This window comes from Pirellulales bacterium (assembly GCA_035533075.1).
Lineage (GTDB): Bacteria > Planctomycetota > Planctomycetia > Pirellulales > JAICIG01 > DASSFG01.
Window position 1 is genome coordinate 1 of sequence record DATLUO010000055.1, and the last position, 56,452, is coordinate 56,452.

At 62.2% G+C, this 56,452-nt stretch carries 56 protein-coding genes, 2 tRNA genes and 1 pseudogene; 32 read left to right on the forward strand and 27 right to left on the reverse strand.

The window, feature by feature from the left end; translation table 11 throughout:
• Positions 1 to 253 precede the first annotated feature (253 nt).
• The 4 genes from VNH11_07025 to VNH11_07040 all read left to right on the forward strand — a co-directional run bounded on the left by VNH11_07025 (position 254) and on the right by VNH11_07040 (position 2,768).
• Positions 254 to 739, forward strand: coding sequence for a PilZ domain-containing protein (locus VNH11_07025; protein ID HVA46110.1), 486 nt, complete (start codon positions 254 to 256; stop codon positions 737 to 739).
• A gap of 145 nt (positions 740 to 884) precedes the next feature.
• Positions 885 to 2,042, forward strand: a complete 1,158-nt coding sequence (locus VNH11_07030) for a DNRLRE domain-containing protein (GenBank protein ID HVA46111.1) — start codon at positions 885 to 887, stop codon at positions 2,040 to 2,042.
• Between the two features lie 70 nt (positions 2,043 to 2,112).
• Positions 2,113 to 2,370: a hypothetical protein gene (locus VNH11_07035; protein ID HVA46112.1), complete on the forward strand. Its 258-nt coding sequence runs from the start codon at positions 2,113 to 2,115 to the stop codon at positions 2,368 to 2,370.
• On the forward strand, positions 2,367 to 2,768 hold the full coding sequence (locus VNH11_07040) for a type II toxin-antitoxin system VapC family toxin (GenBank protein HVA46113.1): 402 nt from the start codon (positions 2,367 to 2,369) through the stop codon (positions 2,766 to 2,768). The genes VNH11_07035 and VNH11_07040 overlap by 4 nt, the downstream gene beginning before the upstream one ends.
• 22 nt (positions 2,769 to 2,790) lie before the next feature.
• On the opposite strand, the gene VNH11_07045 is transcribed toward VNH11_07040, so the two are convergent.
• Entirely contained in the window at positions 2,791 to 3,705 is a 915-nt protein-coding gene (locus tag VNH11_07045; protein ID HVA46114.1) for a lysophospholipid acyltransferase family protein, read from the reverse strand.
• 143 nt (positions 3,706 to 3,848) lie between these two features.
• Here VNH11_07045 and VNH11_07050 point away from each other — a divergent pair, with 143 nt between their 5' ends.
• Positions 3,849 to 5,132, forward strand: a complete 1,284-nt coding sequence (locus VNH11_07050) for a Gfo/Idh/MocA family oxidoreductase (GenBank protein HVA46115.1) — start codon at positions 3,849 to 3,851, stop codon at positions 5,130 to 5,132.
• Between the two features lie 39 nt (positions 5,133 to 5,171).
• Entirely contained in the window at positions 5,172 to 6,254 is a 1,083-nt protein-coding gene (locus VNH11_07055) for a PA0069 family radical SAM protein (protein ID HVA46116.1), read from the forward strand.
• A 129-nt stretch (positions 6,255 to 6,383) separates the two neighbouring features.
• On the opposite strand, the gene VNH11_07060 is transcribed toward VNH11_07055, so the two are convergent.
• The 6 genes from VNH11_07060 to VNH11_07085 all read right to left on the reverse strand — a co-directional run bounded on the left by VNH11_07060 (position 6,384) and on the right by VNH11_07085 (position 12,633).
• Positions 6,384 to 8,183: a cyclic nucleotide-binding and patatin-like phospholipase domain-containing protein gene (locus VNH11_07060; protein HVA46117.1), complete on the reverse strand. Its 1,800-nt coding sequence runs from the start codon at positions 8,181 to 8,183 to the stop codon at positions 6,384 to 6,386.
• A 35-nt stretch (positions 8,184 to 8,218) separates the two neighbouring features.
• Positions 8,219 to 8,818 (reverse strand): hypothetical protein, encoded by a 600-nt coding sequence (locus VNH11_07065; GenBank protein HVA46118.1) that lies wholly within the window; start codon positions 8,816 to 8,818, stop codon positions 8,219 to 8,221.
• Positions 8,819 to 8,899: 81 nt separating this feature from the next.
• Positions 8,900 to 9,499 carry a hypothetical protein gene (locus VNH11_07070; protein ID HVA46119.1) on the reverse strand — a complete coding sequence of 200 codons (600 nt, stop codon included), beginning with the start codon at positions 9,497 to 9,499 and terminating at the stop codon, positions 8,900 to 8,902.
• A gap of 1 nt (position 9,500) precedes the next feature.
• Positions 9,501 to 10,838 carry a hypothetical protein gene (locus VNH11_07075; protein ID HVA46120.1) on the reverse strand — a complete coding sequence of 446 codons (1,338 nt, stop codon included), beginning with the start codon at positions 10,836 to 10,838 and terminating at the stop codon, positions 9,501 to 9,503.
• A 38-nt stretch (positions 10,839 to 10,876) separates the two neighbouring features.
• Complete coding sequence (locus VNH11_07080; protein ID HVA46121.1) at positions 10,877 to 11,143, reverse strand: addiction module protein; 267 nt, start codon at positions 11,141 to 11,143, stop codon at positions 10,877 to 10,879.
• A 74-nt stretch (positions 11,144 to 11,217) separates the two neighbouring features.
• Positions 11,218 to 12,633, reverse strand: a complete 1,416-nt coding sequence (locus VNH11_07085; protein ID HVA46122.1) for a magnesium chelatase — start codon at positions 12,631 to 12,633, stop codon at positions 11,218 to 11,220.
• Positions 12,634 to 12,983: 350 nt separating this feature from the next.
• Here VNH11_07085 and VNH11_07090 point away from each other — a divergent pair, with 350 nt between their 5' ends.
• Both VNH11_07090 and VNH11_07095 read left to right on the forward strand, forming a co-directional pair.
• Positions 12,984 to 14,078, forward strand: a complete 1,095-nt coding sequence (locus VNH11_07090) for a DUF1559 domain-containing protein (protein HVA46123.1) — start codon at positions 12,984 to 12,986, stop codon at positions 14,076 to 14,078.
• 120 nt (positions 14,079 to 14,198) lie between these two features.
• Positions 14,199 to 14,549, forward strand: coding sequence for a hypothetical protein (locus VNH11_07095; GenBank protein ID HVA46124.1), 351 nt, complete (start codon positions 14,199 to 14,201; stop codon positions 14,547 to 14,549).
• Between the two features lie 17 nt (positions 14,550 to 14,566).
• Here the strand turns inward: VNH11_07095 and VNH11_07100 are convergent, their stop codons facing one another.
• The 11 genes and pseudogenes from VNH11_07100 to VNH11_07150 form a co-directional block, all read right to left on the reverse strand.
• On the reverse strand, positions 14,567 to 16,615 hold the full coding sequence (locus tag VNH11_07100; protein ID HVA46125.1) for an ATP-dependent helicase: 2,049 nt from the start codon (positions 16,613 to 16,615) through the stop codon (positions 14,567 to 14,569).
• 430 nt (positions 16,616 to 17,045) lie between these two features.
• Positions 17,046 to 17,786: a hypothetical protein gene (locus VNH11_07105; GenBank protein HVA46126.1), complete on the reverse strand. Its 741-nt coding sequence runs from the start codon at positions 17,784 to 17,786 to the stop codon at positions 17,046 to 17,048.
• A gap of 135 nt (positions 17,787 to 17,921) precedes the next feature.
• Entirely contained in the window at positions 17,922 to 19,505 is a 1,584-nt protein-coding gene (locus VNH11_07110; protein HVA46127.1) for an AAA family ATPase, read from the reverse strand.
• An 838-nt stretch (positions 19,506 to 20,343) separates the two neighbouring features.
• Entirely contained in the window at positions 20,344 to 21,936 is a 1,593-nt protein-coding gene (locus tag VNH11_07115; GenBank protein HVA46128.1) for a DUF1080 domain-containing protein, read from the reverse strand.
• Complete coding sequence (locus tag VNH11_07120; GenBank protein ID HVA46129.1) at positions 21,937 to 23,454, reverse strand: DUF1080 domain-containing protein; 1,518 nt, start codon at positions 23,452 to 23,454, stop codon at positions 21,937 to 21,939.
• On the reverse strand, positions 23,451 to 24,611 hold the full coding sequence (locus VNH11_07125) for an alpha/beta hydrolase (GenBank protein HVA46130.1): 1,161 nt from the start codon (positions 24,609 to 24,611) through the stop codon (positions 23,451 to 23,453). Before VNH11_07125 ends, VNH11_07120 begins: the two co-directional genes overlap by 4 nt.
• Positions 24,612 to 24,627: 16 nt before the next feature.
• A complete protein-coding gene (locus VNH11_07130) occupies positions 24,628 to 25,605 on the reverse strand; it encodes a DUF1080 domain-containing protein (protein HVA46131.1) in 978 nt (325 codons plus the stop codon).
• A 190-nt stretch (positions 25,606 to 25,795) separates the two neighbouring features.
• On the reverse strand, positions 25,796 to 26,674 hold the full coding sequence (locus VNH11_07135; GenBank protein ID HVA46132.1) for a hypothetical protein: 879 nt from the start codon (positions 26,672 to 26,674) through the stop codon (positions 25,796 to 25,798).
• 155 nt (positions 26,675 to 26,829) lie between these two features.
• Positions 26,830 to 27,015 (reverse strand): annotated as a pseudogene (locus VNH11_07140) (UvrD-helicase domain-containing protein).
• A gap of 158 nt (positions 27,016 to 27,173) precedes the next feature.
• Entirely contained in the window at positions 27,174 to 27,686 is a 513-nt protein-coding gene (locus VNH11_07145) for a hypothetical protein (GenBank protein HVA46133.1), read from the reverse strand.
• A 5-nt stretch (positions 27,687 to 27,691) separates the two neighbouring features.
• On the reverse strand, positions 27,692 to 28,039 hold the full coding sequence (locus VNH11_07150) for a hypothetical protein (GenBank protein HVA46134.1): 348 nt from the start codon (positions 28,037 to 28,039) through the stop codon (positions 27,692 to 27,694).
• Positions 28,040 to 28,220: 181 nt separating this feature from the next.
• Between VNH11_07150 and VNH11_07155 the strand changes: the two genes are divergently transcribed.
• On the forward strand, positions 28,221 to 29,582 hold the full coding sequence (locus VNH11_07155; GenBank protein HVA46135.1) for a hypothetical protein: 1,362 nt from the start codon (positions 28,221 to 28,223) through the stop codon (positions 29,580 to 29,582).
• Positions 29,583 to 29,791: 209 nt separating this feature from the next.
• A complete protein-coding gene (locus VNH11_07160) occupies positions 29,792 to 30,256 on the forward strand; it encodes a hypothetical protein (protein ID HVA46136.1) in 465 nt (154 codons plus the stop codon).
• 225 nt (positions 30,257 to 30,481) lie between these two features.
• Here the strand turns inward: VNH11_07160 and VNH11_07165 are convergent, their stop codons facing one another.
• Entirely contained in the window at positions 30,482 to 31,906 is a 1,425-nt protein-coding gene (locus tag VNH11_07165; GenBank protein HVA46137.1) for a class II fumarate hydratase, read from the reverse strand.
• A gap of 135 nt (positions 31,907 to 32,041) precedes the next feature.
• Here VNH11_07165 and VNH11_07170 point away from each other — a divergent pair, with 135 nt between their 5' ends.
• The gene (locus tag VNH11_07170) at positions 32,042 to 32,263 is read left to right on the forward strand and encodes a hypothetical protein (protein ID HVA46138.1); all 222 of its coding nucleotides are present in this window, start codon (positions 32,042 to 32,044) and stop codon (positions 32,261 to 32,263) included.
• 141 nt (positions 32,264 to 32,404) lie between these two features.
• Here the strand turns inward: VNH11_07170 and VNH11_07175 are convergent, their stop codons facing one another.
• On the reverse strand, positions 32,405 to 33,625 hold the full coding sequence (locus VNH11_07175) for an acyl-CoA thioester hydrolase/BAAT C-terminal domain-containing protein (protein HVA46139.1): 1,221 nt from the start codon (positions 33,623 to 33,625) through the stop codon (positions 32,405 to 32,407).
• 199 nt (positions 33,626 to 33,824) lie between these two features.
• Between VNH11_07175 and VNH11_07180 the strand changes: the two genes are divergently transcribed.
• Positions 33,825 to 34,331: a GNAT family N-acetyltransferase gene (locus tag VNH11_07180; protein ID HVA46140.1), complete on the forward strand. Its 507-nt coding sequence runs from the start codon at positions 33,825 to 33,827 to the stop codon at positions 34,329 to 34,331.
• Here VNH11_07180 and VNH11_07185 read toward each other — a convergent pair.
• From VNH11_07185 to VNH11_07195, 3 genes are read right to left on the reverse strand one after another with little or no spacing between them, the layout of a single operon-like run.
• Positions 34,295 to 34,951: a Uma2 family endonuclease gene (locus tag VNH11_07185; GenBank protein HVA46141.1), complete on the reverse strand. Its 657-nt coding sequence runs from the start codon at positions 34,949 to 34,951 to the stop codon at positions 34,295 to 34,297. The genes VNH11_07180 and VNH11_07185 overlap by 37 nt on opposite strands.
• 6 nt (positions 34,952 to 34,957) lie before the next feature.
• Positions 34,958 to 35,593, reverse strand: coding sequence for a Uma2 family endonuclease (locus VNH11_07190; GenBank protein ID HVA46142.1), 636 nt, complete (start codon positions 35,591 to 35,593; stop codon positions 34,958 to 34,960).
• Positions 35,594 to 35,635: 42 nt separating this feature from the next.
• On the reverse strand, positions 35,636 to 36,208 hold the full coding sequence (locus tag VNH11_07195) for a DNA-3-methyladenine glycosylase (protein ID HVA46143.1): 573 nt from the start codon (positions 36,206 to 36,208) through the stop codon (positions 35,636 to 35,638).
• A gap of 1 nt (position 36,209) precedes the next feature.
• Here VNH11_07195 and VNH11_07200 point away from each other — a divergent pair, with 1 nt between their 5' ends.
• The 18 genes from VNH11_07200 to VNH11_07285 all read left to right on the forward strand — a co-directional run bounded on the left by VNH11_07200 (position 36,210) and on the right by VNH11_07285 (position 51,247).
• The gene (locus tag VNH11_07200) at positions 36,210 to 36,533 is read left to right on the forward strand and encodes a hypothetical protein (GenBank protein ID HVA46144.1); all 324 of its coding nucleotides are present in this window, start codon (positions 36,210 to 36,212) and stop codon (positions 36,531 to 36,533) included.
• Positions 36,534 to 36,835: 302 nt separating this feature from the next.
• A complete protein-coding gene (locus tag VNH11_07205) occupies positions 36,836 to 38,635 on the forward strand; it encodes a TIGR03960 family B12-binding radical SAM protein (protein HVA46145.1) in 1,800 nt (599 codons plus the stop codon).
• A gap of 512 nt (positions 38,636 to 39,147) precedes the next feature.
• On the forward strand, positions 39,148 to 39,579 hold the full coding sequence (locus VNH11_07210; protein ID HVA46146.1) for a hypothetical protein: 432 nt from the start codon (positions 39,148 to 39,150) through the stop codon (positions 39,577 to 39,579).
• A 1-nt stretch (position 39,580) separates the two neighbouring features.
• Complete coding sequence (locus tag VNH11_07215; protein ID HVA46147.1) at positions 39,581 to 39,997, forward strand: hypothetical protein; 417 nt, start codon at positions 39,581 to 39,583, stop codon at positions 39,995 to 39,997.
• Between the two features lie 32 nt (positions 39,998 to 40,029).
• Positions 40,030 to 40,908 (forward strand): Cof-type HAD-IIB family hydrolase, encoded by an 879-nt coding sequence (locus VNH11_07220; protein ID HVA46148.1) that lies wholly within the window; start codon positions 40,030 to 40,032, stop codon positions 40,906 to 40,908.
• Positions 40,909 to 41,117: 209 nt separating this feature from the next.
• Complete coding sequence (locus tag VNH11_07225; GenBank protein ID HVA46149.1) at positions 41,118 to 43,106, forward strand: trypsin-like peptidase domain-containing protein; 1,989 nt, start codon at positions 41,118 to 41,120, stop codon at positions 43,104 to 43,106.
• A 204-nt stretch (positions 43,107 to 43,310) separates the two neighbouring features.
• On the forward strand, positions 43,311 to 43,637 hold the full coding sequence (locus VNH11_07230; protein HVA46150.1) for a hypothetical protein: 327 nt from the start codon (positions 43,311 to 43,313) through the stop codon (positions 43,635 to 43,637).
• 8 nt (positions 43,638 to 43,645) lie between these two features.
• Entirely contained in the window at positions 43,646 to 44,161 is a 516-nt protein-coding gene (locus VNH11_07235; GenBank protein HVA46151.1) for a hypothetical protein, read from the forward strand.
• Positions 44,115 to 44,531: a hypothetical protein gene (locus VNH11_07240; GenBank protein ID HVA46152.1), complete on the forward strand. Its 417-nt coding sequence runs from the start codon at positions 44,115 to 44,117 to the stop codon at positions 44,529 to 44,531. Before VNH11_07235 ends, VNH11_07240 begins: the two co-directional genes overlap by 47 nt.
• Before the next feature lie 217 nt (positions 44,532 to 44,748).
• Complete coding sequence (locus VNH11_07245; protein HVA46153.1) at positions 44,749 to 45,012, forward strand: hypothetical protein; 264 nt, start codon at positions 44,749 to 44,751, stop codon at positions 45,010 to 45,012.
• A 120-nt stretch (positions 45,013 to 45,132) separates the two neighbouring features.
• The gene (locus VNH11_07250) at positions 45,133 to 46,503 is read left to right on the forward strand and encodes a hypothetical protein (protein HVA46154.1); all 1,371 of its coding nucleotides are present in this window, start codon (positions 45,133 to 45,135) and stop codon (positions 46,501 to 46,503) included.
• A 346-nt stretch (positions 46,504 to 46,849) separates the two neighbouring features.
• Positions 46,850 to 47,251 (forward strand): hypothetical protein, encoded by a 402-nt coding sequence (locus tag VNH11_07255; GenBank protein ID HVA46155.1) that lies wholly within the window; start codon positions 46,850 to 46,852, stop codon positions 47,249 to 47,251.
• A gap of 81 nt (positions 47,252 to 47,332) precedes the next feature.
• Positions 47,333 to 47,854, forward strand: coding sequence for a DUF669 domain-containing protein (locus VNH11_07260; GenBank protein HVA46156.1), 522 nt, complete (start codon positions 47,333 to 47,335; stop codon positions 47,852 to 47,854).
• Positions 47,851 to 48,822 carry a DNA primase gene (locus VNH11_07265; protein ID HVA46157.1) on the forward strand — a complete coding sequence of 324 codons (972 nt, stop codon included), beginning with the start codon at positions 47,851 to 47,853 and terminating at the stop codon, positions 48,820 to 48,822. Before VNH11_07260 ends, VNH11_07265 begins: the two co-directional genes overlap by 4 nt.
• Positions 48,819 to 49,757 (forward strand): DnaB-like helicase C-terminal domain-containing protein, encoded by a 939-nt coding sequence (locus VNH11_07270; GenBank protein ID HVA46158.1) that lies wholly within the window; start codon positions 48,819 to 48,821, stop codon positions 49,755 to 49,757. The genes VNH11_07265 and VNH11_07270 overlap by 4 nt, the downstream gene beginning before the upstream one ends.
• Before the next feature lie 37 nt (positions 49,758 to 49,794).
• Positions 49,795 to 50,166 (forward strand): transcriptional regulator, encoded by a 372-nt coding sequence (locus tag VNH11_07275; GenBank protein HVA46159.1) that lies wholly within the window; start codon positions 49,795 to 49,797, stop codon positions 50,164 to 50,166.
• A gap of 95 nt (positions 50,167 to 50,261) precedes the next feature.
• Positions 50,262 to 50,738, forward strand: a complete 477-nt coding sequence (locus tag VNH11_07280) for a hypothetical protein (GenBank protein HVA46160.1) — start codon at positions 50,262 to 50,264, stop codon at positions 50,736 to 50,738.
• A gap of 5 nt (positions 50,739 to 50,743) precedes the next feature.
• The gene (locus tag VNH11_07285) at positions 50,744 to 51,247 is read left to right on the forward strand and encodes a DUF3820 family protein (GenBank protein ID HVA46161.1); all 504 of its coding nucleotides are present in this window, start codon (positions 50,744 to 50,746) and stop codon (positions 51,245 to 51,247) included.
• A gap of 6 nt (positions 51,248 to 51,253) precedes the next feature.
• Here the strand turns inward: VNH11_07285 and VNH11_07290 are convergent, their stop codons facing one another.
• From VNH11_07290 to VNH11_07305, 4 genes are all read right to left on the reverse strand, one after another.
• Complete coding sequence (locus VNH11_07290) at positions 51,254 to 52,051, reverse strand: hypothetical protein (GenBank protein HVA46162.1); 798 nt, start codon at positions 52,049 to 52,051, stop codon at positions 51,254 to 51,256.
• A gap of 342 nt (positions 52,052 to 52,393) precedes the next feature.
• Positions 52,394 to 52,771 carry a hypothetical protein gene (locus VNH11_07295; protein ID HVA46163.1) on the reverse strand — a complete coding sequence of 126 codons (378 nt, stop codon included), beginning with the start codon at positions 52,769 to 52,771 and terminating at the stop codon, positions 52,394 to 52,396.
• Between the two features lie 403 nt (positions 52,772 to 53,174).
• Positions 53,175 to 53,247 (reverse strand) — tRNA-Ala (locus VNH11_07300).
• 7 nt (positions 53,248 to 53,254) lie between these two features.
• Positions 53,255 to 53,328 (reverse strand) — tRNA-Ile (locus tag VNH11_07305).
• A gap of 220 nt (positions 53,329 to 53,548) precedes the next feature.
• On the opposite strand from VNH11_07305, the gene VNH11_07310 reads away from it, so the two are divergent.
• A complete protein-coding gene (locus tag VNH11_07310) occupies positions 53,549 to 55,471 on the forward strand; it encodes a TlpA disulfide reductase family protein (GenBank protein HVA46164.1) in 1,923 nt (640 codons plus the stop codon).
• Positions 55,472 to 56,096: 625 nt separating this feature from the next.
• A complete protein-coding gene (locus VNH11_07315; protein ID HVA46165.1) occupies positions 56,097 to 56,363 on the forward strand; it encodes a hypothetical protein in 267 nt (88 codons plus the stop codon).
• The last annotated feature ends 89 nt before the right edge of the window (positions 56,364 to 56,452 follow it).

Genomic DNA, 56,452 nt, shown 5'->3' on the forward strand with positions numbered 1-56,452 from the left:
CCGGTGCGTCCAACCGGGGCATCGCTTGGCCGCCGCGCTCTTGAAGGGCGCCAGCCGCTATCGGGCCAAGCTCTGCCCCAGCCACCGCCTAACGGACTTTCCTTGCGGCAAAACGTCTCGATCTCGGCCGAGTGCAGTATAACCGCGACAAACGGAAGAAGCGGATCCAGGCGGCGTCTCTTGCCATACCTACTCGATTCCGTGCTATCTTTCGATAAAGGCCATCAAACCCCAAAACGAAGGTGAGCCACCCATGCGTTGGTTTCAGCACCGTGACAAACATTTCGACTTGAATCGCATCATCCGCCGGCTGATCAATGCCTCGACGCCGAACCGAATTCCGTTGCAAGGCGAATCGCGTTGGGAGTTGCGTGCCAACCGGACGATGCCGGTGCTGCTGGTGCCGTACGACGCAAACGAGCTTTCGATCGGCGAGCAGGCCTACGCGCTGACCAAAAACCTGTCAGGCCAGGGGCTGGCCTTGGTGCTGCACCAGCCGTTGCGCGCCGAACAACTGGTCGTCGCCTTCTGGTCGAACGACGAGCCGCACTTTTTCGCGGGCACCGTTCGGCAAAGCGTGCCGCTGGGGGGCGGTTTCTGGCAAATCGGGGTCGAAACCAGCAAACTCCTCTCGATGTCCGACTGCCCCGATTTGCAGCGACTCGTGCCTTGGGCGGCGCGCCTCGATCCGAGCGTACACTGGGACGCGCCGGTCTGTGCGGGGGGTGCCCCGCAATAGCCATCCCTACCGCGGCTCCTGGGATAAGGCCGGGTGGCCCTGGGCGGTTGCTGTGCAGAGGAGGTTCGGCGCGGTAAACTCTTTCCACATGCGACGGTGCGGCTTTCGTCGGCCGTCGCCGACCACTCCAGGAAGGAGACCATCCATGCAACCTTTTGCCGCCGTGGGGCAAATGGCGCTGTTGAGCGCCCTGACTCTCTTCGCCACGCAAACCGCCGTGGCCGCCGGACCGTTAAATCTGCTGTCGAACGCTGGGGCGGAAGAACCTGCCGATCGTCAGAGCATGCCGCCCGGCTGGTTTCCCGCCTCGGTTCCCGCGCCGGAGCTGCGAATGTTCATCGACGACCGCCATTCGCGGGCAGGCAACGCCTCGCTGGCCATAACCAACCAGCACCAGTACGACCAAACAGTGTGCAACAACTGGGCGCAGGATGTCCGTTCCATTCCCACCGGAAAGACGGTGCGTCTCACCGGCTATCTGCGCACCGACGACGCCGAGTCGGCCAATCTCTGCGTGCAATGCTGGGCCGACAACGGAGAACGGATGGTGGCCTTCGCCAGCACGCCGATTTTTCGCGGCACACAAGGCTGGACGCTGGTCCAGGCCGCAGACCTGGCCGTGCCCCGCGAGACCACGCGCATGATCGTGCGCGCCGTGCTGACCGGCAAAGGAAGCGTCTTTTTCGACGACGTGTCGTTGGAGGTCGTCGACCGTCCCGAGGCGGGAATCTCCGATCCCAACGATCCGCAGATCGCCCACCGCATCGTCCGTCGATTGCCAGTGACCAAAGACTGCATGGTGCTTGCCTACATGCTCAACTGGGACCGCGGCGACGTCGACAACCTCGCCGTCAGCAACAACGACGGCGGAGTGCGCACCCTGCTGGCCTGGGAACCGCCGTCGCAGGAGGAGACCGAACAAGCGCAGTTGCGATTTTTCCTGGCGATGTACGCTAGAAAGACGATCGTGCGCGACGAGCCAGGCCCGCTTGAGATTCACAAACTGCTTGGCGACTGGGGGGAGCGAGTTTCATGGAGCAATCAGCCTGACCTTGCACCCGAGGCTGCCGCCGCCGCCGAGGTAGAGTCGGGCGAGGGCTGGCGCATGTTCGACGTAACCGATCTAGTGCGCGAACAAGCTCGCTCGCCGCAGAACAATCATGGCGTTGCCCTTTGTCTACCGGCGAAGAAGACAGGACAAGATACGGTGATTGAGTTCGTCAGCCGGCATGCGCCTGACGAGTCGCGGAACCTGCGGCCGATGTTGCTCGTCGTCAAGCCCGATTCGCCGCCGGGAACGTAAGGAGAATCGTGTCCGCCGGCAAATGAGACGATAGAATTAGGGAGCGCTACCGAACCGGAGGCCAATGACAATGACGAGAATCCTGCACGGCGTTGTTCGAGGAAGGACCATCGAGCTCGATGAGGACGCCGGACTGCAAGAAGGCCGTAAAGTTGAGGTAATCTTGCGCGCCAAAGGCTTGCCAGGGCCTCCGCCGGGATGGAGACCAGGAAGTCGCGAAACTGCGGCGGGCATGATGGCTCCCTTTTGGACGGAAGAGGACGACCTGATATTCGAGGAGATCTATCGGGACCGCAAAAAGGAAAGCCGCAACCGAGCCGTCGAATGAGCTTTCTTCTTGATACCGATCACCTGTCCGCTCATGTACGTCGCCCTGCGGGCCTGATGCATCGATTCGTTCAGCATTCGGGGCGACTGTATACGTCAACCATCGCCTTGGCCGAATTGTACGTGTGGGCCTATGGCCGCCCCGACCCCGCTCCTGCTTTGGCGTCGGTCGAGAAGATGTTGTTCCATGAAGTGAGTCTCGTCGAATACGACAACGACTGCGGCAAAGAATTCGGTCGAGTGCGGGTAGAAATGCGGCGCCAAGGCCTGGAAGTTCCTTCGCTTGACCTTTTGATTGCCTCGGTCGCACTCGTCTACGATTTAACCCTTGTGACGCACAATACGGTGGACTTCCAAAACATCCCCGGCCTGGGTTTGGACGACTGGCTCGCCCCATGAGGCGGCGTATCTGTTATTCCGTTCAGGCCGCCTGCTTTTGCCGCTTCTTGGCGGGGCGAGTGTCTTTCCAACGGCGATGGATCCACCAATACTGGTCCGGCGCCGCGCGGATGACGCGCTCCAGTTCGCGGGTATACCACTGCGTGAGACCGGGTACGCTCGACACGTGCTCTTCGCCGCTGCGCGGATCGGCGATCGATTCGATGACCAGGTCATAGTGCAGCGGCCGCTTTTGCCGCCGCGCATAGCCCACAACCAACGGCGCGTCGTTGGCCAAAGCGAACAGCGCGATCGCTTTGTGCGTCGATGCCGGCCGGCCGAAAAACTCGACGAAGCACCCCTTGCTGCCGGCGTATTGGTCCGCAAGGAAGGTCATGATCTGGCCACGGGCGAGCACCTCCACAATCTGATCGTAGCCGCCCCGCTTGGGAATCATGTGCTGCCCGGTACGGCTGCGAAAGCGGTTCAAAAACGCGTCGATGTAGGGATTGTCGAGCGTCCGCGCGACGGTGTAGGTGGGAAACCCGAGAATGGCCAACAGGTAGCCGGCCATCTCGAAGTTGCCGAAGTGCGCCGAGACGATGACGATCGGCCGGTCGCCCAGGCCGAGCCGGGTCAGCGTGTCGGCGTTGTGCAACACCAGAAAGTCGCGCCAGTTGGTGTCGTGAATCTTCCGCGGCGCGTGGGCGATCTCCACGATCAACGTGAACAGATGATTCCACATCCGCCAGACCACTTGCCGCCGCTCGCGCTCCGGCATTTCCGGAAAGGCATGGCGCAGGTTATCGTCGATGACGGCCCGGCGGATTTTGAAGACGTCGGCGAACAGCGTCGCCAGGCCCGCCGTCACGACCTGGCAGGTCTCCGTCCGCAATGCTTGCAGCAGGCAGACGAAACTGCGGACGACGAGATAGGCCGCATAATGAACAACTCGCACCGTGGCGTTCCTTCGCTGGGGCTTCGTTCCAGACCGGGAGGCATTTTGCCACGGACGGCATCGTTGCACCAGAGCGGTTCCGGGTTTACAACAAGACGAGAGAAGCAACCCAGGCCCGTTCAACACCCCAAGGAGCGTTTGCCATGCCCTCGACACGCCGAAAGTTTATGGTCCAGGCCGCCGCCAGCGGCGCGGCCCTGGCCGTTTGGAGCGAGACGCAAGCCGACGAGGCGACGAGATCGGCCAACGAGCAATTCGTGGTGGCGGTTGTGGGCACGAACGGGCGCGGGCGGGATCTCGCCCGTGCGTTCGCCGCCCAGCCCAATTGCCGCGTGGCCTACATCTGCGACGTCGACCAGCGGGCCATTGTCAAAGGGCTGGAGGCGGTGGGCAAAGAACGCGCGGCCACGCCGGTCGGCGTGCAAGATTTTCGCCGGGCACTCGACGACCGGGCCGTCGATGCCGTGGCGATCGCCACGCCCGACCACTGGCACGCGCCGGCGGCAATCCTGGCCTGTTCGGCGGGCAAACACGTGTACGTCGAAAAGCCCGCGTCGCACAACGGCCGCGAAGGCGAGCTGCTGGTGGCCGCCGCCCGAAAGCACCAGCGCGTGGTGCAACTCGGCACGCAGCGGCGCAGCTCGGCCGGCACGATCGAAGCGGTGGCCCGCGTACACAAGGGCGAGTTGGGCCGCGTGTTGTTCGCCCGCGGCTGGATCAACAGCACGCGTCCCAGCATCGGGCACGGGAAACAAGTGCCGCCGCCGTCGCAACTCGATTACGACCTCTGGCAAGGCCCTGCGCCCGAACGGCCCTATCGCGACAACTTGATCCACTATAACTGGCACTGGTTTTGGAACTGGGGCACCGGAGAGCTGGGCAACAACGGCATCCACGCGCTCGACGTTTGCCGCTGGGGCTTGCAGGTCGATTATCCGCAAAGCGTTGTTTGCGGCGGCGGCCGGTTCCATTTCGACGACGATCAGGAGACGCCCGACACGCAGATCGTGACGCTCAACTTCGGCGACAAGGCGATCAACTGGGAGCATCGCACTTGGAGCCGGCGCGGGTTCGAGGGCGAGTCGTTCGGGGTCGTGTTTTACGGCGAAGCAGGCTCGTTGGTTTTTACCAGCAACGGCTACCAGGTGTACGACATGGCCGGCAAGAGCGTGGCCGAGGGCACGGTGCGCACCGACGACGCCAGCCACGTCGGCAATTTCTTATCGTGCATTCGCGAAGGGAAGCGGCCGAACGCCGAAATTGAAGAAGGCGTGAAGAGCACGGCCCTGTGCCACCTGGGCAACATCGCCTATCGCACCGGCCGCACCGTCCGGTTCGACCCGCAAGCGAAGCGGATCGTCGGCGATGAGGAGCAGACCGCGCTTTGGTCGCGCGAATACCGGCCCGGATGGGAACCGGTGGTGTGAGCTCTGTGCAAACGTCCATGAACGCGGTACAATCCTGGCATGCCACCGCATCGACCGCACATCGCTGGACGCGCCGCACAGCAACATCCGCCGAACCGCTATCTGCCGACGCGCGTCGAAGAAACCTTCGACGACCGCGAGTACGACGAAGAGCTGCTCGCCGACGGGCGAAAAGTGCCGACGCAGTTTCTGGCCGACGCCTCGCAGTCGATCATCACCGAGAACAACAGCCCCGATGTCCCTTTTCGCTGGAGCATCAACGCCTATCGCGGCTGCGAACACGGCTGCGCCTATTGCTACGCCCGGCCCACGCACGAGGTGTTCGGCCTCAGCGCGGGACTCGACTTCGAAACGAAGATCCTGGTCAAACACGAGGCGCCGGCCCTCTTGCGGAGTGAGTTGGCCAGGCCGTCGTGGCGGGGCGAAGCGATTACCATGTCGGGCGTGACCGATTGTTATCAGCCGGCCGAGCGACGTTTTTGTTTGACGCGGGGACTCTTGGAAGTCATGAACGAGGCGAGCCAAGCCCTCGGCATCATCACCAAGAACGCGCTGGTGACGCGCGATCTCGACCTGCTGGCGGCGATGGCCGGGCGGCGGCTGGTTCACGTCTTTTTGAGCGTCACCACGCTCGACGCCGAGCTGGCCCGCACGATGGAGCCGCGCACCAGCCCGCCGGCCAAGAAGCTGGCCGCCGTCAAGGCCCTGAGCGAGGCGGGCGTGCCCGTGGGCGTGATGGTGGCGCCGGTCGTTCCGGGCCTGACCGACCACGAGATGCCCGGCATTCTCGAAGCCGCCCGTGAGGCCGGCGCCCGCTCGGCGGGCTACGTGCTGCTGCGGCTGCCGCTTACCGTGGTGCCGGTGTTTCAGGCCTGGCTGGCGGAGAACTATCCCGACAAGCAAGAGAAGGTCGAGTCGTTGATCCGCTCGACGCGCGGCGGCGGTCTATATCAAGCGCAGTTCGGGCTGCGTCAGCGCGGCGCCGGAGAGTATGCCGTGCAGATCGGCCGCAATTTCAAGGTCTTCAAACATAAATTCGGCCTCGACGGTCCGTTGCCGGAACTCGACAGCTCGCAGTTTCGCCCGCCGCGGTCGGCAGCGGGGCAGATGTCGCTGTTCTAATCGCATGGGCATCAGGCGGTAGGGGCGAGGCGTCAGGCGTCAGGTTTGTTCTTTATGCCTGACGCTGACGCCTGAAACCTGACGCCTTTGCCTCGGTGGGCCGGCGCTCGCAAGCTCGCTGGTCCCACCCTACTTCGACGCCGGCGTGGCGTCCGCCTCCAGCTCGGCCAGAAGTTGTTTGAGCTGCGGCAACACTTCCTGGGCCGCCTTCTCGCCGGCCTCGGCAAGCTCCTTGGCCCGGCTGAAGTCGGCAAACTGATAGTCCGACGTGTCGGGCGCAATCAGCAAGTCGATCGAGCCGGCCCGCAACGCCGATGTGCCAAACGCCTGCACGTCGGTGACTCGCATCAGCGTCTCCAAAATGCGCGGCCGCTTGCGACGGCCAAAGTCGGCCGGCAGCTTGGCCACCACGTCGATGGCCACGACAAAATCGGCGCCGCGTTCGGGCAGCACGTCGCCGGGCAAGTTGTTCAGCACGCCGCCGTCGACCAGCGCCATGCCGTCGCGCATGATGGGCCGCGAAAGATACGGCAGATTGATGCTCTCCATCACGGCGTTGATGGCGTCGCCGCGGTCGCGCACCACTTGCACGCCCTGCACCAGGTCGACGGCCAGCACCGAGAGCGGAACCGCGAGTTGCTCCAGCCGCGCATCGCCGAGGTAGGGCCGCAACATGCGTTCCCAGGCTGCGCGACGGAAGTTCGACCACAAGTACCATTGCAAGCCGCCCGGCAAGGCGCGAAACAGCCTGGCGGGCGTGAGCGCCCGCTTCAGTTCTTCCAGGGCCACGTCGGGCCGCCAGCCGCCGCAATAGGCCAGCCCCATCAGAGCGCCCGAGCTGGTGCCGGCCACCAGGTCGAAGTGAATCCCCTCGCGGTCGAGCACGCGCAGCGCGCCCAGATGGGCCAGGCCACGGGCGGCGCCGCCGCCCAGCGCGACTCCCAGCCGCGTGCCGCGCAGGTGCCTCACCAGCCGGTCCAGCGAATGCCGCTGTCGCCGCGACGTGCGCTGCGGATCGTCGTCGAGCGTCACCTTGAAGTCGGGCCGGGCGATCGGCAGCTCGAACGGCAAGGTCGGCGAAAAACGTTCGTCCTTCCGCAGAATCCAGATCCAATGCGTGCGCGCGGCCAAATCGGCGGCGGCGCCGGCGAGTTCTCGCAGCCGGTTTGCCGCCCCCTCGGCATACCGCGATTCGCTGAGCCACCAAACTTCCTCACAAGGCGCCAGCAACTCGGCCAGCTCCGCGGGCGTGCCGGCCTGAGTCACGTCGAGCAACACGCGATGGTGGTGCTGCGCCACCTGCTGGATGCGCTCGCGCACGGTCCGTGCCCGCTCGTCAAGAGGCAGGCCGGCGGGAATGCGTTCGACGAGGCACCTCTGCGGCGTCAGTTCGTCCTCGCGGTCCGTCAACACTTCGACCGCCTCTCCTTTGGCAAGGAGCGCGCCGGCCAGGTGGCCGGCAATTGCCCGTGTGCGTGCGGAGGTGTTGACCAGACCAATGACGGTGGGCCGCTCGCGGCGCCGCCGGCGGGTCATCTCTTGACGCAGCCGGCTGACGAGCGTGCGGCCCAGATTGGCCGAGAACTCCGGCACGGTCAGCAGAAGCTGGTTGAATTGTTCCTGGTTGAGCTCCAGCAGCTCCGTATCGACCACGGCCGTGACGGTGGCCGAGCGTACGCCGTCGCCCAACAGCACCATGTCTCCGAAGTGCTCGCCGGGGCCGAGGTAGGCCAGCAGGCGCGGCGGCCGGCGGTCGCGTTCAATGGTGATCCGCACGCGGCCGTGCAGTACGATGAACATGCTGCGGCCGGCGTCGCCCTGCTTCATGACAACCTGGCCGGGCGCGAATTTCACGGTGCGCAGGCTCTCGGCGACCAGCCGCAGTTCGGCTTGATCGAGTCCGCGGCAGAGCATGCTGCGCCGCAGCACCTGCGCGATCGTCTGCGGGTCGATAGGTCACGCTCCTATCTCTCAATCGGCAATGAGCGCAGCCAGGCCGCCAGCGAGAGAACGAGCCCCAGCGGATTGGGCGTGCCGACGCCAAGCCGAAGTTCGCCGAGGGAGTGTTCGATCCGGTCGTCGATCGGCGCATTCGGCACAAAGGCCGGGGCATTGATGTGAAGGTGCGATGCCGAGTGGGCGGGATTGAAACCGACATATCGTTTCCACTCGCCGAGCCACTCTTCGCTTGGATCGCTGCGCGCGTATTGAGAATCGAGCTCCCATCGTAGGCTGCGCACTCGTCGGTCTGGATCCGTGATGTCCCAGCAGCGAAGGAAACTTCCATCGCGGATCCGCACGAATGGGATTCCGCGTGCTGGTGCAAATGTTGCCACGTTTTCCGCATCCTGCGTCAGCTCATCGGTGGTGATAGGCCGAGCGACGATCAGCATGCTCAATTGCCCGCTTGGAAGGATCCTGACTGGTTCACCCGCACGTTCCGCCCGCTTAGGATGATCGGGGAAGAACGTATACGCCTCGTCGAAGTCGACGCCGGCGGCAACGACCGCCCATTTTTTCCCCTCCTTTCTGAGGACGTCGGTTTCGACGACGGCACCGCCCACTGATCGTTCAAACACGGCGGCATCGCGGAAACATTCCTCAAAGATGGCGGCGATTTGCTCTAACTGTATCACGGCGAGCGCTCAGTCGCTATCGGGGCTGCATGCGGCGATCCATCCTCGCAGCTCCTGCTCAGTTGGCGCTTTTCCAGGCAGCGCAGCCACAATCCTCGCCGAAGTCTCAGGAAGCGTCGGTCGAAGCTCTTGATAGGTCTTTGCGGACACCAGCGAGACCATGTTTGACGAGTTGTAGATGCGTGGGCCGATGAACGATGCCAGGTCAGGAGCACAACGTTGAAACCGCTCGAAATCGGCGTGTCGAATCACGAGAACCGTTCCAGGTGGCTGCGAGAGCGGAGTTCTCCACCCATTGAGTCGAGGACCTACAATTTCGCTGGCTGCTTGTTCCAGGAAAAGCAGCCACAATGCGCCGGGCGCCGGGACAGCGGCCTGCGATTCAGTGTCGCCCGCGGCGATCGTCACGCGCGAATCAATCATCTTGCGGAGGGCCAAGAGCGAGTCCGGAGTCGGCGCAAGCAAAAGCGTTTCCATCGGCACGTCGTCGAGCGCCGCGAACAGAATCAGCAACGCCCGCGTCAAATCCTCCTTTGCATCCCAAAGAAGGGTAAAGATGCCTTGGCCTTCAAGGCGAATGGAATCGGCCATGAGTTCTGCGGTTGACATTTTACGCGACTGCCCCGGCCTTGCGCTGATACCGTTCGAGCGCCCTGCGGGCGAGCGGATGGACTTCCAATTGCTGTTCACCGTCGTGGCCCTGTCGCACAATCAACCCGATCGGCGAACGGAGCAGCGTCACGGCGCTGCGCAGGCCCGTGCCGCTACTGGTGACTTCCTCGAGCAAACTAAAGTCTGCCATGCTGTAGTCTTGATAGGCACGTTCCAGGGCGTGAATGGCCGACAGCGCGTCGGTCGGTTCAATAACGTCGTGGCCCAAAAAATGAGCTTCTTTCGCGGATTCGATGAGCAACTGGACATAGGGTCGAAGGATTCCACCGCTGTAGTGCGCCGTCAGGCGCAAGCTGTCGATCGGGACCAAATTGCCGAGTCCGGCGCTCTTGGCGATGTTCTTAAAAATCGGCAATACTGCTCCCCTATCGGATTCAGGAATATCCAATGGGTACAGAATGCGCGAAGGCCCCCACCGCGACTCGACCGAGTTTCGCAGCTCACCCAGCGTGAATTCATAAGGGGCCGTCATCACGATGGATGCCTCGATCCGCTCCCAATGCGTAAACGCGCGGACGAGCACGTCCTCCGCGGCGCTCGAGTCGCGAATCTTGTCGACGTGATCCACCAGCAAAGTCGGCGGGCGATATCCAAACCTTTTTCGCATCCAACGCAGCATCTGGTTTAGCAGGATCACGAGCGTATCCGGCGCCACGCCAAACCTCTCCGCGGGCTCGGAAACAGCTTCATGCTGCGATGCTTTGCCCAGAATTAACGCCAATGCCGCACTCTTTCGATGCTCCAACAACGAAACAACGAAGTCCATACCACCGAAACGAAAGACCACCTCGTCGCCGTGGGGAGTTTTCCGTCCGGAGAAATGGTCGATCAGCCGTGAAAGGATTTCGTCGCGAATCGAAATCAGTTCCGGGACCAAGCCCCGATTGGCCGGATGATCGGGATCTCGAAGATTGAAATCTAGTGCCGCCCAGCAGTCACGCAACATGGTGAGCAGTACGCCCGTCGCGTTGCAGCGTTCAGGGGACTCTTGCTTTTCGAGGTCGCAATAGACTGGAAAGCCGATCGTGCGATTGGTCTTGCCGATGGAAAAACAGTGTCCCAGCTCGGATGATTTCCCGACGCCGATCTGCCCGGTCACCAGAACGCGCGCTTTTCCTTGGCGAGTGCGAAGGTCCAAATCGAGGCGTTTGAGAAAGTCATCGCCGCGCACCTCGTAGAGGGTTCGGCCCAACTCGGCGCGTTGAACGGCCGGTCGCTCGGCGTTAAGCCGACCGAGTACGGAACGCAAATCATCAAGGTTCGCTAGGGACGGCATCTCGCGATTCTACGGCATGAGGCCACTCGTCGTGAATCCTAAACTTTTCGCGGGGCATGGCGAGCTTCCTGCATGATCTTTTGCAGTTCATCCCAGGTATGGAGCTTTGCCGTACCCTCCTCCACTTCGGCGACCCGGCGGGCGATCTCCGGACCCCAGGCCGCTTGCCACACAGGATCCGCCATCGGATCGAGCGTCGCCGATAGCTTATCCGCCAGCTTCGCGCGTTCGGCGTCGGGCAATCGCATGGCCGCCTCGAACACGTGCTGCGCGTCGCTGCTGAGTGCCATCGAATCAGTGGACATCGCTTTTCCTCCTTACCCCACCATAAAAACGCTCGCCATGTTCATTGTACTTCCTCATGGCTGCCCGTGCCAAATCACGTTTCATACACAATCCGCCCGTGCCGCTGGGCGCGGGAGATGCGGTCGCTGGCGTAAAGCCCGGCCAGCACGAACTCCACACACGAGGCCCGCACCGCGGGGTCGCTCGACGCGTTCACCTCGAACGCCTTTTGCCAGGCCGGCGGCACGCGCTTGAGACGCTCCGCGTAGGCCGACGACGGCAGCATGTCGCCGACCTCGATCTTCACGCCCTGGCCGAAGATGTGCGAAATCTCCTCCAGGCCATGCTGCTCGACGTACTCTTCGAACACCGTCTTGATCGCCTCGGCCAAGATGGCGTCGAGCACCTGACGCTCGCTGAGTTGATGGCTGCCCATCATGTCGAGCTCCAGCTTGCCCAGCGACGAACTATAGAGATGCCCCAGGTCGCTCATTCGCGGCACCGCCGGCCGCTCGCCCAATCGTGCCGAACGGTGCCGGGCACTGGCCACCATCGTGCGATAGTTGGCAATGCTGAAGCGGGCGCTCACGCCCGACGCCTGGTCGATGAACTTGCTCTTCCGCGCCGACACGCTCATCTCTTCCACGATCTGCTTCATGAAATACGGCACGACGACCGGAAACTCGCCGTCGAGTTCGATCTTTGCCTCCTGGTCCATGATCGAGATGCCCAGGTCTCGCTCCAGCGGATAGTGCGTGTGGATCACCGAGCCGATGCGGTCCTTGAGCTGCGGAATCACCTTGCCGCTGCGGTTGTAGGTGGCGGGGTTCGCCGAAAACAGAATCAGCACGTCGATGTCGAACTTGATCGGGAAGCCGCGAATCTGCACGTCGCGCTCTTCGAGGATGTTGAACAGCCCGACCTGCACCAGTTCATCCAACTCCGGCAGCTCGTTCATGGCGAAGATGCCGCGGTGCATGCGGGGGATGAGCCCGAAGTGCAACGCCTCTTCGGCCGACATGCTGGTGCCGCCCGCCAGCTTGGCCGGATCGATCTCGCCGATGATGTCGGCGAACTTGGTGCCCGGCGCCAGCCGCTCGGCATACCGCTCTTCCCGCGGCCACCAGGCGATCGGCACCTCGTCGTCAGGCGTGCCGGCCACGAAGCGGCGGCAGACGCTGCTGATCGGCCGGTAGGGATCGTCATGCACGGGCGCTTCGGGCAAGTCGATGTAGGGAATCTCGTCGTCGAGAAAGCGGGTCAAGAGCCGCATCAGCCGGCTCTTGGCCTGCCCCTTTTCGCCCAAGAAGAGCATGTCATGCTGGGCCAGCAGGGCCAAGTTGATTTCGGGGATGACCGTGCTTTCGTAGCCGACGATGCCCGGAAACAGCTCTTCGCCGCCGGTCAGCATCCGCATGAAGTTGTCGTGAATCTCTCGCTTGACCGTTTTCGAACGCCAGCCGCTTTCGCGCAGCTCGCGGAGGTTTGTCGGTTTGACGGTGGTTGCCATCAGGAGATCGGAAGGAATTGTGTGGGTGTTTTGCGGACTCGTTTCGATTATAGAGCGTGTGAGCAACGGGCATAGCCGTAGCCCGCTTGCTCCGCAAGCGGAGCGGCTTTGCAGGCCGGTCAGGCTCCACCTGACGGAAGGCGTTGCGGCGATCTCGCGCCGTTCCGCTTGCGGAGCAAGCGGGCTACGTATCAAAGCAAACTGCTTGCCGGTCGGTTAAAAAACCGTTAGACTGCCCGCATCGGATCGAGACCAGGCGGCACCGGCCAAATCTTCCAGGTCGGTGTCTGGTTTGCCAAGCACGTTGGTTTTTTGCGCCGCCACTGCCGTTTTTACAAGGAGCCTGTTTCATGGTTCGTCGCCGCCTCGGATTCACCTTGGTCGAGTTGCTGGTCGTGATCGCCATTATCGGCATCCTGGTGGCGTTGCTGCTGCCGGCGGTGCAGGCGGCCCGGGAGTCGTCCCGCCGCTCGAAGTGCAGCAACAATCTGAAACAGATCGGCATTGCCGCACAGCACTACCATGACGCCATCGGATACTTTCCGCCCGCCGGCCTGAACTATGGCGCCGTCTATGGGGCGCCCGTCGTCGCCTACAAGAATATCATGAACACCAGCGGCTTCGTGCTGCTGCTGCCCTACATGGAGTTATTGACGTACTACGATCGATTCAACAAGAACGTGGCGGCCTGTTCGAGCACGTACACCGGCGGCGGCCCTGGCACCCCCGGCCCCTACACAATCGCCGGCGCGCCGGCGCTCAACCCAACCACGTCGGGCAACGACCTGATCATGTCGAGCTTGATCGCGGTGCTGATGTGCCCCAGCGACGACGGCGTCAAGCAGGTGGCGACCGGGGCGGCGTACGGCATCACCAGCAGCGACACGCTTCAAGGAGCGAAGACCTCCTACGAGTTCAGCACCAAGCCGTCCGACGAATACAATTATCCCAACTGCTGGCAGACCTGGTACAACACCCAGACGACCGCCAATGGGCAGCCCTACCTGATCTACCGTGCCCTGTTTGGCATGAACAGCAACAGCAGCACCGCACACGTTCTCGACGGAACGACCAGCACTGTGGCCTTCATCGAGAGCCCCTTCGATGTCTATAACGGCGGCGGAAACGCCTGGGGCTATCGCGCCTGGGTGATGTACGGCGTCACGCTTTACGACAACCGCAACAACTTTCCCATGCAGGCGCTATGCAGCAGCCCGATCAATTGCTGGACGTACTCAAATACAATTAGCGCAGTAGTAACACCTACTGCACCCTATCAATTCGGCCGTGTTGCTTCCTGGGGCATGGCGGGCAGCCTGCACCCGGGCGGCTGTCACATCGGCCTGACCGATGGCAGCGTTCGGTTCCTCTCGGAATCGACCGACATCAAAATTTTGGGGCCCCTCTGCAACATCGCCGATGGAACGGCGATTGGCGATTACTGAAATCAGGCCCCAACCCGGATGAAGGATTTTGACGCGATGAAACTAGGATGGCCGGCGGCGCTGGTTCTTGCGGCGGTATGCGGCTGCTCGAGGTCGAGCGGTCCACCGAAGGTGCAGGCCATGCCTGTCAAGGGCACGGTGACGCTCGACGGCAAACCGTTGGCGGGCGCCGACGTCGTATTTTCGGTGGCCGATCCCCCGGCGGTGTTTGCCGGGCGAACGAAAGACGACGGCGGCTACGAGCTGCACGGGCTTGCCGGACGCGAATCGGCTCTGAAAGGTGCTTGCAAGGTGACGATCAGCCGCCTGGTCAAGCCCGACGGCTCGCCGCTTGCCCCCGACGAAGCACCGGCGAATGCGAGCGCAACCGAGCAATTACCTCCGCGCTATTCGCAATTCGGTGCCACGAAACTGTCGGCGACGGTCGGTGCGGAAGGCGGGACGTTCGATTTTCCGTTGACGACCAAGTGATTCGGTCGCCGCTCAAGCTAACGCCACATGGCCCGTACCTCGTCGCGGATGCTTCGGCCAACGGCCGCCGATGCCAATTCGCCGTCCGGTTCGTCGGAGGCGACCGTCGCGGCGTTCCGGCACTCGAAATAGCGCTCGAATGCCGCCGGCAAGAAGCGGGTCCGTTGCGCATAGCCGTATCGATCGCTGACGGGACCGCGGTAGGCGTGGTAGTAACGCTGCGGATGACAGACGTAGAGCCAGTCTTTGGCCCGCGTCAAAGCGACGTAAAGCAGCCGCCGCTCTTCGTCGATCTGCTCCGGCGAGCGCGTCGCCATGTCGGAGGGAATGTTGCCGTCGGAGGCGTGGATCACATAGACCGCGTCCCACTCCAGACCTTTCGCCGAATGGATGGTGCTCAGCACCAGATAGTCTTCGTCCAGCGTCGGGTCGCCGGCAAAGTCCTCCGCCGTGGTCGGCGGATCGAGCGCGATCTCGGCCAGCATCGAAGCCCGATCGGCAAACCGCCCGGCAAGCTGTTCGAGCTGCTCCAGATCGCGCAGCCGGGCGGAGGCGTGGTCGTACTTTTCTTCCACGATCGGCCCATAAAACCTGCCGGCGAGCTGAAGCTGCAGGGCCACTTCCGTGGGGGCCGTTTGCGCCAGCCGCAGCATCAGCTTGACGAAGCCGGTCCAACGTTCGGCCGCCGACGTGGGGGTCTTGATCTCTTGCCACACGCGAAAGTCGCCGCCGCGCGTGACGAGCAGGTCCATCAACTGCCGGGCCTTCTTGGGACCGACGCCGGCCAACAGCATCAGCACCCGCGCGCCGGCCACCACGTCGCGCGGGTTCTCGGCCAGACGCAGAAAGGCCAGCAGGTCTTTCACGTGCGCCGTTTCGACGAATTTCAGTCCGCCGTATTTGACGAACGGAATGTTCGAGCGGGCCAGCTCGGCCTCGAGCACCATGCTGTGGTGCGATGCCCGAAACAGCACGGCCTGACGGCGCAGATCAACGCCGGCTTCACGGTGCTCCAGGATCCGCCGCACCAGGAACTCGGCCTGCTCGTTTTCGTCGTCGCAGGTCACCAGCCAGGGGCGTTGCTCGGAGCTTCGCATCGACCAAAGCCGCTTCGCGTAGCGTTGCCGCGACTGCTCGATGACCCAGTTCGAGGCTTCCAGAATCGGCGGCACGCTGCGATAGTTTTGTTCCAGCTTGACGATCGTCGTGCCGGCGAACTGCTGGGGAAAATCGAGGATGTTTCGCACCGTCGCGGCGCGAAACGAATAGATCGACTGGGCGTCGTCGCCCACGACGGTTAGACCCTTGCCGTCGGGGCAAAGCAGCTTGAGAATCTCAGCCTGCAAGAGGTTCGTGTCTTGATATTCATCGACCAGCACGCACTCGAACCGCGAACGCACCTTGGGGCCCGCCGTATCGTCGGCCAGCAGCCCGCGCCAGAAGAGCAGCAGGTCGTCGTAGTCGAGCACGGCCGCGGCTTCCTTGCGGTCGATGTAAGCCTGAAACAACGGCTTCAGCTTCTCCGCATAATCCTGGCACCAAGGCCAGGCGTCGGCCAGCACGTCTTCCAACGGGCGACGCGAGTTGACGCAGTTGCTGTAGATGGCCAGGCACGTCCCCTTTTTCGGGAACCGCTTGTCGCTTTTGGTCAGGCCCATCTCGGTGCGGACCACGTCGAGCAGGTCTTCGGAGTCGCCTCGGTCGTGGATGGTGAAGCCCGGTTCCAGGCCGACCTGCTTGCCGTGTGCCCGCAGCAGCCGCGTGGCGATGGAGTGAAACGTGCCGCCCCACAGCCGTTTGCTGGCCGCGGGCAGCTTGCCGCGGAGCACGCCTTCGACGCGCCGCAGCATCTCGGCGGCGGCGCGACGGGTGAAGGTGAGCAGCATGATGCGGCCGGGATCGGTCCCTTGCTCGATCAAGTGGGCCACGCGATGCACGAGGGTGCGCGTTTTGCCGGTGCCCGCCCCGGCGACGATCAACAGCGGCCCGTCGCCCTGCGCGGCGGCCGCGGCCTGTTGGGGATTGAGTCCGTCGAGAATCGAGCGAGCGGTCGCCGCTTCGGTCATGGCGTTGGTCCTCCTGACCCTGTGGTCCGGTCAAAGAGCGGCATTGTAACAGTCGATGCCGAACAGGCACAGTTATACTTCGCGCGGCCGAGAATGAGACCTTTTTCCGCGAGCAAAAGCGGTGGCTGGGGCAGAAGCTGGCCGAGTTCGACTTGGGAATCATGAACACGCCCTACCGGCCAGCGATGCCCCGGTGGGTCGCGCTACCGGGGCATCGGCCGGCCGCAGTGCTTTTGGGCACCCCCAACCGCAACGTGGCCAGCCTCTGCCCCGGCCACCATCCGTTGTCGCCCCAATGTCTCATTTCTGACCGCATGCAGTATAAACACCCGCGCCGCGCGCGGCGGACGGTTTTGAAAACAGGCGACGCGCGCGGCGGACGGTTTTCGAATCCTCCGCCGCGCGCGGCGAAGGGTTCGTAAAACGTGGCTCAACCCCCCTCCGTTGGAAACGGCGCAACCTGTTGTGTAGACGCCACTTCCGTCGTTTTGTCCGGCGCGGCCGAGAGCGCCGAACGCGAAAAAAGCCTTTGACCGGCCTGCTCAAAGTGCAGGCGGGCGCGGCGGATGGCGTCCTGCGCGTGTCGCACCTGGTAGTTGGGCGGCGTCGGTGAAGCCAATTCTTCGCTGAGTTGAATCAAGACCCGCTGCATGCCGCGAAACATCCGCTCGAGCCCGGTCCGCTCGGCCGCGACTGCTTCTGCCGACGCCACGGGCGGCTCCGCCGTCGGCTGGCCGGCGGAGGCGTTGGGCGAGTCGGGCGCCGGAAGCTGCAGTGTGGGGCGTGCCCGTTTTTTGCGCCGCCGCTTTGTGACGCCCGCCGCATCGTCGCCGAGCAGCAACGATTCGAGCAGTTGCGTCGCCTTGCGGAGCGAGGTGAGCGCTTCGGGCGGCGCGATCGCTTGCAGCCGCGTCCAATGTTTGGCGATATGCATGTAGCGATAGGCCGTGCGCTCGGAAGCCTTGAATTTATTGAGCAAAAAGTCATCCCAGGCGTCGGTGTCGCACAGGTCGCGCGCCTTCAAGAGGAACTGGCCTGAGCGGGCCGCGTTCTCGACCAGCTTGGCCGCGCAATGCTTGGCACGTTCGTGCGCGCGCAGCGCCGCCTGGGCCAGCCGATCGAGCTTGGCGTTCAAGGCCATTTGTTGTTGAACCGTCACGTCTTTTCTCATGATGGGGTCCTTTCGTTCAGGGTTCGGGATTCAGGGTTCAGGGTTCGGGTTCAGGGTTCAGGGAGTGATCGAGGCAGAATTGCTCTCTGCATCGCTCTTTCACTCCTTCACTCCCTCTCTCCATCGCTCCCTTAGCTACGGCGGCTGCGGACGCGCCGCGGCATCAACGGCCGACACCTCTGCGCCGGGCGCGCTGGGGTGCAAGACGACGATCGTGATTTTGTCGTCCTCCGTCAGGCCCACGTCGGTCTCGTCGAAATCATCGTCCTCGGGATTTTGGATTTTGGATTTTCGATTTTGGATTGGCGTTTCCGCCTCTTCCCGATTGCCAATTTGCATTTCGCAATTTGTAACCAGTTGGCCATCTTCGGCGCGGCCCTCTTCCACCGGCTCATCGTTCGCGACGAACATCAGCGCCATGCGGCCGTCGTCGTCGCACGTTGCCTCGACGACGCGCCCCATTAAATGAGCACGCGGCGCGCTCTCCGGCGCGAGTTGGCCATCTTCGAACGGCGTCTCCGGAGGATGGCCTTCCCAGGCCGTCCCGTGATTTTGGATTGAGTCAGAGGTCTTGGGGCTTTGGTCTTGGGTCTTGGTTGATTCCACCTCTCCGGTCTGAACCCTCTCGAGCCCCCACAGCCACGGTCCATCATTCCCGCACTTCGCCGGCTTCAGCCCCAACTCGCCCAGCGCCCGGCGCAGCGTCCGGTCGCGGAAGCCGAACGCCGAAGCGTCGTCGAACAGCACCCGCGCTTCGACCGGCCCTTCGGCCAGACGCGCCAGCGCCCACTTGCCCGCCTGCTCGCGTTCCAGCCGGCGATCGCTCTTCCGCAGAAAGGCCGCCGTCACGTCGGCCGGCAGCACGTCGGGTGGACGCTGCCAGACGACGTTGTTGCGTTCGATGCGAAACGCCATCGGTCCGGGCAGCGGCCCAAAATGGTTCTTCAGCGGCACGGCCCACCGCAGGCCGTCGCGATACGGATCGCTGCCGACGAGCCAAGCCATGGCCGACGCCGGCAAGAACGTTTCCAGGTACTTGGCCGTCGCGCGGCCCGTTCGCTCCAGCCGCCAGACGACGACCATGGCCACGTGGCATTCGCCGGCGATGCACTTCAGGCTATCGAGGGCCAACAGCAGATCGGCCCGGTTGATTTTGCCCGAACCCGTGCGGACGAAGCGGGCCAGGTCGTCTACGATCACCAGCCGGCAATCGCCCGCTTCTTTGACGGCGGCCTTGAGTGCTTGCAGTCGGTCGGTGACGGGTCCGACCGAGTGAATCTGCGAGAAGCGGCTACCCGGCGGCAGGCGGCGCATCAGGCCGACGTTGGGCATGTTCGCCTGCGCGGCGGCCAGTCGCGGTTGCTGCACGTCGACGAAGCCGTCGTCGGAATTGACGACGATCACGGAGCCATTTTCGATTTTGGATTTTGGGTCTTGGCTGGCCGAGGCAGCGTCGCGTTCGCGGTCGGCGTAGGGCCAGGGGCGGACGAAGCTGACACGGGCGGCGAGGTCGGCCATCCAGAAGCTTTTGCCGCCGCCCGGCTCGCCGGCGACGAGCGTCAGGTGCCCGACGGGAATGGTGTCCGGCCACAGCCATTCGACCGTGGTATTGGGCACCTCGTCGGCCGGCATCAGGGCCACTTCGGCGATGCGTTCGGCTTCGCGATAGCCGTCGTGTTGCGGCCAGCGCTGGCAGGGATTTCGGTAGCGGTAGTTCATGGGTTCACCTTTTTCCAGGCGTTTTGGCGGGAGGAGTCGCATCGAGGGTTCGGGGTTCAGGGTTCAGGGTTCATCGCATCCGAGTCGCATCCGTGCGCGCAGCGGCGTCCGCGGCGCGCTGGGCGTCCATCATTTGCAGGATCCGAGCTAGAGAGCTTCGTCTATGCGTCGCTCGACGGCGTGACGCGACCGGCAGGCGCCTGCCTGACTGGGCGGTAAAGGGCCTGTCCGCGGACCGGCGTTGTAACGCAGGCGTCCCGCCTGCATTGTGGTGTAGGCGTCCCGCCTGCCTGCCGGTTCTCCGGATCGGTCCCAAAGCGTGGACTGCGGTATCCGCGGTCCACCAGCGATAAGTGTACTCATGGTCGGTTTAATGTCAAGCTTTTCACAACCACAAAATGTAGTGGTCGGTGTTACTGCGACCACAAGGGATTGTGGGAAGCCTGATCAACACGTTAATGGCCCAACTCGTCGGCGATCGCCGGGTCGGTGTGATCAATGCCGGCGCGAATCATAACGGCCATATTTGGGACAATCGAGACCAAGTTGGAAAACCGATCTGGGGAGAACGGTTCGGCGTTAGCTTGATTCGACTCCGGCAGATAGAAGAGCTGCGGAAAGTGTCGGCGTACCTAAATTGGGAGCGGAGGAATCGCCGCTTGTGGGAGCACCTTATTGATTGGGCGTTCGCGGAGCGGGAGATTCCGGCCCTAGGTGGCTAGCCGGCGGTTGCGGATTAGCCCTTGGGTGCTAATGTCGCCAGCACCGCCTCCCCGACCCGAGATGGCGAATAAACGCGTGAGCCAATGTTGACACTGAAGCGGATCCACCACGTGGTTTATTCAATCGACTTGATGCGGATGTTGCGAAATTCAACCGCCGTGCTCTGGTTCCGCAAGCAAATCTTGCCCGCGACGACCTTCGCCCCGGTTCCCTCGTTCACGACCTCGTCATTGACCTTCACCGTGATCCGATCGTCGTCGCATTCGATCTCCAGCTTATTCCACTCGCCGGTCGGCTTCTGAACGAACCTGAACGGCACGAGCTTGGCAATGGGTTGACCGGGTTTGCACTCTTCGGTCTTGGTCTTTAGCGGGCTCTCATAACAAACATACGTCCCCGTCCCTTGCTCGAGTACTTTTGCGTGCAGCTCGATTTCAATGCCGCGAGGATTATGGCCGCGGCCATCCAGGCTGCCGGCGCGAACCACGACGCCGCTGCCGTTGCCGCCTTGCTGGCCACCGGGCGGAAAGCGATATTCGAGCGACAGCAGAAAGTTCTTGTAGCGCTTTTCGCTCTCCAGCCAATTCGAGCCGTTGCCACCGGGGCTGATCAGCACTTTTCGCTCGCGATCAACAAACCATTGGTTGTCGATGCCGATCTCTCTGGGTTTCTTAAGCGACCAGCCCGTTAGGTCTTTGCCGTTGAAAAGTTCGCTGGCGTTTCCGTCTGCGTCAGCGGCGCTCACATCGTTTTCAGCCCCGCCGCGCACAAGTTCGCGGAGATAGATATTCTTGAAGTAAAGCCGGCTGCCGTGCTTTTGCAACTCAATGGGGCCGGTTGAGTAAGCCGGTTTCTTTGGCTCCCAGAAGTTTTCCAGCACCACGTTGTCGACGACAACGACGTCATTCAGTGTGACGTTCACGCGCTCGCCGACCATCGTGATTTTGAACGTGTTCCATTCCCCGACCGGCTTGTCGGCGACGACCTGCGGCCGGCTCGGATGGTTCTGGTTGTTGAACAGCCCGCCGGAGCCGACGCCTTTGGCCGCATTGTTGGCCGTGTCCCAGATTTGGACCTGCGGCATGCCATGCAGGTAAATGCCGCTGTCGCCGCGCGGCTCGATCTTCCAGTCCACCCACAATTCAAAATCGCCGTAATCCTTGACGGTGGCGAGACTGCTGCCTTGCCCGTCGAAAACGAGCACACCGTCGCGCACGCTCCAGTGTTTGCGCATCTCGATGTCTGCTTCTCGTTGCGCTTTGGCCAGTTGGCCAGGCGACGCCTTCGCGCGCTTCGCGGCATTATCGAGCGGCGGGGCGAGCACGCCCTTCCAACCAGTCAGGTCTTTGCCGTTGAAGAGAGCCACAAAGCCGTCGGGCGGAACATTGTCTGCGGCAGGGGAATCGGGCCACGCTTCAAGCTTCGTTACCTGTTTCGCCTTGGTGTCATAGGTGACCTCCACCTTTTGCCCGGCCTCGAAGCGATGCAGGCCCGAGACTTGGCCATCGAAGAGAATCTTGGTGGCGCCGCCGAGTTTGAACTTGGCGGTCTTTTCGCCTGTCGCGGTTTTTCGGCGAACGGTAATTGTGTCCGAGGACCGATCGACCGCGTCAATGACGCCCGTGGCCGTCACCGTTTCCGCGGAGAGCGACTTGCTGAAGGAAAAAAGCAGCGATGCTGCGACGGCGATTCGGACGATTTTCGGCATTTAACGTGGCGTGACGGTAATGTTCCTAAACTTTGCTCCGGTGACTCCGTGCGACTGCAGGGCGATCGGCCCTCGGTTCGGCTCATCTTTGAACGGGGCACCCTGGGTGACACCTTTGAGCTTCGCCTCTCGGATTACGGTCACCTCGTTCATACGGACCGTCACGGTCTTGCCCTCGATCCGCACGTCGAGCGTGTTCCACTGGTTCGGTCCTTTGTAGACGTCGCGCGAAGGAGCGGTTTGCCCGTAGATCGCCCCACAGCGCTGCACGGGCTTGGGTGGACGGCCCTGCACCCTGGCGGCCGAGTCGATGAGCTGAATCTCGTACCGGCCGCGCAAATAAATGCCGGAGTTGCACTCGGGCGGCAGCGAAAACTCCAGGTGCAGGTCGAAATCGCCAAACTCTTCTTTCGTCGCCAACCACGGCCCCTGAGCATAGTTGACCAGCACACCGTCTTCGACCAGCCACTTTGGCGTATCGTTCGATCCGTATGCCCGCCAGCCATCGAGCGAATCGCCCACGAGCGAGCGTGCAGCGGCGGCGGCACTCACGCCGACATTAATGGGCGTAAGCCGAACGTTACGGTATTCGATCGCCGACGATTGACTGCGCAGGCAGATCGCGCCTTGCTTTGCACGAGCGCCGCTACCCTCGTTGACCTGTTTGCCATTGACGCTCACGGTGATACGGTCGCTTTGGCAACGGATCGTGATACTGTTCCATTCACCGTGTTGATTCAGCTCCGGCTCACGCATTACATCGAGCAGTTGTGTACCTTCGCCGACTGCTCGCTTCTTGCCGTTTGCCAGCGGTGTTCCATAGCAAATAAAAGCTCCAGTGTGTTCTTCGGAAAGGTCGACCTCGATTCCGCGCGGGTCGATGCCCCAGGAATGGATGCCCGAGGCACGAATGACGACACCGCCGCCGTTTGGGTCGCGCTGCGCGCCGGGCACGAACCGCCACTCCAGCGAGAGAACGAAATCGTCATATTTCCCGGCGCTTTCCAACCAGGTATGTCCTTTTCCGGTGGCAAAGAGCACATGGCGCTGGGCGTCTGCGCCCCAGCACTCGTCAAAGCGAAGGTCCGCATTGATTCGCTTCAGCTTCGGCGCCGTCACAAAACTCCATCCCTCCAGGTCGTCGCCGTTGAAGAGCGGCACACCGCCGGCGGCAGCCGCACTGTCTCGCCCTTGCGCGGCGCGCCGGACGATTCGGATTCTTGTAATCGCCTTCGATTCCGTGTCGTAGGCGAGCTCGACATGATCTCCCTTCGCCAGAGATCCAAGCTCGGTGGGCTGCGCCGTCTCGTCGACAATTCGGGCCGCCGTCCCGACAGTCAGCGTGGCCGTCTTTTCGCCGTTCACCGTTTTGCGGCGCACCGTCACCGTTCCCCGCGCGGCGTCGACCGCTTCAACGGTGCCGGTCGCGGAAACAGTCTCGGCAATCGCCGATGGACCCGAAGAAAAAATCGCAACGGTGGCAATCAGGCAGACCCATCGCTTAGTGGCATACATCATTTGGTCACTCTTAATGTCGGCCGATTCATCAGAAATTGAAAAACGGCCTCGGTCGAAGGATCGTTTGCCAGCCCGAGATTAGCGTCGATACGACGATGGTCGGTAGCTTTGGCTCCGAAGACTTGCACAAACGCGCCGGCGTTGGTCAACGCCGAGGCGAGACGCCCCGCTTGGGCCGTTGTATCGACGTTGTCGGCCACGTGCAGCAGCAGAAAGGGCGGGATTCCCTTGTCGCGGGCGACATGGTTGACGGCCGAGAAATCGCGGTGCTTCGCTGGATTGCCGCCGAACTTTTGGTCGTGGCCAAAGATCGGTTCGGGTTGGCCGAGCGCCCTGCGACGCCTGGCGGCAGTCTCGATGATGAGCGGTACGTCGTAGGTATCGCCGTCGACCGGCACGCAACCTTTGATGATGGCCAGGGAAAGCCCTTCGGCTTTGAGGTAACGTTCATCGGTGCAGACCAGCGCCGCAAGCTGGGCGCCGGCAGAATGGCCCATCACGAAGAGGCGCTCGGGGGCGCCGCCATACTGCGCAACGTGGTCATGCACCCAGCGGATCGACTTGGCAACGTCGCCGACGATTGCGGCCATCTCGACTGCCGGCATAAGCCGATAGTTCATGGAAACGAAGATGAACCGCTTTTCGTTGAAGGCCCCCGGTTTGCCGTTCACCTCCGATTTGTCACCCGTTTGCCAACCGCCGCCGTGTATCCAGAGAATCACGGGCAATTTGTCCGCGTTTGGCGGAGCGTAGATATCGAGCGTCTGGAGCTGGTCGGAAGGTTCCGCGTAGGGCAGATCGCGGTTGAACTGCGGAACTGCTTGTCCAGCAGTGGAAGGGCTGCCGGCGTTCCACGACCATGCTTCCAGCTTGGTGACCTGCTTCGCCTTCGTGTCGTAAACGATGGAGACTTTCTGGCCCACCGCGAATTGGTGTAGTCCGGATACGGCGCCATCGAAAAGAACCTTCGTAGCACGCGTGATTTTGAACTGCGCCGATTTTTCGCCCGTGGCAGTCTTGCGGCGAACGGTGATGGTGCCCGCCGTGGCATCGACGGATTCCATGATGCCGGTGGCCGATACAGTTTCGGCGCGGAGCGGGGCTGCAAAGGAAAGCAGCACGAGGGTGCCGGATAGAATCCGTATCGTGTCAGACATGGCCGTTCTCCGTTTTTCAGTGCGGCGGCGCGAAATTCTTGCCGACCGTTCGTTTCAAGCGAATGTTCTTGAACTGGACCGTCATCGGCGGACCAGCGTGAAGCTGCAAGGCGACCACGCCGCTCATCTTCCGCCGCTGGCGATCGTTGTCGGTCACGTCGATCATCTGTTTGCCATTGATGAAGTGCTGCAAACGGTTGCCTTGGGCGACGATCGTGCAGTCGTTCCAGCCTTCTTTCTTGATCGCCCTTTGTAGCTCGGCCGAGTCGCCGACAGCCCCGGTCACTTGCGGCTGATGGTTATCTCCAACGGTTGTATTTTGTCCTCGCTGGGCCAGAATTCCGCGGCCCCCCTCCTCGAACAGAACGCCCGAATACTTGTCGCCGACTTCAATATCGCACTGGTAACCCGTAACGACGTGATCACCTAGATCGCTACTGCGATATTGGACGCCCGAATTCCCGGCCAGAATGCGATAGGAGAGCCGTAGCTCGAAATCGCCGACGTTGCCCTGCCGCCAGATGATGAAGGTATTTCGGTTGGCTAGGTTTCCGGGTGTCGTCTGACCCGTGATGGCACCGTTCTTGACCGTCCAGAACTTCGGATCGCCGTCCCAGCCGTCGAGGTCATTGCCGTTGAAGATCGGCTCGAAGTCGGCCTCGTCGTCGGCCACGGACGAATCGCCGGACGGCTTCGCAGGCGAGACGGTGATGGAGATCACTTGCTTCGCGGCGGTATCGTAGTTAACTGTGATCGTCTGGCCGGCCTTCAACCAGGATAAGTCGTTGCGGCGGCCGTCGACGAGCACCTCCACTTGGGGAGCGACTGTGAGCGTGGCGGTTTTCTCGCCTTTGGCGGTCTTTCGGCGGACCGTTATTGTGCGCGCCTTGGCATCGACTCCTTCGATGATGCCGGTAGCGGTGGCCGTCTCGGCGAAGAGCGGAGCACCCAGGAAAAGGACGATGCAAGCGATGGCGATTAGTCGAATTCGCATAATCATGGTTCGTTCATCCATTGCCGAGCGTCGTTCGCCGGGGAGTAACGCCCTTTCAGGGCTACGGCGGTTTTGGTTGTCCGATTACCCAGGGTTCCGCTGCGCTGCACCCTGGGCTATCGAATGACGCACCTTCGGTGCTCCACGATCCGTGGCCAACCGCGTTATCCGTGGTTGGATCATTCGTCATTCACCAAAAAAAATCGTCGGTCGCTGATTTGCCGTCGCCGTCAGGAGCGAAAAAGTCGTCGATGGCGGCGTCGGCGGCGGTCGAACCCATCGCAGCCGGAGGCGCTTGGTCCCCATCGGCAAAAAAATCCGCGGGGTCGTCGCTGGAAATTTTCGGCGGCGGCGAGGACTTCGCATCGCCCGCAAAGAAATCGTCCATTGATGTGCCAGATGCCTCGCTGACGCTTTTCGCGCGGGCTGAACCATCGTTGTCCGCCGCCTCGCGCGCTTCGAAAATCGCGCGGGCCTTTTCGGCGTCGTCCTTGACCAGTTTATTTGCCGATGCCGCTTTTTCTGGCGTTATTTCTAATCGAGTCGACGAGTGGTCGCGGGTCTTGTAGAAGACAAAACCGGCGACGGCGATGCCGGCAATGCCAGCGGCGAAGAGCAAAGTCCTGTGCGCGTCGGACGGCGTCGGCACGACGTCGGGCAACACGATCTTGGGCCGGCGACGCTTGGCCGGCGGCGCGACTTCGATCGGCGCAGGATCGACTGCCTTTGGGATGATGACCGGCCACTTCGCTTGCGGCGCCACCAGCGGCGAACGCTGCTTCGACATGAGCTCCGTGTCGTAGGCGTATTTGCGTTCGGCGTTGAGCAGGCACAGCTTGGCCACGGCCAATTCGTTCAGCAGCCGCTGCGATTGGGCGGAATGCACGCTCGACTGAAACGTGCGGACGTGGGCCATCCGCTGATCGGCCGCCGACTCGATCACATCGGGATCCGATTCGAAGTTCGTCAGCCCGAGCAGGCGATAGTGGTTCGGCGGCTGTTCCCACGCCGGAATGCCGAGCCACTTGTGATAGGAATCGAAGCCGGTTTCTCGCGAGTGTTGCGGCACAGCTCAAGCCTCGTGCATCTACTGACGCTTCCCAAAACCACCAAGGCGGAAGGACGCGAACCGCCGGCCATCGTACCCGCCCCTACGGGCTAAAGCAAGCGGCCCCGGCGGCGATTTGTTTGAAAGGCGTTAGGCGATGGGCGATTGGAAACCGCTTATCGCTTTTGGTCACAGCACGCCGTCCATCGCCGCAGCATCTCGGCGGCGGCGCGACGGGTGAAGGTGAGCAGGATGATGCGGCTGGGATCGGTCCCTTGCTCGATCAAGTGGGCCACGCGATGCACGAGGGTGCGTGTCTTGCCGGTGCCCGCCCCGGCGACGATCAACAGCGGCCCATCGCCCTGCGCGGCGGCCGCGGGCTATTGGGGATCGAGTCCGTCGAGAATCGAGCAAGCGGTCGTGCCGTCGGCCATGGAGTTGGTCCTCCTGACCCAGTGGTCAAGTCAAAGAGCGGCATTGTAGCAGGCGGAGCGGCAAAAGCACACGCTACCGCCGCACTTCATACGGATTTCAGCATTTGTGCGCTGCCTCGCCCCTTGGCTTGCGCGGTCAAGAACGGGATCGCGCGCATCGCCGCCGTCCGTAACAGCTCGGCACCCGAGCTACGAGACTCATCAACAAATGCCACAAGCTCCGCCGTTGGCCCAACACCGAAATCGTAATCGTCACCGCTTCCGCCGAAGAAGACCGGGAGGACAGCGACGAATTCGGCTTGTAATACCACGGGCATCGTCCGCATAAAGGCGACGATCCTGCCTGGATTGTACCGCGACCCAATAACCGCGTATGCGCCAAGCACGTAGTCTAATCCAAGGAATTCATCAGAGACGTGTGAAGCGGACGGCGGTGCCACGAGACCGCGTAAAACCAGCTCAATACGTTCCAGCGCCGATGAGTCACACCGTAGCAGTTCCATTCCTGCGAGGTTTGAGACGAAGCAGGAGTCACCAGGCGTCGGCCGCCGATAGTACAACGTATCGACAATTAAGCGATCAGTCGCTTGTTCATTCATTTGTATTATCTCTTCGCAAAAGGGTCGAATGCTTTGAATCCATTCTGCGTCATAAGCCCTTCGATTTCATTTTCCATTGCGCGTTCTTGGGCACCTGCAATCGGTTTCCCAAGCAATTGCTGCTTTGAAAGCTGCTTGAAATGGAGTAGCTCCTCCACTTCGACGCCGTCGGCGAGCTGGGGAAATCGGTTTCGTATATCGTTGTTGAGCAGTATCTCACCCGTCACCGTGTCGATCATCCCGTTTCGATTTCCAGGAACATTGTCTACCCATCGGATGCTCGGTCGTTTCGCGGTCTTGTTGTAAAACTCCAAAAGGGATTGCTTAAATGCGGACGCCTTGACTGGGTCCACCACCATATACTCGAAATTGCCAAACACTGTCGCTGAAGAAAACAGCCGTTGTCAAACTGCACGGAGATCATTCTGCCTTGACGATGACCGTTGCAGGTTATTGACGTAATCATAGGCGCCTGATAGACTTGTGTCAATGTTTCGTGTTTGAGATCCGACGCACCTACCCTAACGCACACTTATGTCCACCCTGCGCTCCGCCCTCCTTTTTCTGCTAAGTCTTTGCTGCGACCCCGTGACCGCCGCGGCGCCGCTGCGCGTGGCGGCGTTCAAGGTCGATGTTACGCCGCCGCTGGGCACGCCGCTGTGCGACGCCCTTTGCCCGCCCGCCAGCGAGATCGTCGATCCGCTCTCGGCGCGGGGAATTGTTTTGGTGGCCGACGACCAGCCCATCGTGCTCTGCGCCGTCGATTGGGTCGGCATCGGCAACGGCGGCTATGACGCCTGGCGCAGCGCGATCGCCAAAGCGGCCGGCACGGACCCCAGCCGCGTGGCCGTTCACTGCTTGCATCAGCACGATGCGCCCGGTTGCGATTTCGAGGCCGAAGAGCTGCTCGCCCAACAGGGACTCTCCGGCGCCTGCTTCCACGTGGCGTTCGCGCACCAGGCCATCGACCGCGTGGCCACCGCGGTGCGCGAAGCGCGCGACCGGCTTCAGCTCGTCACGCACGTCGGCGTCGGCGTCGGCCGCGTGGAAGGCGTGGCCTCGAATCGCCGGGTGATGGGACCCGACGGCAAAGTGAAGTTCGTCCGCTATAGCTCGTGCAAGGATGAAAAAATCCGCGCCGAGCCGGAAGGCGTGATCGACCCCGATTGCCGGCTGATCAGCTTCTGGGACGGCGATCGGGCGATCGCCTCGGTGACCTATTATACCACGCACCCGCAAAGCTATTACGGCGCCGGCGGCGTGAGCGCCGATTTTGTCGGCATGGCCCGCTCGCTGCGCGAGAAGGCTTTGCCCGACGCGATGCACGTGCATTTCAACGGGGCCAGCGGCAACGTGACGGCGGGCAAGTACAACGACGGCTCCCGCGAAATGCGGCCGGTGCTGGCCGAGCGACTCGCGGCGGGCATGCAGAAAGCCTGGGAGAACACCAAAAAGTTCCCCATTGCGGCCACGGACATCGGCTGGCGGACGGTCGCCGTCGCCCTGCCGCCGCGCGACACGCTCGACGAGGGGGAGCTTAAAGCGGTGCTGACCGACTCCAAGGCCGTCGTGCGCGACCGCGTGCGTGCGGCCCGCGACCTGGCGTGGCTGCGGCGCTGCCGTGCCGGGCACAAGATCGAGTTGAGCTGCTTGAAACTCGGCCCCACCTACGTAGTACACATGCCGGGCGAGTTGTTCGTCGAGTATCAGCTTGCCGCCGAGAAGCTGAAGCCCGACACCATTGTCTGTATGGCGGCCTATGGCGATTACGGCCCCGGCTACATCGGCACCTCGATCGCCTACGGCCAAGGCGGCTACGAGACGTCTCGCGTATCGCGAGTTGCTCCCGAGGTCGAAGCCGTGTTGCTCGGCGGGCTGGCGGAGCTGCTCCAGTAAATCGGTTCAAGGCGCGTTTTTCGGCAGTCTTTTCCATCCTCACGGCCGACGTGCGAAACGGCGCGCAGCGTGCGGCTTGTGCCTTGCCCATTGCGGCGGACGGCCCGAAAACCGCACGAATTCGTCGAGATCCGGCTTGGCCCCGCACTTGCGTATCCCAAAGGTGTGCGTTGCGCGGGAGCGAGATTCTGATTAACAAGGAGAGAACCATGCGAGCGATTGTGGCCGTTCCGTTGATGATCGTCACCGTGGCCGTGCTGAGTGCCGGCGCGCGTGAGAGCGCGGCCAGGCGAGAGGGCCAAAGCCCGCGCCGGGCCGCCGCCAATGCAACGGCGGCGGATAAGGATAACGGCGCCGATGCCGCCGCCGAGGTCGATACCTTCATGCGGCTCAAGCTGGAACATTCGCAGAAACTGCTCGAAGGCGTGGCGCTGGCCGATTTCGGGCTGATCAAGAAGCACGCTCAAAAGCTGGGAGCGCTCAGCCAGGACGAGAATTGGCGGGTGCCGCAGACGCGCGAGTATCGCGACTACGGCACCGACTTCCAACAGATCACCGGGCGGCTATCGAAGGCGGCTGACGAGCGGAACCTGGACGGGGCCGCCTTGGCTTACGTGCAACTCACGCTCAATTGCGTCGATTGCCACAAGCACGTCCGCGATGAAGCGAAATGACCCCAGCCATGACGCTGAATGCTTTTATTCTTCACAAGTGTTTTAGATCGCGACGATCTTTCGCTTGGCTTGCCGGCGAGACGTCGGAACACCCGATCAACTGACAGAATCTGCCAGTTAGCCAATGGTGGGGGTTACCTCATGACCTGACCCGGATAGCGAGCAGCCAAGCCAATTGGAAGGCTGCCACGGTTTGCACCATTCGCTCGCTTCGAGTTGCATGCGCTAGTGCGGCTCAGTCATGTTCCAGGGATCGAGCGCCTTTTCGAGCTGGTCCGGCGACAAGATGCTCTGCTCCTGGCATAGCTCGCGGATTGTTTTGCCGGTCTTGAACGCCTCCTTGGCCAGCGCGGCGGACTTCTCGTAACCGATCAAGGGGTTGAGGCTCGTCACCATCGAGAGGCTCTTTTCGACCGACGCCTCGCACGCCTCCTTGTTGGCCTCCATCTCCACGGCGCAAAAATCGACGAAGGCGTTCGTCGCGCCGCTCAAAAGCGAAATGCTCTCCAGCGTTAAGTGGCCCATCACGGGCATCATGATGTTGAGCTGAAACTGCCCGCCGCCGGCGCCGCTGATCGCCACCGCCTGATCGTTGCCCATCACGCGGGCCGCCACCTGCATCATGCTCTCGCACATCACGGGATTGACCTTGCCGGGCATGATCGAGCTGCCCGGCTGGCGGTCGGGAAGCTTCACTTCGTAAAACCCGCAACGCGGCCCCGAACCGAGCCAGCGGATGTTGTTGGCCACGTTGAATAAGGTCACGGCGACTGCCCGCAACTGACCGTGGCATTCGACCAAGCCGTCGCGTTGGGCGCTGGCCTCGAAGTGGTTCGCCGCCTCGATGAAGTCGATCTGCGTCTCCTTGGCCAGCACGGCGGCCACGCGGCGGCCGAACTCCGGGTGGGTGTTGATGCCCGTTCCCACCGCGGTGCCGCCCACCGGCAGTTCAAGCACGGCCTGCTCGGCCCGCTTGGCCCGTTCGATCGACAGCTCGATCTGCCGGGCAAAGCCGCCGACCTCCTGGCCCAGCCGCAACGGCGTGGCGTCGGCCAGATGCGTGCGGCCGATCTTGATGATCTTGTCCCACTGGCGGGCCTTGTCGGCCAGCGTCGCGTGCAACCGCTGTAGGGCCGGAAGCAGCCGCTCGCGGATGCCGATCGCCACCGCCACGTGGATCGACGTGGGAAACGTGTCGTTCGTGCTTTGCCCCATGTTGACGTGATCGTTGGGGTGTACCGGCTTGGTCGTCTGCGTGCGGTCGCCGCCGAGCAGCTCGATGGCCCGATTGCTGATGACCTCGTTGGCGTTCATGTTGCTCGACGTGCCGGAACCGGTTTGATAAACGTCGATGGGAAACTGATCGTCGAACTTGCCGGCGGCCACTTCGCGGCACGCGTCGAGCATGGCCTGCGTCTGCTGGTCGTCGAGCCGGTTCTTTCCGGTTCGCGTGAGCTTGCCCAGATCGCGGTTCGCCACGCCGCAGGCAAACTTCACCAGGCCCATGGCGTGGACCAGTTCTTTGGGCAACGGCTGGCCGGAGATGGGAAAGTTTTCCACGGCACGCTGGGTCTGTGCGCCGTAGTAGGCCTGGGCGGGCACGCGCACGTCGCCCATCGAGTCGTGTTCGGTTCGGTAGTCAAGGGACATAGTTGTGTTCCTCGGTTGATTCATGGCAAGGGCTCGTGCAAGATTTCCGTTATGGTAGCAAGTCGAATCGTAACGAATCAGGCCCAGCGTGCATAATCCTCGCATGTGGAATGCGGCCACGCCGCTGAGGAATAAATGAACATCATTTGGGACCTACCGGACGACCCCAAAGGAAACGTGCAGCACCTCGCCGAGCACGGAGTGACCGAGGAAGAGGCCGAGGAGGTTCTGTTGAACCGTCGAAATCCGCAGACGATAAGCCGCACAAGCGGCAATCGACTGACTTTCGGCTATACTTCACTTCGACTGGACGCCATTTGGCGGTATTATGGGAGAAGGTACTCGACGATCCGCTGACCATTTATCCGCTCACGGCCTACGATGCCCCTGAGCCTACGTGATTATGATGCAATCCAGCCACCGATATGTGAAGATTGATCGCTCGCCCGAAGAACAGGCACGCATTGACGCCGCGAGTTCCGAAAGCGTTCGCCTTGCTTAGCGTTTCTCGGCCCCGTCCGCCACGCGTTTCGGTTGTCCACCCGTGAGCCAAAACTCCAGGAACGTCAGCTCAATGGCGAGCGCCTCCGGCGTGGGGACGTGAGTCGGTCGGGCCGTCATGGCCACGCGGTGCTCGTAGCCCAGGACCTGATTCACCGCGATCAGGTGATTGAGCGCCGGCCAGTTTCGCGGCGGATCTTCCGTGCCGCCCGAAACCAACAGGGGCCGCGGCGCCATCAGCGCGTGCAGATCGACGAGGTCGTCGCCGGCCTCGATCAGCTCCTTGTAGAGGCCGGTGCGCGGATTGTCCGGAGAAGGGATGCCGGGCGTGCGCCGCACCTGCGGATCGTAGCCGAGATACCACGGCTCCCAATAGTTGACGCTGGCGTTCTGCTCGTTGAAGACGATGCCCGGATCCGACCAGACGGCGCAGGCGAACTTGTCGTATAGGCACGAGGCGAACATCGTCCACTTGCCGCCATACGATAACCCGATGATGCCGATCCGCTGGGCATCGACCTTGGGCCTTTGTGCCAGCACCGTGTGGCAATTTGCGGCGACGTAGGCCAAGAACGTCAACGGTTGAATTCCCTCGCCTTCGGCGGCCTCGACCAGCAGCTTCCGTGTTTCGCCGCCAAGCTCGTTGGGCGTGCCCGGCGTGCCGATCGAGAGCGTCACGAAGCCGCGTTTCACGAGTTGCAGTCCATAGTCGTGGCTCCCGTGGCCTTTCGCTCCGCGACCGATGCTGGTCAACGGCTCGTAGAAGGGAACCAGCACAGCGGGAAACGGCCCGTCGCCGGGCGGCACAAGGAGATAACCGTCGACCACCGTTCCGGAAGGCGAAACCTGGATGCGGATGTGTTCTTCCACGAAACCGTCACGCTGGACGGTTTCGATCGGCGTCACCTCGGGCCGCTCTGGCAACGGCGGCCAGGCTCCCAAGCGGCGCTGCCAGCGGTGCAGTATTTCCTGGCGGCGACACGGCCAGTCGTCGGCGGATTGCACGCGGCTGCCGTCGAAGAAGTTCAACGGCGAACGATACGGGCCGAACTTTCCGGCGAACTCCGCGGGCGGCACCGTGAAGGGCTCGATTCGCCGCCAGGTTTCTGTGAGTGGCTGCGGCTCCTCTGCCTGGAGAGGTACCTCGAAGCATATCAATAGTGCCGCCGTGAACACGATCAAGCGACGCACCAGGGAACGGCGATGGCTCATCATCATCTTCATCATTGTGTGTAAGGTGGGGCCAGCGAGCTTGCGAGCGCCGGCCCACCACGTAGCCCGCTCACTCCGTGAGCGGATGGGCTTTGCAGTGGCTGCGCTCCTCCCCACTGAAGACGCCTTGGCCCTGGATTGCCGTTCCGCTTGCGGAGCAAGCGGGCGATTGCCAGTCACGGCCGGATTCCGCTATCGTATCAACATGATGAGCAAAAGCGAGATTCCTTCCAGCGGCCAGCAGACGATTTGTATCCGCGATGCCGCACCTGCCGATGCTGCGATCATCGCCGACTTCAATTGCCGCCTGGCCTGGGAATCGGAAGGCAAGCGGCTCGAGCCGGGCGTGGTCGACCGTGGAGTCCGGCTGGCGCTGCAAAGGCCGGAGCTGTGCCGCTACTTTTTAGCTGAAATCGAGCGCCGTGTCGTCGGGCAGACCATGCTCACGTACGAGTGGAGCGATTGGCGGGCCGGCCTGTTCTGGTGGATTCAAAGCGTGTACGTCGTGCCCGACGCCCGGCAGCGCGGCGTATTTCGGGCGTTGTTCCAGCACATCCAAGAGCTGGCGAAAGCCACTCCTGAAGTTTGCGGCCTGCGCCTCTATGTGGAAGAACACAACGCGGCCGCACTGGCAACCTATCGCCGGCTGGGCATGGCGCCCAGCGGGCACCTGCTCTACGAACTCGACTGGTCGGCCGCACCCTTTCGCTGACGCACCAATTTGCGAAACGCACGCATGATTTGGCCATCATCGCTTCCCCACTTGTCGCGAAGAATCTCGGCGGCGGCTGCGACCGGAAAACCGTTCAGCGCTTCGCTGGCGTCGCGGCGCTGGTAGCGGCTGCGGCGGCCAAGGCGATAGACTTCGATACCGTCATTCCACCAACGCCAGACTTCTGGAACGCCCAACGACGCATAGATCGGCAAGCGGCCGCGCGATCCGCTTTTCACATCGACCTCGATCGCCAGATCGGGCGGCGGATCGCAGGCCAGGTCGATCTCTTCGCGATCGAGCACCTGCTCGACGCGCTCCAAGTAATAGCAGTTGTCGGGTTCCAGGCCGCGCTCTTCGTCCTGGCGATGAAACGTCATCGAACGGCAAGCCTGCACCCGAATGGAGAACGCGTCCGTCCACTCATCGATGAATCGGCCCAGCAAATAGCCAACACGTTCATGCCGCTTCGAGGGAGACATGATTTCCAGGATTCCTCGATCGTAGGTCATTCGCACGTTTCGGTTGTCATCGTTGTCGCGCAAAGTAAGGTACGTCTGCCAGTCGATATTGCTCAACCGGACTCGGGCCTCACGCAAAAGTGGTTCAACGGTCGCCATGCCGGCTTATTTCTTGTTCCTGAACAGCGAATTACGAAACGCCCGGACCAGCGCGTGATCGCCGAGCGAACGCCTGCGGGCCAACGTGCGCTCGGCCTCGGTGAAGGGAAAGCCGGGCAATGCCAGACTTCCCTCGCGCCGGCGATAGCGGCCGCGGCGGTCCAGGCGATAAACCTCGATGCCGCCGTCTTTCCAGCGCCAGACTTCCGGCACTCCAACGGCCGCATAGATTTCCATCCGCCCGACCGAGCTCGATGCAACGTCGATTTCGACGGCCAAATCGGGCGGCGGATCGCGCTCCAGGTCGAGCTCGTCGCGGCCGCGCACCGCTGGCTCATGCTCGATGTAGAAGCAATTGTCGGGTTCCAGGCCGCGTTCCTGCTCCAGGCGGCGAAGCGTCATGCACCGACAATTCTGCACCTCGATGCCGGCCTGCTCGGTCCAGGCTTCGATCAGCCTGCCAAGCAGGTTGCCCAGACGCTCGTGCAATTTCGACGGACACATAAGCTGCAACCATCCCCTGTCGTACGTCATGCGCACGTTGCGGTTTTCGAGTTCGTCGCGCAGCGCCTCGTACATTTTCCATGGAACGTTGTGAAGACAGACCAAGGCTTCGGCGCTCGGTTGTGCGGCAATCGACATCGCATTCTCACAGCTTGAACCAGTGCGGTTTGCCCTATTGTATCATGCCTTCGGCAACGAACGAACCGCACTGCCGCGGCTTACGAACGCGCTGCCGCGCTCGCAGAATCGCCATTCCAGTTCTGTGGCCTGGGTGATGCCGATGCGCGGACCCGCTAGAATGGACGGGGTGAAGTCGGCCGCCATCAGCCTGATCTCGCGTCCCAGCGGCCGCGCGTTCCAGCTTGTGTCGATGCCCAACGACTGGCACAGCCTGCCGGGACCGTTGAGCAACTTCTTGACGTCACTTGTTCCGCGTCGCTTGGCCATCTGGTCGATGCCCGCCAGCGGTTCGGCCGCGCGGACCAGCACGGCCCCCACTCCCTCGCGCTCGGTGGTGAAATTCAGGCAGAAGTGGACGCCGTAGATCTTGTAGACATAAATGTGGGCGAAGGTGTCGCGCATGATCGTGGCCTTGTGACGCCGCGTGACCGAGTGCGAAGCCGCGTCCGTCGTGTAGGCCTCGGTCTCGACGATCCGGCAGCGGCAGCGGCCCACGATCATGGTCGCCCCGATCAGGTCGCGGGCCACCGTGACGGTGTCGCGGGCAAAAAAGTCAGGCTCGAGTGGCGGCATTGTGCAAGAAGCGGAGAAATCAAACCCGATCAATCCTCGGAAGTCGAATTGCCGGCAACAATTCGACGTGAGCGCGTTCAACCAGAATTTCATCTTGCTCAATATACGCGGCGGTTTTGAGCAGGGACTTCAAGTATCCGAAGAAGAGATCGGCCGGGTTGCCGACGCCCTCGGTTTCGACCCGCGCATAGACTTGAATCCAGATATTTCGATCGACAACCGGAGCACCATGCTGATCGGGGAGCCGTGTAGCGATACGCCGGACCGTGAAGCAGTTCTTGTTCCAAGCTCGGAAGCCGCAGCGATTCCGGCGGGATACTATTGAGAATGGCTAGATCGAGAACGCGCCTTCTTTTTGCCATTCGCCGGACTCTTCTCCTCATTTTCTGACACAATCCCCGCTTTCTCGAGGACGGCCTGTTGGTATGGGCTAACGACCAACACCCCGACTCCCCATGTTTCAAACGTGCCCCCAAGCCTCACCAGGACTTCGGCCGCATGGTTAAACGTGTCAGGATCGGTAAGTCGAACAGTTGGCACAGGAAACCTCTTTCTGGATTGGCTCGCACTACAGCGCACGCCTCGTTTCTGGCATAATTGTAGCGTCGGACCAACCAGGAAGCCAATATGCTTAACCAACGCCTCAAAGATTACGTCGTCAGCCGCCTGCTGCCCAAGGTGCAGATGCCCGCCCAGTATCTGGGCGGCGAGTTGAACATCGTCCGCAAAGACCACCGCCAGATTCAGGGCAAGCTCTGCCTGGCGTTCCCCGACGCCTACACCATCGGCATGAGCCACCACGGCTTGCAGGTGCTCTATTCGCTGATGAATGCCCGTGACGAGTGGGCCTGCGAGCGGGCCTTCACGCCTTGGCCCGACATGGAAGAGCAGCTTCGCAAACACGAGGTGCCGCTGTATAGCCTGGAGACGTTTACGCCGCTGGCCGAGTTCGACGTGCTCGGTTTCACGTTGCAGTACGAGATTTCGTTCGTCAACGTGCTCACGATGCTCGATCTGGCCAAGATCCCTTTGCGCTCGGTCGAGCGGACGATGGACCAGCCGCTGATCATCGCCGGCGGACCGTGCGCCCAGAACCCCGAGCCGCTGGCCCCCTTCGTCGATCTGTTCGTCACGGGCGACGGCGAGCCGAGCTTGCCGGCGATCTGCGATTTGTGGTTGACGCTCAAGCAGGCCCACGTCGATCGTGAGGAAGCCCTGGCCGAACTGGCCCGCACGCTGCCTTACGCCTACGTGCCGCGATTTTATGAGCCGGAGTATGACGACACCGGCCGGCAGATCGCCCTGCGCCGCACGCGCGACGATGTGCCGGCGACGATCGAGCCGTCGGTGATCGACGATCTGGATGCCATCCCGCTGCCCACTTCGCCGATCGTGCCGTTCGTGGAATGCGTTCACGATCGGATCGCGATCGAGATCATGCGCGGCTGCCCGTGGCAGTGCCGGTTTTGCCAAAGCACCGTCATCAAGCGTCCGTTGCGGATCCGTTCGGTGGAGACGATCGTGCGGGCGGCGCTCGAAACCTACCGCAACACCGGGCAATCGGAGATTTCGCTGTTGTCGCTCTCGACCAGCGACTACCCGCACTTCGAAGAACTGGTCAAGCGGATGCAGGAGACGTTTCAGCCATTGGGCGTGAAGATTTGTCTGCCAAGTCTCCGCGTCAACGAGCAGCTTAAGGGCGTGGCCACGCTGATGTCGATGTTCGGCGACTTGTCGGGCCTGACGCTGGCCCCCGAAGTGGCCCGCGACGACATGCGCGAGCAGATTCGCAAGAAGATCACGAACGAAGACCTGTACGCGGGCTGCCGCCAGGCGTTTCATCTCGGTTGGCGGCAGGTGAAGCTCTATTTTCTCTGCGGCCTGCCCGGCGAGCGGCCGGCCGATCTCGACGGCATCGTGGAAATGGCCGAAACGATCTCACGGATCGGCAAGGAAGAGACGGGGCATTTTGTGAAGGTGACGGCCAGCGTGTCGAATTTCGTGCCCAAGGCCCACACGCCGTATCAATGGAACGGCATGCAGACGCGCGACTATTTTCATTGGGCGCACCAGTATCTCAAGCAGAAGCGGCGGCTACGTTCAGTGTGGATCAAGTGCCACGACGTGGAAACGAGCCTGCTGGAAGGCGTGCTCAGCCGCGGCGACCGCCGCGTGGCTGAGGCCTTGGAGCTGGCGTGGCGGCGTGGTGCCCGGCTTGATAGTTGGCGCGAGCATTTCAATGGTGAGCGGTGGTGGCAGGCCATGGGCGACGCCGGGGTCGATGTAGAGTCGGCGCTTCATCGCCCGTTCGCGCTCGACGCCCGGCTTCCCTGGGACCATTTGAACGTGAAGAAAGGCCGCGCGTATTTGGAGAAAGAGCAGAACCGGTCGGTGGTGCAGTTGGCGGCGATGGCGGGAGTGACGTGAAGACCTCTTACAACCACTTAAAAATCGCGCGCGAATGCGACTTGCTATGTCACTGCAGCAGTTCGAACAGCCAACATCTCAGGGTTCACGCAGCAAGCTCTCCTCACCCCGAAAATATGCAGCGGTTCTCTTCGCGAGCGGAATGGTCCTGGCTGGTTTAAATGTCGCCACAATGCTGTCAAATCGACAGTACTATCCGTCGTTGCTATTCGTTACCCCGCCTCTTTTGCTGGTGGGCTTCGCAGGGATTGTCGAGCCGCGGCTCTGTCGGGGCGTGTTTCACCAGCTTGGTGGACCGCCGGCGCCGACATGGGCGCGCTTGGTGGGTTGGACGCTATGGATCGTTGGGCTTGCAATCGGTGGCTACGTCTCGTTTGTCGCACTGGTCTAGCCGCCTTCGAACGTTTCCGCGTTGTAGCAGCGTCCGCAGCAGCCAACAGTGCAGACCCAGCGCGATTGCTGCTTCCACAGTCCTGCGCTACAATTGAAGGCTGATGCCAAGGAGAAAACGCATGGGCGAAGAAATGATCCATAACCGCGGCCGAGGACCGGAAATTCTGGGCACGCGAACTACCGTCTACCAACTACTCCCGTACTTTCTCGACGCCACCGTGACCGAGGAGTATATCGCCACGCTCTACGATCTGAGCATTGAACAGATCGCCGCCGCTCGTGCTTATGTCTTGAACAATGCCGACACGGTCTTAGCGAACCACATGAAGATCGAGGAACGCATCGCCGCTGGCAATCCCCCGGAGGTCATCGAACAGGCGAAACGCACGCGCGAGCGATTCCTTCAATTTAAGGAGTGGCTCGAAAAGCGCAAGGCTGACCGAGAAGCCCTCGAAAACGCAGCGGGGCCGGGTGCCGACAAGCCCGGTGGCGCCGCGTTGCCTAGCTTTCAAGAATGGTTGTCGGCACATCGGTCGCCGGAGCATTCTTGAAGTGCGTGGGTTGCTGGCGGACAACAACGTTCAACGGCACATGCTCCATTTGCGCGACCTGCTGGACGGGATGGGCCTTTTAGGCATCCTTGACACGGTCGGAGTCAAGTTCCTGACGCTCAGCGACGTCGGCTTGCCTTTCGACATTGACGACCGCATGCTTTGGAAGCGATGCCAGGAAGGCCGCTTGGTCTTGTTTACGGATAATCGCAATGCGGAAAACGACGTTTCTCTACAAGCCACGCTGACAGCGATGTGGAAACCTGGCGACCTTCCCATTATTACCCCAACTAGCAAGAGCAAGTTAGAGCAGGACGCCGGCTATCGCGAGCGCGTCGCGGCGGACGTTGCCGAGATCCTCTTCGGACTCGTGGAACGGAAGTACCGTGACCGTGACCGCATCTACGTGCCGCTCTGATTACGGCGGCGAACTCCTGTCGCTTATTCTCCGTGCCAAGCTCACATTCCACCATCCGCCTTCTCGCCATCGACATCGACGGCACGCTCGTCAACAGCCGCGACGAGCTGACGGAAACGACGCGGCAAGCGTTGCACCGCGCATGCGCGGCCGGCCTGAAGATCGTGTTGGCCACGGGCCGACGTTACAGTCGCGCCTTGCCGCTGGTCGGGCCGCTGGCAATCGACGCCCCGCTGGTGACGGCCAGCGGAGCGCTCATCAAGCACCCGCTCGACCACCGCACGCTGTTTCGCGCCACGTTCGAGCGACAGTTGCTGTGCGATCTGCTCACCGTCGTCGAGCGGCGCGGCTTCGAAGCGGTGCTCTACGCCGACTCGTATCACGACGGATTCGACTTCTACTGTGAGCGGCTCGAAGTCGAGCGGGCGGAGCTGGCCGACTACCTGGCGCTCAATCCGGGCTGCCATCGGCTTTGGCCGGCCTTGATGCGCGATCCGCCCGAAGGGGTCTTTGCGGGCTTTTCGACCGGCACGCGCGACGAAATGCTCGAACTGCACGAAGAGCTGCAACGCGAGTTGCCAGGGCTGCTCTATACGCACGTGCTCCGCAGTCCGCGATATATCGGCCACATGTGCGAGATCGCGCCCTTTGGCGTGACCAAATGGTCGGGCATCCAGCATGTGGCGGCCGAGTGGGGCATCTTGCCCGAAGAGATGTGCGCCGTGGGCGACGACGTGAACGACATCCCGATGATCGAAGCGGCCGGCATCGGCATCGCGATGGGTAACGCCCAGCCGGAGGTGAAGGCCGCCGCTGACCTGATCGCGCCCACGCACGACGAAGACGGCCTGGCGGCGGTGGTCGATTTCCTGCTGGATGGCATAGTTCCTTACCGCGGCCGGGGGCGTTAAACTATTTGTCCGGGCACAAACCGGACGCATCGGCGGTGGGGGCCGCGTTACCACTTCACCAAAGTCGAATTGCTGGCCATCCGCTCGCAAGCGGCCCCGCGATAAAACCCGTCAGGCGGAAAACATTTGCCAGTCGCCGGGGTGATTTGGTACGATACCGGGCACTCGTGCTGGAGCAACGATCGCGTCTTTGAATCGGAGTACGGGCGATGGAACAACAATTCGCTTGCCCCCATTGCAGTCAGATCCTGGCGTCGCCGCCCTTCGCGACGACCCAGCAAGTGCAGTGTCCCCATTGCGGCGGTTTGTTCGCGGTGGCGGCCTCGACGGCGGCCGAGCCCACGGCTATCTCGCAATCCGGCGCGGCGGCTTACGGACAAAGGCCGGCGAACGCATCGAACCTCAAGTTTCTGGTTGCCGGGGCGGTGATGCTGGCCACGGCGGCCGTGCCTCTGCTGGGTTATGGCCTGATGCGATTGTTCGCGGCGCCACAGAAGCCGGTGGCCGTCGCTGCCGCTGACGCCGCCCAACCACGCGCGTCGCAGCAACCTGCGGAGGTGGTGCTGACGGGAAGGTTCATCAAGAACGATGCCGCCGCAAGCAATCGACCTGCGTTTGGGGCCCGCGACGAAAACGGCCCGCAATCAAGGCAGGCGTCGTCGGGTCCGGCCCGCACGCCGGTAGCTCCGACCCCACCGACCGCTTTGCCGCCGAGCAAGGGCGCGCCGGTTTCGCGACCCTCGCCCTCCACGGGCAGAACGGCGACGGCTTCGGCCGAAGTTGCCCAGGCCGCCCCAGCCGACACCGCGGCGCTGGTCCAGCGGATCGAACCCTCGGTAATGGTGATCCAAGTCACTCGTGACAAAAGCTCCGGCATCGGCAGCGGCTTTCCTTTGGACAACCAGGGCACGATCGTGACCAACTACCACGTGATCGAAGGCGCCACGTCGGTGACGGTCAAGTACGGCGATAAAACCGCCGACGCTCAGGGCTTTTTGGTGTTTTCGCCCGGCAAAGACATCGCCATCCTGAAGGCCAATTTGGGCGCCGCGCGCGTGGCGCCCCTCAAGCTCGCGGTCGACAAGCCCGTCAAGGGCGAAACGGTGCTCACCTTCGGCGCGCCGCTGGGTTTCGACAGCACGGTGAGCAACGGCATCGTCAGCTCGGTGCGAAAAGGGAGCGATCTGCGCGAGATCTTCAAGCGCACGTTCGGATCCGACGTTTATATCGAGGAGCAGCATTACGATCTGGATGCCGTTTGGGTGCAGACGACGGCGCCCATTTCAGGCGGCAACAGCGGTGGACCGTTGGTGAACTTGCGGGGCGAGGTGGTCGGATTGAACACCTGGCACCTGGTGGCCGGACAGAACATGAACTTTGCCATCTCGGCCGAGCATATCAACGACATGATGAAGTCGGCCCAAAGCGGGGTACACCCCTTCTCGGAGCTGCCCCCGCCGCGCGAGCACGCCGTGGCGGCCGGCAGCGGCAAACGCACCTTGGAATACTGGGAGGAAGTCTCGCGGATCAACCGCGGACTTGCCACTCGGTTGAAAAGCCTCCGGCAGCCGCCGATCCCCAATACGAAGCAGCAACTGATTGCGATGTTCCCCAAATTGGCGGGCATCTACAAAAAGCTCGGCGATTTGTTGCCCGAAACCGCGGGCAAGCTGAAGGGCCTGAAGATCGACGACGTGGATGCAGAGTTGGTGGCTTTGGTTACGGTCGACGCCATCGTGCTGGAGAAGATCGGCGAAGACGCCCGCGACATGTCGGCCGACGCCAAGCGGATGCGCGCCGACAAATTGGCGATTTACGACTATGAAAAGCTGAGCAAGAAATCGTACGGCGAATTCGACAAGCTCGAATTGGGGCAGGCTTACGACGTGATCCGGATCAAGCTTACCCGCCGCTATGGTCTGACGTTTGCCAACATTTTCGAAGCGCCCAAGGGTAAGTCGGCTGCGAAGTCCGGCGACGACGACAAGAGCGACACGGACCAAAAAGCCGAGACGGCCGACGGCGGCGACCCGCAGCGCGAGAAGCAGGCCGCCGGCAAGCTGAGGCTGGCCAAGCAGCTCCAGCAAGCCGGCAAGCACGACGCCGCCAAGCAGCGGTTGCAGCAGATTATGGACGACTATCCCGGCACGAAGGCTGCCGAGGAAGCGCAGACGCTGCTCGAGGAGTTCGGCGAGTAAATGTAAGCTGGGGGCCAGACTGCGGAACGTGTTCATCAGTAAGTTGTCAAAGACACGCGGCGACGCTTGAGCGTCGCGCTGCCCAACACGTCACGAATGGGCGGCGATGGACCGCCGCTCGCGTGCTCCTCTTAGCCAGGCGATCTGTTCTCAGCAGCCGAACGGGCAGTGGAGACGAGCGGGATCGAACCGCCAACCCCCGGCTTGCAAAGCCGGTGCCCCACCGACACAAGTGGTAATCAGCAACAACTTACGGCGAGCACTTCGCCAGCTTGCACCGCTGCTTGCACCAGAAAGCCGGAAATCGCTCACGAAACGACCGGCGAAGGGGACGTCGACCAGGCCACAAACGACGCCGAGCCGACCACAGGCGAAGGGGCTGATACGCTCGCCGTGCTGGCCGCCGCTCTGGTCGGATTGTCGGCCGCCGATCGTGCCAAGCTGGCCGCCATGCTGCTTGCCGGCAACGATTCAACGGGCGACGGCAAGACCTCGACCGGCAAGCGCGGCACCAGGAACAAGAAAGGGTAGGGCGACGAATGGCAGAAAATGGCGAACCAGGACCGGGGGCCGACGATGACGTGGCGCCCGGCGAACCAGGACCGGGGGGCGATGACGCGCTGCCACACGGCGAAGTGGGACCGGGGGGCGATGACGCTCTGGTGCTCGCACTGGCGACCGGGGCGACGCTTGATGAAGCCGCCGCGCGGGCCGGCTGTTCCGCTCGGACGGTAAGCCGCCGGCTCGCCAACGCTCAATTTGCCCGGCGCGTGTCCGTGCTCCGCGGGCAACTGTTTTCTGCCGCGACGGGCCGGCTGGTGAACAACGCCGCTCTGGCCGCCGACAAGCTCGTGGCGTTGCTCGACTGCCCACAAGACCACGTGGCCTACGCCGCCGCCCGGACGATTCTTGAACTCGGCACGAAGCTACGCGAAGCCGGCGAACTGGAACAACGCATCGCCGCCCTTGAAGGCGGGGCACCAGAACAAGACGAAGGGGAAACCGACGATGAGCATAAAGAGCCGGCTGACGAAGCTGGAAAAGACGCGGCGTGAGAACGACGCCTATGCTGATGACCCCAACCGTCCGCCCGACTTCGCCGAATTGTGCGGCTATCCGCGTGGCACGTGTCTATCAACGATCTTTCAGCTTGAAGACGAGCGAATGGCAAGGGAAATCGCCGCCGGCACGTACAAACCGCCAGAGCCGCCCGACCCGGATTACATGCCCGAAAACGTCATCGACGTGGAAAGTGAACTGCTGAAAATCCAAGGCAACCGCGACGGCTGGCGAGCGCGGCAACTTTTTTTGAAACGCGACTTGGCGGAAATGATTCGCCGAGAATGGCCGGACATTGACGCCGAGCCGGCCGCCACCAGTAGCGTGGCGAGCAAAGCGCACCACGATGAACACTGTGCAGAATGAACGCTCGAATTCAAAGCCGGCTCGCAAAACTCGAAAGGCATCGTGGCGACCAGGGCAGGCCCGACCGATCTTTGACCTTCACCGAAGCGTTTGGTTTGCCGCTCTGTAGGTTGCTCGAAATCTCCGATCGAATTCCGGCATCGCCGCCACCGACCGGGCCGCCGCCCAACTTGTGCGACGTCGACGCCTACCTTGCTCAACTCGAAAGGGATGGGGAATGACCGCTCGCACACTGAGGGGCCGGCTCGACCGATTGGAAGCAAGGCGAGAGAACGATCACACGCCGCCAGATCCGTTCGCGTTTTTCTTGGGACTCGACCGCCCGGTAACGCTGGCCGAATTGCTCGACGCCGCCAGCGGCACCGTGGCGCCGCCGCACGACCCTACCGAACCATTGCCCAACGTCATTGACCTTGCCGCCGAGCTGGCGAAGCTCGACGCCGAAGCCGGCTACACGCGCAAAGAATCGCCGTTAGAATGACGGCACCAGGCGACCGTGCGTGAGTAGCTACACCGCGGTCAAAGATCACTTCCGGCTCGACGCCTTCTGCCTTTCGTTTCGGTGTCGGGCCGGGAGTGGCCCGCTTAACGAAAGGCATCTATGGCAGACGATCATTGGCAAGGCGACCGCGACGCGCCAAAGCTCGACACACTGGCCGCCGTGAAGGTTTGGTTGGACCATGCCGTTGCGTGGGTGCGCTCGTTAAAAGGGACTCGCAGCGAAACGGCTGCAATGCCGCTCGCCGCGCGTACCATTCGCAACTTCTATCGCGCTCTCGACCGCTTAGGCGTTTGTGACCGTCCACCGTGGCCAAGCGACCCGGCCGACGTTGAACAAGCCGAAGCCGCTCTAAGCGACTTGCTCGTATGGGTGCGCCGACATTTGCCCAAACCCAGCCCCTACAGCGGTTGCACGCTGTTTGCCGGCGAAGGTATTCGCACCTTGGGAAATCTGCGCACTGCCCTGTTATCTGAACAGCAAAGATCGCTGCCGGCTGACATGTTTCAACAATGCTCTGGCGACCAGGAACGTGCATTACAAGCGTTGAAAGCTCACCAGGAACTTACGGGCGACTTTCGCTCGTTTCCTATCGTGCAACGGGCCGACGCAATTTGTCGGCAGCGCTACGGCCAACAGTTGACGCAAGAATCATTGGACCGCATTCGTTTGGAATACCATGAAAAGACCGGTGAGCCGTTCGGCGCCGTCAACAACGAGCGGTTGAGAGACGTCCTCGACCTGGTGGAACAGATACCGCTTCGCACCTATCCGGTATGCTTTGCTGGGCTACCCGAACTACAACCGCCGTCCGAAACGGACAAAGGACCGCCGGCGACCTCAGTGCCAGCAACCAGCCAAGCGACCGACCAGGAACCGACGGCGACGGGGGCCGGCGAACAAGGCGAAGGGACCGGCGAGCAATTCATCTTCGCACGGGACGGGGACGGGTATTTCGTGAAGGGCTTTGGCGAATCGGGGCACGTCAAGGGCATGGTCGGGTTCAACCATGTCGCCAAGCTGATAGCGCAGCCTGGCACGCCGATCTTGATGACGGAGCTACTGGGCGCCGGCGATGCCGCGGCCGATCAACGTAGCCGTCAACCGGCGATGGACGCCCAAGCTAAACGGCAAGCAAATGAACGGCTGCAAGAGCTAGAACGGGAAATCGACGATGCCAAAGCCTGTAATGACGCTGCACGGCAAGAGCGGGCGATGGAAGAAAAAGAGCGGTATGTCGAGCAACTGAAAGCCGCTGCGGGGGTGCTAGGCAAAGATCGTGACATAAACAGCCAAGTGGACAAACACCGGCCGCGTATTCTAGGCGCCGTCAAGCGTGCTTGTGACGCACTTCGCAAATCGACGCCGCCAATGATCGAACTGGCCAACCATTTCCAGGCCGGCATTTCCACTGAAGGCGACACCGTCGTTTATCGTGCAGGGGCTTCATTAAGCTGGCGTGACCGCCAGTAACGAAAATAGTAACGCGCCGCGTTACTCAGTAACGCGATTCGTTACGCCATAGTCTTCAAAGAGCGGTAGGTCACAGTGACCGCCGCCAACTGACACCACTTGGAGACTATGGTATGAAATCGGCAACGATTGCACGGGATGCTACGCCCGTGGCCATGCTTGACGTGACGCAAGTAGCGGCACTGCTTGGCTGTAGCCCGCGACACGTCTACCGCCTTTCTGACGCTGGGCGAATGCCGCGCCCCGTTCGCTTGGGTTCGTTAGTTCGCTGGTCGAAAACTTCTCTCGACCAGTGGATTGCCCAAGGCTGCCCGAATTGCCGCACTGCCGGCAAGGGGGCAGGCCAATGAACGACAATTTCGATGTAACGGAAGGCGCACGCCGCAAAGACGACGAGCTACAACGGCTCGCCAAACTCCGCGCGTTGCATGTTAACCGTGGCAGACGCGCACTACTGACGGCGCTGCTGGCGCACGGGACCGGGACGGCTGATGACGTGCGGGCCGCGCTCGACTTACCTGCCGCCGTCAACCCGGTTTGCCTTGGGGCAGTGGCGCCGCCGCTGGCCAAGGCCGGAATTATCACGCTGGCGGGCTTCGCTCAAACGCGCCGCCCGAAAGCGCACGCCCGCCCGCTATCAGTCTGGGCACTGAGCGACCGGGCCGCGGCGGAGCAATGGCTGGCCGATCACCCCGACCAGTCTGATGATGATGACCAGGGCGCCGTACAAACGACGCTCTGGGTCTGACGACGTGCCGAGCGCGACGGGTGACGCCGCCGCGCTCGACTTCTCCTTTTCTCGACAACCCTTTTCCTCGAAAGGCAAAACATGCCAAGAAAATCTCTGTCAGACATTCTACAAGGCGATGCACGGGCACGCCTACAGCAAGCATGGGATTCGGCCAAACCTGCCGACGAATTCACGCCGTTACCCAAGGGCGAATACGTGTCCATGCTGGAATCGACCGAATCGTTTCAGGCCAAGACGGGAACCGCGGGATTTAAACTGACGTTCCGTATCACCGAAGGCGAGTATGCCGGCCGACGATGCTGGTACGATGTTTGGCTGACGGAAGCCGCGGCGAGCATGGCGAAAACCGATCTCGGCAAACTCGGCATTCATCGCGTCGAACAACTTGACCAGCCAACGCCGCAAGGCATCGTATGCCGCATCAAGGTTGTCGTGCGCGAAAGCGATGACGGCGACCAGTACAACCGCGTGAAGTGGTTCGACGTGGACCATATCGAGCCGCCGGCGCCCGACCCGTTTGCGCCGAGCTCCGCCGGCGAGCACCGGGCCGACGCCGAGCACCAGGACGGCGACGAAAGCGAAGGGGGCAATCCGCAATGACGACGCTTCCCTACGGCTTTCGCGTCGTGGGGAGCACGTGGGAAGTGCGGCGGCTGGTCGATGCCGCCACCGCACTTTCCGCGCATTGCTCTTGCGACCCCAAGGCCGAACTACACCGCGAATGCTACTTGTCGGCGTTTCAGTACGGCGATGATTTTCGTCGGCACTTGGAAGTGACCGGCTCGACGGCGGAGTTTACCGGCGAATGCTGGGCACCGTGGCTGTGGTTCGACGTTGATCGTGCCGACTTGACGGTTGCCTTGACCGACGCCCGCCGGCTCGCCGTGACGATCGACGAGCGCTATCGCTTGGGCGACGGCGACTTGCTCGCCTTCTATTCGGGCAGCAAGGGGTTTCATATCGGGCTGCCGACTTCGCTCTGGTTGCCGAAGCCGGCCGCGACGTTCCATAAGATCGCACGGCGGTTTGCCGAACGGCTCGCCGAGCTGGCCGGCGTGACGATCGACACCGGCGTGTACGACAAGGTGCGTTTGTTCCGCGCACCAAACTCTCGCCACCCCAAGACGGGTTTTCATAAGCGCCGGCTTTCGCTCGACGAACTGCTTGGGCTTTCGCTCGACGGCATTCAGGCGTTGGCCGCCGAGCCGTCGCCGTTCGATCTGCCAGAGCCGGCCGCGACGAACGACCAGGCCGCTGCGGATTGGCTCGACGCCCAAGACCATGTAACGACGCAAGGCGAAGTGAACGCGGCAAGGCGAGCCGAACGAAATGGCTCGCCGACATTGAATCGCTCGACGCTCGAAATCATTTGCGACGGCGATGCGCTCGCCACCGGCGACCGACACCGAATGCTGTTCAGTGCAGCCGCAAACCTTGGCGAGTTTGGTTGCCCCGACGAACTGGCGCTGGCCTTGTTGCTCGACGCGGGGCTTGATTCGGGGCTGCCGCCGAAAGACGTGCGGCGGCAAATCGAATGCGGGTTGACGCACGGAAGGGGGACGCGATGACCGCGACGTTCCAAACCGCCGGTGACGTGTTCGACGGCTGGCGCGATGACGTGCTCACCGGCTCGCCGCCCGTGCTCTATCCGATCGGCGCCGGCGACCTGGCACGCATTGAAACCGGGCCGGGGCTGGTGACGTTGATAGGCGGGGCACCGGGAGCGGGCAAGAGCGCATTCGTTATGCAGGCCGTGACCGACGCCTTGCGGTTGACGCCTTCGCTTCGCGCTCTGGTTTGCTCTATCGAAATGCCGCCGCGTGTTTTGCTCGACCGCCAGCTTGCACGGCTAAGCGGCATCGACCTTACCGCAATTCGCTACCGACGCTTTGACGCTTCGCACGCCGATCGGCTCGACCAGGCGATGCACACGTTGGAAGCCGTAGGCGAGCGGTTGGCATTTGTACGGCCGCCGTTCGACTTGGAAAACGTGGCCGCCAGTGCCGACGCATTCCATGCCGACTTGATCGTGCTCGACTACATCCAACGCATCCCGCCGCCGGGAACGCACGGCGACCGCCGCGGGTCCGTTGACGCCAGCATGAATTACTTGCGGCAGTTTGCCGACGCGGGGGTGGCCGTTATCGTCGTGGCCGCCGTGGCACGGGCAAAAGACCATCAAGGCCGTTCGTCCTACGATGGCGACGGGTTGAACCTGGCATCGTTCCGCGAATCGAGCGAATTGGAATTCGGGGCGGACGATGCTTTCATTCTGGCGCCCGACGGCAAGCACGATGACCAGGTTGTGCTCCGCCACTTGAAGGCACGCCACACGGAACCGAAAGACGTGGTGCTGCGGTTCGACCGCTCGCACCAGTCTTTTACGCCCGTGACCGCCGGCGAAGTCTGGACGCCCGAAAAAGGCCGGCTGCAAACGGCGTTGGCTTCGCTCTGGAATCGCACCGACGCGGCCGACGATGACCAGGGGGGCGACGATGAATGAGCCGCGAATACTACCCGGTTGCTCGACGCTGCCACCAATGAAGCCGGCGACCAACGGCAAGGCCGGCTCGATGACCGGCGACCAGAATGGCAGGGACAAGAAAACAGCGAAGCGAAAGACGGGCGACCGCTTCGCCATTCTCAATGCCTTCATCGACTTCACGATGGGCGACCTCGATCGTGCTGAAATGGCTGTTTGGTTCGCCTTGTACCGCGACACCAAACCGGACGGGCTGGCCCGAACGTCGCAAGCCGATCTTGCTCGCCGAGCCGGCACGACCGACCGCACGGTACGGCGAGCTATCGCCAGTTTGGAGCGACGGCGTTTGCTGAAAATCGTACATCGGGGCGGTTTGCAAAAAGGGGCATCGACCTACCGGATTTTGCCATTGATGAAGCCGCCGCAATAGGACACCCATGTCCGGTTGTAATAGGACATTTGGCGTCATTTACTGCGGACACCCATGTCCTATATCCCATAAGGGACCATAAGAGCGTCCCCTTAATGGTCGCTACGCGACCGGGGCCGCTGAAACAGAAAATCAACGCGCCGCCGACGCTGGTGTCCGCCGGCTGGTGCTTTTATGACCGACACCACGAAAGGGTTTGCATGACTGAGAAGAAAACCTTGATCGAACAAGCCGAAGCGTTGTGGGCCAAGTGGTATGGCAACGGGGAGGAAGCAGAATGGACGTGGCAGGCCCGCATTCAAGACATTCTTGAGCGGAATGTCATCGACGCCGAGCATATTCGCGTGCTGCTCACCGCTGCCGTCGAAACCGCGAATGCGGACCCCGACACCAAAGAGCATTGGATGGTCGACGAGGATTACGCTTCGGACTGTATGGATGCGCTCGCCAGTGCGGAATGGAAGGCGTTCACGGACAAGCACCCGTCCCTGATGTTCGATCTTTTTCTGCTTGCATCGCTGGCGGACAAAGCCGTAATCGCTGGGCAGTGCGCCGGCGCGGCCGGGGAGTAATCAACATGCCCACCGACGCCGCCTTGCTGGCCCAACTGCAAACGCTCTGGCAGGCCGCTACGCCGCCGATCGTGCCGCCGGCCGTCTGTAGCGACCGACCGCCGGCAAATCCGCCACACGTGCCGCATTTGCCGCCCGTAGACGAGCAAGACGAAGTGCTCGACGTGGGCGACCAGGCCGCCCGCGTTTGCTTGTGGCCGGACGAACCGACCGCCGCCGATCTAGGGCCGTTCGCCATGCTCGACGATACCGACCGCGATTATTTGCTAGGCCGGCATCGCTACCCGGAACCGTGCGGATTCTGTGAGGGCCGTTATCGCCACAACCCGCAATGCGTGGCCTTGTGCCCTGAGTGGCAGATTGCCATGCCCTTTGGCAAGCATAAGGGTAAGCCGGTTGCCAGTCTCGACCACGATTATCTGGCATGGCTGCTGAAATGCGGGATGGAACTGAACGCCGAGCTACGCCGCGAAATCGAGCGGGTTTTGGACATCCCGAATGACACTTGACAATAATCACGCAACGCCGATAATAGCATCATGGCGAAACAACGCACCGGAGCAATAACCGACGCCGAGCCGATCACAACGGCCGTGCGGCGGGCGATTCAGGAAAGCGGCATGACCCGCTACCGCATTCACAAGGCGACCGGCATTGACCAGGCCGCCTTGACGCGGTTCATGCACGGAACGACCGGGCTGTCTACGGCAACGCTCGACAAACTGGCGCCAGTCTTGGGGCTGCAATTGATCGTGAAACCGCAATCCCAGCGAAAAGCGAAGTGACCTATGGGCACCGTTTACCGCAAGACATTTACTAAACCGCTGCCGGCTGGCGCAGAAATCATCGTGCGCAAAGGCGAGCGGTTGGCACGTTGGAAGGATAGCAAAGGCAAGGCCCGCATGGCGCCGGTTGCCGGCGACAAGGCCGCCGAGCCGAGCCGTATCAGTGTGACCGCCGGCACCTACACGGCGAAGTACCGCGACGGCAACGGGCTTGTGGTGGAGGTCTCGACCGGCTGCCGCGACCAGGACGCCGCCCGCAAAGTGCTGGGCGAATTGGAGAGGCGGGCCGAACTGGTCAAGGCCGGCGTTGTGACCGCCGCCGAAAACGCCGTGGCCGATCACCAGGCAACGCCGCTGGTCAAGCACTTTGACGCCTATGTCGGCTACCTGGTGGTGCAAGGTGTCAGCAAGCGGCATCCCCAAGACGTGCGACGCCAGCTTGATCGACTTGCCGGCGAATGCTTGTTTGCCAAGCTGGCCGATCTTGGCCGCGACGCGCTGGAAAGGTGGCTCGTTGCGCAGGCTCAAGCCGGCATGGGCGCCCGAACGCGAAACACGTACCGGGCTGCCGCCGTGGCTTTCGGCAACTGGTGCGTCGATTCCCGCCGGCTTGTGGCAAACCCGTTTGCCGGCGTACCGACCGCCGATGAAAAGGCCGACTGCCGGCGCAAGCGACGATCGCTAACAGAAGCCGAGTTAGTGCGTTTGCTCGACGTGGCCCGCCGGCGACCGCTCGTTGATGCGATGATGATTCACCGCGGGAAGCGTAAGGGCCAGCTTGCCGCCAGAATCAGCGACGGCGCCCGCCAACGGCTCGAGTGGCTTGGCCGGGAACGGGCCCTGATCTACAAGACGCTGGTGCTCACCGGGCTACGCCGCGGCGAACTGGCCAGCTTGACGATCGGCCAGCTTGACCTCGACGGGCCGTTGCCGTCGATCGTGCTCGACGCGGCCGACGAGAAGAACCGGGCCGGCTCGACGTTGCCCCTCAGAAGCGACCTTGCCGCCGACTTGGCCTTGTGGGTCAAGGAACTGGAACAACGCCATAGCGGCGATTCTGGCGCTTCTGATGGGCCGTTGTGTCTGCCGATGACTGGCGTACCGCGTTGCGGCAAGCTGCCGGCCGACACCATGCTGTTCACCGTGCCGGAAAAGCTGGTCAAGATTCTCGACCGCGACTTGCGAATGGCCGGCATTGCCAAGCGCGATGAGCGTGGCAGAACCGTAGACGTTCACGCCATGCGGCATACGTTCGGCACGTTGCTGTCAAAGGGCGGGGTTGCCCCTCGCACGGCGCAGGCCGCGATGCGTCATTCGACGATCGGCTTGACCATGAACACCTACACCGACCCGAAGTTGCTCGACATGGCCGGCGCGCTCGACGCTCTGCCGGCATTGCCCCTCGACGGAATGCCCGCCGATCGGCAAGAGCAACGGGCGACGGGGACCGATGACCTTCGTGTTTCGGGCTTGCACCCGCTTGCACCGCTGCTTGCACCAAAATCTGGCCAACGTGGTGCAAGCGGGGCATTCGCTGTCAAAATGGCAGCCGATGACGGCGACGACGCCGGGCCGGCGACTGACGCCGTAAACCCTTGGAATGTCAACGGAAACAACCCGCTGACATTTGCTGTCAACGGGTTGATGAAAGTGGAGACGAGCGGGATCGAACCGCCAACCCCCGGCTTGCAAAGCCGGTGCTCTCCCAATTGAGCTACGTCCCCGCGGAAGTGGGCGCACCAAGATTCGAACTTGGGACCTCAGCCTTATCAGGGCTGCGCTCTAACCAACTGAGCTATGCGCCCGATCCACATAACCAATCCGCACCAAACCAATCCGTCCCTTCAAGCGTAAACAACGCATTCTAGGGAGACAACCGGGCATGTCAAAGGGTTCAGGTCGAGGATTCAAGACCGCCCGTTGGGAAAAACCGTGCAACTCAATTCATGTTACCCCGCTCGCCCGGCCGAAAAAGACGGACGTTGCTCGTCAACCGCCCACTCAGTCAGGAAAGGAACTGCTTCCATGCGATTTGTGGACCACGGCGTTCGATGCGGTGGCAGCTTGGCACTCATGCTGGCGATTTCAAGCGGCCCGGCACTCGCCGCCAGCACGCCCAGCGCCGAACAGGCCCTGAAGCTGACGCCCGTGCAGGCCGACGTCGATTTTGAGCGACCGAAAGAGTCGGAAGCGGCGAAATGCACAATTAAGGCGGAAGCGATCGACGGCAAGACGGGTTGGGTGGTGCGCGGGTCGAACGGACAAGTGTTGCGGCAGTTCATCGACTCGAACAACGACAACGTCGTCGATCTCTGGTGCTACTACGCCGACGGCATCGAGGTTTACCGCGATATCGACTCGAATTTCAACGGCAAGGCCGACCAATACCGCTGGCTGAACACCGCCGGCACACGTTGGGGACTCGACGACAACGAAGACGGCAAAATCGACGTTTGGAAGCGAATTTCGGCCGAAGAAGCGAGCGCCGAAGCGGTGGCCGCCCTGGCCGCGCACGACCTCCGCCGGTTCGAATGTTTGCTGCCGACGGTGAGCGAAATCAAGTCGCTTGGCTTGGGATCCGAGCGGCAAAAGTCGCTGAGCGAAAAGGTGGAGCAGGCGGCCGCGGCGTTCAAGTCGAACGCCCGAAAGCAGAAATCGCTCTCGGCCAAGTCGAGTTGGGTGCAGTTTGGCGGCACGCGGCCGGCGCTGGTTCCGGCCGGCACCGAGGGCGCCGCCAGCGACACCCTGGTCTACGAAAACGTGATTTCGATGGTCGAAACCGATGGCAAGCCGGTGCAAGTCGTGATCGGCACGTTGGTTCAAGTCGGCGACAACTGGCGATTGATCGACAGCCCGTCGCTCTTGGACAGCAAGGGCGAGCTGGCCGGAACTTCGCCGTTTTTCCAGCCGTATGCGCGAACTCGCGTCAGCGGCGGCGTGGGCGGCGACGAAAAAACTCAGGATCTGCTGCAGAAACTGGAACAACTCGATGCCGAAGCCGCCCGTGCGTCCACGCCCCAGGCCCAGGCGGCGAATGCGTCGGAGCGGTGCGATCTGCTGGAAAAGATCGCCGAAGCCGCTGCCAGCCCCGAAGACCGCGCCCAGTGGCTACGCAGCCTGGCCGAGACGATCAGCGCCGCGGTGCAATCGGGAGCCATGCCCGACGGCATCGAGCGGTTGCAATCGCTGCACGACAAGCTCACTCAACAGGGCGACACCGAGCTGGCCGCGTATGCCCAGTTCCGTTATTTGACCGCGATTTACAACCGCGATCTGCAGGCTGAGGGGGCCGACTTCACAAAAATCCAAAAGCGTTGGCTGAACAACCTGCGAAAGTACGTCGCCGAATATCCGCGCAGCCCCGACGCGGCCGAGGCGATGCTGCAACTCGGCACGGCTGAAGAGTTTGCGGGCGAAGAAGAGGAAGCGAAGAAGTGGTACGGGCAGATCGTCGACCACTTTCCCAAGGCGAACTCGGCTGCCAAAGCCGCCGGCGCCGTCGCTCGAATCGACTCGGTGGGCAAAACTCTGAAGCTGCACGGGTCGGGCATCACCGGCAAGACGGTTGACCTCGGTCAGTTCCGCAAGAAGGTCGTGCTCATTCAGTATTGGGCCACGTGGTGCGAGCCGTGCAAGGCCGACCTGGAGCAGATCAAGGACGCGGTGGCCAAATATGGCAAAGACGGATTCACCGTCATCAGCATCAGCCTCGACAACAAGAAGGAAGACGTAGCGGCTTTTCTGAAGAGGCATTCGCTGCCGTGGACGCACATCTACGAGCCGGGGGGGCTCGACAGCCGCCTGGCCAACGAATTGGGCGTGCTGACGTTGCCGACCATGCTGTTGATCGACCAGGACGGCAAGGTGGTCAACCGGGGCATCAACGCCGCCGAGATCGACCGCGAGGTACGAGCGCTCTTGCAGCAGACGGCCGACAAACGGAAGTAGTCCTTGGTCCGCGGTTGGTGGCAGCAGACGGCGGATGGGGTCGACTGAAGCGACGCGCTGATTGAATAACTGGGGGGTGATGGACGCGGCCCGGCACGGAGCATCGGCTCCTTGCCGGGCTTTTTGATTGGTCCGCAGTCCGTGGTCCGTAGTCCGTCAGACCAGTGGCGATGGCTGGCCCCGCCTTACGGCGGCGATTGCGACGGGCGGATCATTGTAAAACTTTCAATCCGCGGCGGCTATACGTCAGGCGGTGTTCGTTGAGATAAATAGCGGTGGCTGGGGCGGAGCCCGGCCACCTGGAAGCTGGCACTTCGTTCATCTCGGCGGCCAGGCGATGCCCCGGTTGGACGCACCGGGGCATCGCTTGGCCGCCACGGTATTGAGGGGCGCTAGCCGCTATCTAGCCAAGCTCTGCCCCAGCCACCGCTTTTCGTGCGACAAAATGTCTCACTGCCGACCGCGCGAACGATAACAGATACCGCCGCCACAGACAACGGGCCACGAATAACTCGCGTTGGCACGAGAGTCGCTGATCGGTTATTTTGCTGCGACCCAACAGGACGTTGGACGGTCGCGCCCGACCGTAAATTGGCCCAGAATGGATTCTTTGGAGCGGCCCGCAATGCCCAGCCTCGACCCCGTCGTCACGTTTTGGTGTTTGGCAACCGTGCAGATATTGGCTTTGGCCAGTGCCTGCCTGGCTCGCATGGCGGAGGGTTCACTCCGCGAAGCACGCTTTCAGTGGTTTTGCCTGGGTTGCCTGTCGCTGGCGGGCCTGGCGACCATGGCCTCGCTGGTCGTGGGCCCGACGCCGTGTGTATTTAGCGGGGCGGTGCTGGCGGTGACGATTCTAACGGCCACCTGGGACGTGGGTGCGGCCGTCCTATAACGGTTTTCCGCGCCACGACGCGGCGTGCGCAAATTGCGAACTACCGGAGACTTGCGGATTGTCGCAACATCGCCGAGCTTCGCCAAGAT

What these genes read in the sequence shown, in the direction of transcription:
- VNH11_07025 (HVA46110.1), top strand. Translation starts at nt 254, where the DNA reads ATGCGTTGGTTTCAGCACCGTGACAAACATTTCGACTTGAATCGCATC.
- VNH11_07030 (HVA46111.1), top strand. Translation starts at nt 885, where the DNA reads ATGCAACCTTTTGCCGCCGTGGGGCAAATGGCGCTGTTGAGCGCCCTG.
- VNH11_07035 (HVA46112.1), top strand. Translation starts at nt 2,113, where the DNA reads ATGACGAGAATCCTGCACGGCGTTGTTCGAGGAAGGACCATCGAGCTC.
- VNH11_07040 (HVA46113.1), top strand. Translation starts at nt 2,367, where the DNA reads ATGAGCTTTCTTCTTGATACCGATCACCTGTCCGCTCATGTACGTCGC.
- VNH11_07050 (HVA46115.1), top strand. Translation starts at nt 3,849, where the DNA reads ATGCCCTCGACACGCCGAAAGTTTATGGTCCAGGCCGCCGCCAGCGGC.
- VNH11_07055 (HVA46116.1), top strand. Translation starts at nt 5,172, where the DNA reads ATGCCACCGCATCGACCGCACATCGCTGGACGCGCCGCACAGCAACAT.
- VNH11_07070 (HVA46119.1), bottom strand. Translation starts at nt 9,499, where the DNA reads ATGTCAACCGCAGAACTCATGGCCGATTCCATTCGCCTTGAAGGCCAA.
- VNH11_07075 (HVA46120.1), bottom strand. Translation starts at nt 10,838, where the DNA reads ATGCCGTCCCTAGCGAACCTTGATGATTTGCGTTCCGTACTCGGTCGG.
- VNH11_07080 (HVA46121.1), bottom strand. Translation starts at nt 11,143, where the DNA reads ATGTCCACTGATTCGATGGCACTCAGCAGCGACGCGCAGCACGTGTTC.
- VNH11_07085 (HVA46122.1), bottom strand. Translation starts at nt 12,633, where the DNA reads ATGGCAACCACCGTCAAACCGACAAACCTCCGCGAGCTGCGCGAAAGC.
- VNH11_07090 (HVA46123.1), top strand. Translation starts at nt 12,984, where the DNA reads ATGGTTCGTCGCCGCCTCGGATTCACCTTGGTCGAGTTGCTGGTCGTG.
- VNH11_07095 (HVA46124.1), top strand. Translation starts at nt 14,199, where the DNA reads ATGCCTGTCAAGGGCACGGTGACGCTCGACGGCAAACCGTTGGCGGGC.
- VNH11_07100 (HVA46125.1), bottom strand. Translation starts at nt 16,615, where the DNA reads ATGACCGAAGCGGCGACCGCTCGCTCGATTCTCGACGGACTCAATCCC.
- VNH11_07105 (HVA46126.1), bottom strand. Translation starts at nt 17,786, where the DNA reads ATGAGAAAAGACGTGACGGTTCAACAACAAATGGCCTTGAACGCCAAG.
- VNH11_07110 (HVA46127.1), bottom strand. Translation starts at nt 19,505, where the DNA reads ATGAACTACCGCTACCGAAATCCCTGCCAGCGCTGGCCGCAACACGAC.
- VNH11_07115 (HVA46128.1), bottom strand. Translation starts at nt 21,936, where the DNA reads ATGCCGAAAATCGTCCGAATCGCCGTCGCAGCATCGCTGCTTTTTTCC.
- VNH11_07120 (HVA46129.1), bottom strand. Translation starts at nt 23,454, where the DNA reads ATGATGTATGCCACTAAGCGATGGGTCTGCCTGATTGCCACCGTTGCG.
- VNH11_07125 (HVA46130.1), bottom strand. Translation starts at nt 24,611, where the DNA reads ATGTCTGACACGATACGGATTCTATCCGGCACCCTCGTGCTGCTTTCC.
- VNH11_07130 (HVA46131.1), bottom strand. Translation starts at nt 25,605, where the DNA reads ATGCGAATTCGACTAATCGCCATCGCTTGCATCGTCCTTTTCCTGGGT.
- VNH11_07145 (HVA46133.1), bottom strand. Translation starts at nt 27,686, where the DNA reads ATGAATGAACAAGCGACTGATCGCTTAATTGTCGATACGTTGTACTAT.
- VNH11_07155 (HVA46135.1), top strand. Translation starts at nt 28,221, where the DNA reads ATGTCCACCCTGCGCTCCGCCCTCCTTTTTCTGCTAAGTCTTTGCTGC.
- VNH11_07160 (HVA46136.1), top strand. Translation starts at nt 29,792, where the DNA reads ATGCGAGCGATTGTGGCCGTTCCGTTGATGATCGTCACCGTGGCCGTG.
- VNH11_07165 (HVA46137.1), bottom strand. Translation starts at nt 31,906, where the DNA reads ATGTCCCTTGACTACCGAACCGAACACGACTCGATGGGCGACGTGCGC.
- VNH11_07170 (HVA46138.1), top strand. Translation starts at nt 32,042, where the DNA reads ATGAACATCATTTGGGACCTACCGGACGACCCCAAAGGAAACGTGCAG.
- VNH11_07175 (HVA46139.1), bottom strand. Translation starts at nt 33,625, where the DNA reads ATGATGATGAGCCATCGCCGTTCCCTGGTGCGTCGCTTGATCGTGTTC.
- VNH11_07180 (HVA46140.1), top strand. Translation starts at nt 33,825, where the DNA reads ATGATGAGCAAAAGCGAGATTCCTTCCAGCGGCCAGCAGACGATTTGT.
- VNH11_07185 (HVA46141.1), bottom strand. Translation starts at nt 34,951, where the DNA reads ATGGCGACCGTTGAACCACTTTTGCGTGAGGCCCGAGTCCGGTTGAGC.
- VNH11_07190 (HVA46142.1), bottom strand. Translation starts at nt 35,593, where the DNA reads ATGTCGATTGCCGCACAACCGAGCGCCGAAGCCTTGGTCTGTCTTCAC.
- VNH11_07195 (HVA46143.1), bottom strand. Translation starts at nt 36,208, where the DNA reads ATGCCGCCACTCGAGCCTGACTTTTTTGCCCGCGACACCGTCACGGTG.
- VNH11_07205 (HVA46145.1), top strand. Translation starts at nt 36,836, where the DNA reads ATGCTTAACCAACGCCTCAAAGATTACGTCGTCAGCCGCCTGCTGCCC.
- VNH11_07210 (HVA46146.1), top strand. Translation starts at nt 39,148, where the DNA reads ATGGGCGAAGAAATGATCCATAACCGCGGCCGAGGACCGGAAATTCTG.
- VNH11_07225 (HVA46149.1), top strand. Translation starts at nt 41,118, where the DNA reads ATGGAACAACAATTCGCTTGCCCCCATTGCAGTCAGATCCTGGCGTCG.
- VNH11_07235 (HVA46151.1), top strand. Translation starts at nt 43,646, where the DNA reads ATGGCAGAAAATGGCGAACCAGGACCGGGGGCCGACGATGACGTGGCG.
- VNH11_07240 (HVA46152.1), top strand. Translation starts at nt 44,115, where the DNA reads ATGAGCATAAAGAGCCGGCTGACGAAGCTGGAAAAGACGCGGCGTGAG.
- VNH11_07245 (HVA46153.1), top strand. Translation starts at nt 44,749, where the DNA reads ATGACCGCTCGCACACTGAGGGGCCGGCTCGACCGATTGGAAGCAAGG.
- VNH11_07250 (HVA46154.1), top strand. Translation starts at nt 45,133, where the DNA reads ATGGCAGACGATCATTGGCAAGGCGACCGCGACGCGCCAAAGCTCGAC.
- VNH11_07255 (HVA46155.1), top strand. Translation starts at nt 46,850, where the DNA reads ATGAACGACAATTTCGATGTAACGGAAGGCGCACGCCGCAAAGACGAC.
- VNH11_07260 (HVA46156.1), top strand. Translation starts at nt 47,333, where the DNA reads ATGCCAAGAAAATCTCTGTCAGACATTCTACAAGGCGATGCACGGGCA.
- VNH11_07265 (HVA46157.1), top strand. Translation starts at nt 47,851, where the DNA reads ATGACGACGCTTCCCTACGGCTTTCGCGTCGTGGGGAGCACGTGGGAA.
- VNH11_07270 (HVA46158.1), top strand. Translation starts at nt 48,819, where the DNA reads ATGACCGCGACGTTCCAAACCGCCGGTGACGTGTTCGACGGCTGGCGC.
- VNH11_07275 (HVA46159.1), top strand. Translation starts at nt 49,795, where the DNA reads ATGAAGCCGGCGACCAACGGCAAGGCCGGCTCGATGACCGGCGACCAG.
- VNH11_07280 (HVA46160.1), top strand. Translation starts at nt 50,262, where the DNA reads ATGGTCGCTACGCGACCGGGGCCGCTGAAACAGAAAATCAACGCGCCG.
- VNH11_07285 (HVA46161.1), top strand. Translation starts at nt 50,744, where the DNA reads ATGCCCACCGACGCCGCCTTGCTGGCCCAACTGCAAACGCTCTGGCAG.
- VNH11_07295 (HVA46163.1), bottom strand. Translation starts at nt 52,771, where the DNA reads ATGCCGCATGGCGTGAACGTCTACGGTTCTGCCACGCTCATCGCGCTT.
- VNH11_07310 (HVA46164.1), top strand. Translation starts at nt 53,549, where the DNA reads ATGCGATTTGTGGACCACGGCGTTCGATGCGGTGGCAGCTTGGCACTC.
- VNH11_07315 (HVA46165.1), top strand. Translation starts at nt 56,097, where the DNA reads ATGCCCAGCCTCGACCCCGTCGTCACGTTTTGGTGTTTGGCAACCGTG.